The organism is Aurantimonas sp. C2-5-R2, from assembly GCF_036549495.1.
Taxonomy (GTDB): domain Bacteria; phylum Pseudomonadota; class Alphaproteobacteria; order Rhizobiales; family Rhizobiaceae; genus Aurantimonas; species Aurantimonas coralicida_A.
Genome location: NZ_JAZHLJ010000005.1, coordinates 1 through 56,647 on the forward strand (window position 1 = coordinate 1; position 56,647 = coordinate 56,647).

At 64.2% G+C, this 56,647-nt stretch carries 51 protein-coding genes and 1 tRNA gene (1 of these 52 cut by a window edge); 16 read left to right on the top strand and 36 right to left on the bottom strand.

Going from position 1 to position 56,647, the window contains the following annotated elements:
• Positions 1 to 287: 287 nt before the first annotated feature.
• On the top strand, positions 288 to 557 hold the full coding sequence (locus VQ044_RS03685) for a hypothetical protein (RefSeq protein ID WP_331827629.1): 270 nt from the start codon (positions 288 to 290) through the stop codon (positions 555 to 557).
• 311 nt (positions 558 to 868) lie between these two features.
• On the opposite strand, the gene VQ044_RS03690 is transcribed toward VQ044_RS03685, so the two are convergent.
• The 4 genes from VQ044_RS03690 to VQ044_RS03705 all read right to left on the bottom strand — a co-directional run bounded on the left by VQ044_RS03690 (position 869) and on the right by VQ044_RS03705 (position 5,180).
• Positions 869 to 2,548: a DUF6538 domain-containing protein gene (locus VQ044_RS03690; RefSeq protein ID WP_327645295.1), complete on the bottom strand. Its 1,680-nt coding sequence runs from the start codon at positions 2,546 to 2,548 to the stop codon at positions 869 to 871.
• 96 nt (positions 2,549 to 2,644) lie between these two features.
• Positions 2,645 to 2,734: transfer RNA gene (locus VQ044_RS03695), tRNA-Ser, on the bottom strand.
• A gap of 416 nt (positions 2,735 to 3,150) precedes the next feature.
• Positions 3,151 to 3,960: a polysaccharide deacetylase gene (locus tag VQ044_RS03700; RefSeq protein ID WP_327645297.1), complete on the bottom strand. Its 810-nt coding sequence runs from the start codon at positions 3,958 to 3,960 to the stop codon at positions 3,151 to 3,153.
• Positions 3,957 to 5,180, bottom strand: a complete 1,224-nt coding sequence (locus tag VQ044_RS03705) for a glycosyltransferase (RefSeq protein WP_327645298.1) — start codon at positions 5,178 to 5,180, stop codon at positions 3,957 to 3,959. Before VQ044_RS03705 ends, VQ044_RS03700 begins: the two co-directional genes overlap by 4 nt.
• A 186-nt stretch (positions 5,181 to 5,366) precedes the next feature.
• Between VQ044_RS03705 and VQ044_RS03710 the strand changes: the two genes are divergently transcribed.
• The 3 genes from VQ044_RS03710 to VQ044_RS03720 are packed head-to-tail and all read left to right on the top strand — an operon-like array spanning position 5,367 to position 9,495.
• On the top strand, positions 5,367 to 7,349 hold the full coding sequence (locus VQ044_RS03710; RefSeq protein WP_327645300.1) for an ABC transporter substrate-binding protein: 1,983 nt from the start codon (positions 5,367 to 5,369) through the stop codon (positions 7,347 to 7,349).
• Entirely contained in the window at positions 7,346 to 8,344 is a 999-nt protein-coding gene (locus VQ044_RS03715; protein ID WP_327622692.1) for an ABC transporter permease, read from the top strand. Before VQ044_RS03710 ends, VQ044_RS03715 begins: the two co-directional genes overlap by 4 nt.
• Complete coding sequence (locus VQ044_RS03720) at positions 8,341 to 9,495, top strand: ABC transporter permease (RefSeq protein ID WP_327645302.1); 1,155 nt, start codon at positions 8,341 to 8,343, stop codon at positions 9,493 to 9,495. Before VQ044_RS03715 ends, VQ044_RS03720 begins: the two co-directional genes overlap by 4 nt.
• 8 nt (positions 9,496 to 9,503) lie before the next feature.
• On the opposite strand, the gene VQ044_RS03725 is transcribed toward VQ044_RS03720, so the two are convergent.
• From VQ044_RS03725 to VQ044_RS03760, 8 genes are all read right to left on the bottom strand, one after another.
• Positions 9,504 to 10,736 carry an adenylate/guanylate cyclase domain-containing protein gene (locus VQ044_RS03725; RefSeq protein WP_327645303.1) on the bottom strand — a complete coding sequence of 411 codons (1,233 nt, stop codon included), beginning with the start codon at positions 10,734 to 10,736 and terminating at the stop codon, positions 9,504 to 9,506.
• Position 10,737: 1 nt separating this feature from the next.
• Positions 10,738 to 11,592 (bottom strand): MBL fold metallo-hydrolase, encoded by an 855-nt coding sequence (locus tag VQ044_RS03730; protein WP_327645304.1) that lies wholly within the window; start codon positions 11,590 to 11,592, stop codon positions 10,738 to 10,740.
• Positions 11,589 to 12,041 carry a cyclic nucleotide-binding domain-containing protein gene (locus VQ044_RS03735; RefSeq protein WP_327622841.1) on the bottom strand — a complete coding sequence of 151 codons (453 nt, stop codon included), beginning with the start codon at positions 12,039 to 12,041 and terminating at the stop codon, positions 11,589 to 11,591. Before VQ044_RS03735 ends, VQ044_RS03730 begins: the two co-directional genes overlap by 4 nt.
• Before the next feature lie 70 nt (positions 12,042 to 12,111).
• On the bottom strand, positions 12,112 to 14,817 hold the full coding sequence (locus VQ044_RS03740; protein WP_327645306.1) for an ATP-binding cassette domain-containing protein: 2,706 nt from the start codon (positions 14,815 to 14,817) through the stop codon (positions 12,112 to 12,114).
• A gap of 1 nt (position 14,818) precedes the next feature.
• Positions 14,819 to 16,663, bottom strand: a complete 1,845-nt coding sequence (locus VQ044_RS03745) for a dipeptide ABC transporter ATP-binding protein (protein ID WP_442872858.1) — start codon at positions 16,661 to 16,663, stop codon at positions 14,819 to 14,821.
• Positions 16,664 to 16,895: 232 nt separating this feature from the next.
• A complete protein-coding gene (locus tag VQ044_RS03750; RefSeq protein WP_327645310.1) occupies positions 16,896 to 18,053 on the bottom strand; it encodes a glycosyltransferase family protein in 1,158 nt (385 codons plus the stop codon).
• The gene (locus VQ044_RS03755) at positions 18,053 to 19,210 is read right to left on the bottom strand and encodes a glycosyltransferase family 4 protein (protein WP_327622699.1); all 1,158 of its coding nucleotides are present in this window, start codon (positions 19,208 to 19,210) and stop codon (positions 18,053 to 18,055) included. The genes VQ044_RS03750 and VQ044_RS03755 overlap by 1 nt, the downstream gene beginning before the upstream one ends.
• Positions 19,207 to 20,460 carry a glycosyltransferase family protein gene (locus tag VQ044_RS03760; RefSeq protein WP_327622700.1) on the bottom strand — a complete coding sequence of 418 codons (1,254 nt, stop codon included), beginning with the start codon at positions 20,458 to 20,460 and terminating at the stop codon, positions 19,207 to 19,209. Before VQ044_RS03760 ends, VQ044_RS03755 begins: the two co-directional genes overlap by 4 nt.
• 181 nt (positions 20,461 to 20,641) lie before the next feature.
• On the opposite strand from VQ044_RS03760, the gene VQ044_RS03765 reads away from it, so the two are divergent.
• Entirely contained in the window at positions 20,642 to 21,994 is a 1,353-nt protein-coding gene (locus VQ044_RS03765; RefSeq protein WP_327645312.1) for an adenylate/guanylate cyclase domain-containing protein, read from the top strand.
• Between the two features lie 13 nt (positions 21,995 to 22,007).
• Here VQ044_RS03765 and VQ044_RS03770 read toward each other — a convergent pair whose 3' ends face one another.
• The 7 genes from VQ044_RS03770 to VQ044_RS03800 form a co-directional block, all read right to left on the bottom strand.
• Positions 22,008 to 22,859: a GNAT family N-acetyltransferase gene (locus VQ044_RS03770; protein ID WP_327645314.1), complete on the bottom strand. Its 852-nt coding sequence runs from the start codon at positions 22,857 to 22,859 to the stop codon at positions 22,008 to 22,010.
• The gene (locus VQ044_RS03775) at positions 22,856 to 23,644 is read right to left on the bottom strand and encodes a polysaccharide deacetylase family protein (protein WP_327645317.1); all 789 of its coding nucleotides are present in this window, start codon (positions 23,642 to 23,644) and stop codon (positions 22,856 to 22,858) included. Before VQ044_RS03775 ends, VQ044_RS03770 begins: the two co-directional genes overlap by 4 nt.
• A 70-nt stretch (positions 23,645 to 23,714) precedes the next feature.
• Positions 23,715 to 23,891: a hypothetical protein gene (locus VQ044_RS03780; protein ID WP_327645319.1), complete on the bottom strand. Its 177-nt coding sequence runs from the start codon at positions 23,889 to 23,891 to the stop codon at positions 23,715 to 23,717.
• A 327-nt stretch (positions 23,892 to 24,218) separates the two neighbouring features.
• Positions 24,219 to 24,611 (bottom strand): septal ring lytic transglycosylase RlpA family protein, encoded by a 393-nt coding sequence (locus tag VQ044_RS03785; protein ID WP_327645320.1) that lies wholly within the window; start codon positions 24,609 to 24,611, stop codon positions 24,219 to 24,221.
• 241 nt (positions 24,612 to 24,852) lie between these two features.
• Entirely contained in the window at positions 24,853 to 26,316 is a 1,464-nt protein-coding gene (locus VQ044_RS03790) for an alkaline phosphatase D family protein (protein WP_327645322.1), read from the bottom strand.
• A gap of 82 nt (positions 26,317 to 26,398) precedes the next feature.
• Entirely contained in the window at positions 26,399 to 27,256 is an 858-nt protein-coding gene (locus VQ044_RS03795) for a cell wall hydrolase (protein WP_327645323.1), read from the bottom strand.
• A gap of 144 nt (positions 27,257 to 27,400) precedes the next feature.
• Entirely contained in the window at positions 27,401 to 28,180 is a 780-nt protein-coding gene (locus VQ044_RS03800) for a succinate dehydrogenase iron-sulfur subunit (protein WP_327622708.1), read from the bottom strand.
• 391 nt (positions 28,181 to 28,571) lie between these two features.
• Here VQ044_RS03800 and queE point away from each other — a divergent pair, with 391 nt between their 5' ends.
• Together queE and queC are read left to right on the top strand one after the other, a co-directional pair.
• Positions 28,572 to 29,207 (top strand): 7-carboxy-7-deazaguanine synthase, encoded by a 636-nt coding sequence (queE, locus tag VQ044_RS03805; protein ID WP_327645325.1) that lies wholly within the window; start codon positions 28,572 to 28,574, stop codon positions 29,205 to 29,207.
• A gap of 69 nt (positions 29,208 to 29,276) precedes the next feature.
• A complete protein-coding gene (queC, locus tag VQ044_RS03810) occupies positions 29,277 to 30,002 on the top strand; it encodes a 7-cyano-7-deazaguanine synthase QueC (protein WP_327645326.1) in 726 nt (241 codons plus the stop codon).
• A 17-nt stretch (positions 30,003 to 30,019) separates the two neighbouring features.
• Here queC and VQ044_RS03815 read toward each other — a convergent pair whose 3' ends face one another.
• From VQ044_RS03815 to VQ044_RS03840, 6 genes are all read right to left on the bottom strand, one after another.
• Positions 30,020 to 31,174 carry an App1 family protein gene (locus VQ044_RS03815; protein ID WP_327645327.1) on the bottom strand — a complete coding sequence of 385 codons (1,155 nt, stop codon included), beginning with the start codon at positions 31,172 to 31,174 and terminating at the stop codon, positions 30,020 to 30,022.
• 100 nt (positions 31,175 to 31,274) lie between these two features.
• A complete protein-coding gene (locus VQ044_RS03820) occupies positions 31,275 to 31,892 on the bottom strand; it encodes a hypothetical protein (protein ID WP_327645329.1) in 618 nt (205 codons plus the stop codon).
• A gap of 250 nt (positions 31,893 to 32,142) precedes the next feature.
• The gene (gene sdhA, locus VQ044_RS03825; RefSeq protein WP_327645332.1) at positions 32,143 to 34,005 is read right to left on the bottom strand and encodes a succinate dehydrogenase flavoprotein subunit; all 1,863 of its coding nucleotides are present in this window, start codon (positions 34,003 to 34,005) and stop codon (positions 32,143 to 32,145) included.
• Positions 34,006 to 34,007: 2 nt separating this feature from the next.
• Positions 34,008 to 34,388: a succinate dehydrogenase, hydrophobic membrane anchor protein gene (gene sdhD, locus VQ044_RS03830; protein WP_327645334.1), complete on the bottom strand. Its 381-nt coding sequence runs from the start codon at positions 34,386 to 34,388 to the stop codon at positions 34,008 to 34,010.
• An 11-nt stretch (positions 34,389 to 34,399) separates the two neighbouring features.
• Complete coding sequence (gene sdhC, locus VQ044_RS03835; protein WP_327622716.1) at positions 34,400 to 34,792, bottom strand: succinate dehydrogenase, cytochrome b556 subunit; 393 nt, start codon at positions 34,790 to 34,792, stop codon at positions 34,400 to 34,402.
• Between the two features lie 221 nt (positions 34,793 to 35,013).
• Positions 35,014 to 35,493, bottom strand: a complete 480-nt coding sequence (locus VQ044_RS03840; RefSeq protein ID WP_327622717.1) for a GNAT family N-acetyltransferase — start codon at positions 35,491 to 35,493, stop codon at positions 35,014 to 35,016.
• Between the two features lie 330 nt (positions 35,494 to 35,823).
• On the opposite strand from VQ044_RS03840, the gene VQ044_RS03845 reads away from it, so the two are divergent.
• The gene (locus tag VQ044_RS03845; RefSeq protein WP_327645336.1) at positions 35,824 to 37,011 is read left to right on the top strand and encodes a GGDEF domain-containing protein; all 1,188 of its coding nucleotides are present in this window, start codon (positions 35,824 to 35,826) and stop codon (positions 37,009 to 37,011) included.
• Positions 37,012 to 37,038: 27 nt separating this feature from the next.
• Here the strand turns inward: VQ044_RS03845 and leuC are convergent, their stop codons facing one another.
• Together leuC and VQ044_RS03855 are read right to left on the bottom strand one after the other, a co-directional pair.
• Positions 37,039 to 38,439 (bottom strand): 3-isopropylmalate dehydratase large subunit, encoded by a 1,401-nt coding sequence (leuC, locus tag VQ044_RS03850; RefSeq protein WP_327645339.1) that lies wholly within the window; start codon positions 38,437 to 38,439, stop codon positions 37,039 to 37,041.
• A gap of 476 nt (positions 38,440 to 38,915) precedes the next feature.
• Positions 38,916 to 39,680: a transcriptional regulator gene (locus VQ044_RS03855; RefSeq protein WP_327622721.1), complete on the bottom strand. Its 765-nt coding sequence runs from the start codon at positions 39,678 to 39,680 to the stop codon at positions 38,916 to 38,918.
• 326 nt (positions 39,681 to 40,006) lie between these two features.
• On the opposite strand from VQ044_RS03855, the gene VQ044_RS03860 reads away from it, so the two are divergent.
• Complete coding sequence (locus VQ044_RS03860) at positions 40,007 to 40,249, top strand: DUF2061 domain-containing protein (protein WP_327622722.1); 243 nt, start codon at positions 40,007 to 40,009, stop codon at positions 40,247 to 40,249.
• Between the two features lie 135 nt (positions 40,250 to 40,384).
• Here VQ044_RS03860 and rplS read toward each other — a convergent pair whose 3' ends face one another.
• From rplS to ffh, 6 genes are all read right to left on the bottom strand, one after another.
• Complete coding sequence (gene rplS, locus VQ044_RS03865; protein ID WP_327622723.1) at positions 40,385 to 40,843, bottom strand: 50S ribosomal protein L19; 459 nt, start codon at positions 40,841 to 40,843, stop codon at positions 40,385 to 40,387.
• Positions 40,844 to 41,072: 229 nt separating this feature from the next.
• On the bottom strand, positions 41,073 to 41,756 hold the full coding sequence (trmD, locus tag VQ044_RS03870; RefSeq protein ID WP_327645342.1) for a tRNA (guanosine(37)-N1)-methyltransferase TrmD: 684 nt from the start codon (positions 41,754 to 41,756) through the stop codon (positions 41,073 to 41,075).
• A 7-nt stretch (positions 41,757 to 41,763) separates the two neighbouring features.
• Positions 41,764 to 42,066, bottom strand: a complete 303-nt coding sequence (locus VQ044_RS03875; RefSeq protein ID WP_327622725.1) for a putative quinol monooxygenase — start codon at positions 42,064 to 42,066, stop codon at positions 41,764 to 41,766.
• A gap of 117 nt (positions 42,067 to 42,183) precedes the next feature.
• Positions 42,184 to 42,762 (bottom strand): ribosome maturation factor RimM, encoded by a 579-nt coding sequence (rimM, locus tag VQ044_RS03880; protein WP_327645345.1) that lies wholly within the window; start codon positions 42,760 to 42,762, stop codon positions 42,184 to 42,186.
• A 241-nt stretch (positions 42,763 to 43,003) separates the two neighbouring features.
• Entirely contained in the window at positions 43,004 to 43,459 is a 456-nt protein-coding gene (gene rpsP, locus VQ044_RS03885; protein ID WP_327645347.1) for a 30S ribosomal protein S16, read from the bottom strand.
• 98 nt (positions 43,460 to 43,557) lie between these two features.
• Positions 43,558 to 45,105, bottom strand: coding sequence for a signal recognition particle protein (ffh, locus tag VQ044_RS03890; protein WP_327645350.1), 1,548 nt, complete (start codon positions 45,103 to 45,105; stop codon positions 43,558 to 43,560).
• Positions 45,106 to 45,523: 418 nt separating this feature from the next.
• Here ffh and VQ044_RS03895 point away from each other — a divergent pair, with 418 nt between their 5' ends.
• The 6 genes from VQ044_RS03895 to ftsY all read left to right on the top strand — a co-directional run bounded on the left by VQ044_RS03895 (position 45,524) and on the right by ftsY (position 52,032).
• Positions 45,524 to 46,612 (top strand): endonuclease/exonuclease/phosphatase family protein, encoded by a 1,089-nt coding sequence (locus VQ044_RS03895; RefSeq protein ID WP_327645353.1) that lies wholly within the window; start codon positions 45,524 to 45,526, stop codon positions 46,610 to 46,612.
• 192 nt (positions 46,613 to 46,804) lie between these two features.
• Positions 46,805 to 47,404, top strand: coding sequence for a DUF1236 domain-containing protein (locus VQ044_RS03900; RefSeq protein ID WP_327645499.1), 600 nt, complete (start codon positions 46,805 to 46,807; stop codon positions 47,402 to 47,404).
• A 92-nt stretch (positions 47,405 to 47,496) separates the two neighbouring features.
• The gene (locus tag VQ044_RS03905) at positions 47,497 to 47,877 is read left to right on the top strand and encodes a hypothetical protein (protein ID WP_327622731.1); all 381 of its coding nucleotides are present in this window, start codon (positions 47,497 to 47,499) and stop codon (positions 47,875 to 47,877) included.
• A 186-nt stretch (positions 47,878 to 48,063) separates the two neighbouring features.
• Positions 48,064 to 48,978 (top strand): diaminopimelate epimerase, encoded by a 915-nt coding sequence (gene dapF, locus VQ044_RS03910; protein WP_327645355.1) that lies wholly within the window; start codon positions 48,064 to 48,066, stop codon positions 48,976 to 48,978.
• Positions 48,978 to 50,279, top strand: coding sequence for a tRNA (N(6)-L-threonylcarbamoyladenosine(37)-C(2))-methylthiotransferase MtaB (gene mtaB / locus VQ044_RS03915; protein WP_327645357.1), 1,302 nt, complete (start codon positions 48,978 to 48,980; stop codon positions 50,277 to 50,279). Before dapF ends, mtaB begins: the two co-directional genes overlap by 1 nt.
• A complete protein-coding gene (gene ftsY / locus VQ044_RS03920) occupies positions 50,272 to 52,032 on the top strand; it encodes a signal recognition particle-docking protein FtsY (protein WP_327645358.1) in 1,761 nt (586 codons plus the stop codon). The genes mtaB and ftsY overlap by 8 nt, the downstream gene beginning before the upstream one ends.
• On the opposite strand, the gene VQ044_RS03925 is transcribed toward ftsY, so the two are convergent.
• The 3 genes from VQ044_RS03925 to VQ044_RS03935 all read right to left on the bottom strand — a co-directional run bounded on the left by VQ044_RS03925 (position 52,029) and on the right by VQ044_RS03935 (position 56,209).
• Positions 52,029 to 52,850 (bottom strand): hypothetical protein, encoded by an 822-nt coding sequence (locus VQ044_RS03925; protein ID WP_327645361.1) that lies wholly within the window; start codon positions 52,848 to 52,850, stop codon positions 52,029 to 52,031. The two genes, ftsY and VQ044_RS03925, sit on opposite strands and share 4 nt — an antisense overlap.
• A 698-nt stretch (positions 52,851 to 53,548) precedes the next feature.
• Positions 53,549 to 54,460, bottom strand: coding sequence for a hypothetical protein (locus VQ044_RS03930; protein WP_327651437.1), 912 nt, complete (start codon positions 54,458 to 54,460; stop codon positions 53,549 to 53,551).
• 399 nt (positions 54,461 to 54,859) lie between these two features.
• Positions 54,860 to 56,209, bottom strand: coding sequence for an IS1380 family transposase (locus VQ044_RS03935; RefSeq protein WP_327650050.1), 1,350 nt, complete (start codon positions 56,207 to 56,209; stop codon positions 54,860 to 54,862).
• A 135-nt stretch (positions 56,210 to 56,344) separates the two neighbouring features.
• Here VQ044_RS03935 and VQ044_RS03940 point away from each other — a divergent pair, with 135 nt between their 5' ends.
• Positions 56,345 to 56,647: the 5' portion of a septation protein A gene (locus VQ044_RS03940; RefSeq protein WP_327650850.1), read on the top strand. The gene runs 363 nt beyond the window's last position; only the first 303 of its 666 coding nucleotides appear in the window; its start codon is at positions 56,345 to 56,347; its stop codon lies off the right edge, out of view.

Sequence of the window (56,647 nt, forward strand, 5' to 3'; positions counted from 1 at the left end):
CGCCGTCTGGATCAATCCGCCCAACAACAAGCTCCAACTCCAAGCTTAATCTATCGCTCCGGCTGTCTCACATTCGTTGACACGCTCCGGGAGATCTCCAAGCCGGAGTGCGCCGCTGAGAAGCGTAAGGGCCTGACCGCCCGTGATAGACTTCGGCGTCTCATGTCAGCGGGTTATTCGCTTACCCGTGACGGCACCGGCTATTACGGTAGGACCCTCGTGAAGGTCACCCTTGCGGACGGCCGAGACGCGGGCGACGTCCTCGTTCAGGAAGGGCTCTCACAGCGATGGCCGAATACCGGGAACCCGTGGTGTCGTTGATCGCTCGTCTGCGGTCCCTTTTTACTGGAAGGCGCGACCTGCGCCGCCGGGTCGAGCGCGAAGCCTATACCCTGATCACGGTAATGCCGCCGGACGAGGCCTGGGAGGAAGCTCGACGTCGCGGACTTGATGAACCTGCCGAGCAGCGGCTCTGGTATCTCGTCAGGCGCGAGATCACGCGGAACACTGGGTTCGTGCGTCAGCCCGACACCTCGACGCGGATGCGCGGGGGGTGAGCCGCATTTGATCGAGACGACTGACACCCCGTGATCCCACCATCCCCTTGCTGTGAGGTGTCACCAGGACGGTGAGGCAATTTATGAAGGGGGGATAAAGTTCCGAAGCAGGCTTGGGACCTGTGGGCGGGCTTGTATGGCTATTGGGAGGATCGTTTTTCGGCTGTGTTTGGGTCTTGTTAGAAGACCCCTTCGGTACCTTGAGTTTGATGATCGTCACGCCGCATGCCCTAGCCGTGGAAATTCGTCACGGCCCATGATCGGGGAAAGGCGTTAGGAGAGCGAAAAACTCTGCTCCCAGCTGTGGGAGGTTATGGCAGCAAGAAGCTCAGATCAATCGGGTACTCCACTTTATCGATCACGGCATGCAGCTCATCGATCTTGGGGCCGCTGCCGTAGTGGCTGTGGACCTTCTTATCGGCATGACCCAGAAGCGCCATCGCCAGCCGCTCAGGGGCTTCAGCGGCATAGACGGCGTCTGTGAAATTGTGCCGGAATGAGTGGAAGGCGGTCTTCGGGGTCTTGAAGCCGACCTGACGGGAGTACCGTCCCCACCACTTGCTGAAGTTATGCGAGAAGTAGCCGTCCTTCCCCTTCTCGACGTCCGAGAACACACGGTGGGTGCCGGGCTTGTCGGCCAACAGATCAAGCAGACCGCCCTTCAGCAGGACATCATGTATCGGGACGCGACGCGCACTCCCCGCCGTCTTCAGCGACTTTTCTTCGCCCTTCGAGATGTCAAAGAACCAGACGTCCTTCTCCTGCTTGATGTCCGAGATGAGGAGCTGAACGATCTCCCCCATCCGCATGCCGGAATACAGGGCAATCAGTGGCACCCAGAATTTGCCGTCACGGATCACCTCCGGCCCTGCTTTGTGGCGCTGCGAGCCCAGGTGACCGGCGTAAAGCGGTGATGAGAAGATCGTCTTGAGCTGTTCGACGGAATAGGGATCACGACCGTCACGGCCCTTCGGCCCAACCCCCGTGATCTTCACCTTCTCGCCCGGCACCTTCTCGATCAGCTCCTCATCATACGCCCAGCGGAGGAAGGAGCGGAACATCGAGAAGTACTTGTCCTGCGTCTTCGGCGAGATGACGGGGCCACCAGAGGAAATGGCTTCGAGCACGGTCATCCCCTTGGTCGCAGCCAGTTTCGTGTAGTTTGACGGCAGACTTTGCAGGGCATCACGCACGGTGATGACGTCGGCAGCGTCTAGGTCGCGTATCGCCTTCTCGCCACCGATGATGCCGGCAGCAATCGTGCACACTCGCAACTGATCAGCTGCGGTCTTGGGCACCCAGGTCTTGCCGGCGTGCTGCTGATAGAACCGCTCGGCTGCCTTCGAGAGGGTCACCCCACGCGGCTCGTCGGCCGCAGGCTCTCCTGGGAGGGGTGGCAGGCCCGTCGGGGTCATACCGCTAAACAAGGGGTCCTGTGGAGCTGTCGCGTGATAGTGGCCATCCAACATCTCACGGAGGATGCGAGCATTCTCAATACGGGCGCGAAGCACTCCGTTGAGGGCCTGCTTCGTTCCGTCGCTGTCCACATTCCCCCTCAGCGCCGCAGCCTTTAGCACCGTCTCGGCGGCCCATCTCATATTGTCGTCGAACTGCTGCGTGGCCAAGCACTGCCGCAGGGATGTCTCGTCGTCGGCTAAAAGTTGGCGCTCCTTCACCAAGTCGATCAGCGGGTCCGTCGGCAGCAGCTGCGCATGCTCCAGCGCCTTGTTCAGGCACGTCTGGAAATACTCCCGTAACGCGTCCTGCACGATTTCGAACGATGGTGCTGGCATTCGCATCAGTTCCTCGAAATAGACGTCCATTGCGTTCGACAGCCACCGACCACGAACCTTCGCCATTAGCGGGTCCGATGTTCGAAGAGAAACCTTAATCTCCCATTGCTTGACGATCGAGCGCAGCCGCGCCGGTACCGCCATACGGAAGTAGAACACATCGCGGCGTCGCGTGACGCGCTTTAACGAACGGGGCATGATCAACCGTCTGGACCAGGTTTCTGTACCAGGGTCTACGGCTACCAACGGCGATGGCTGAAATACTCGATCCGCATCAAGGACTTACGCGGATAATGGCGGAGAGGGGGGGATTCGAACCCCCGATACGCTTGCACGTATGCCGCATTTCGAGTGCGGTGCATTCGACCACTCTGCCACCTCTCCGGCCGAAACCCCGAAATTCTCCGGGGTGTCTTCGCAAAAGGCGCGGCGACGCGGGAACCGCGTCACCCATCCGCACCCTCATTCTGTGAACCGAGGCATGGTCGGCGCTTCATCAGCGCGCGGCTCTCTTATCAAAGGCTTGGGCGCCGACACAAGAGCAAAGGCGCCGCGTTCGTCACTTCCTGGCCCGCCGACGGTCTCACGGGCGAGTTCCGCCGGCCGTTGGCGGCGACCAAGCGCCCCGCGCGGCCGCCGCGCCAGCACGGAAATCGAGGAAAAGCGGGCACCGGCTTTCCGCCCGCATTCCGCGGCAACTGATCGGAATCGCTCCCATGCGTGACATCGGATCGGATCGATCCGATGTCACGCGAACTGGAGCCGGGTGACTCTGGCCGCGCGAATAAAGCGGCCACGCATCAGCACTTGTTCTCGGACCGGTCCGCCCGAGCACCGGCTTCGCCGATCCCGCCGGTAAGCGGCAGGTCAAAAAGCGTCGGCACGGGTGGCCAGACAAGTTCGGATCGGGGCGCGAGGAAATCCAGCAACGCGTCGAGCAGTGCCCAGGCCGCCTCATCGTGCTGCAGATGATGGCTGAGCAACCCGATCGGCTCGCCCGCGCCGCCGCCATTCAGGCGATGGTCGATCTCCACCGCCAGAACCCGGTCGGCCTCGGCCGGCGTCAGTCCCCTCGCCTCGCGCCAGTTCATCAGGTCGAGATGGGCGTTCAGTCGGTGCGGCTCGGCCGACGCGGTGCGGCCGTGGGTGGACAGGCCGTTAAGGCCGGCTTCGCCAAGACGCGCGGCGAAGCCCTCTCCGATCCGATTCCAGGGCGGCACGAACACCGGCAGGAAATGACCGGGAAACAGACCGGCGAGCGCAGCCCGGCCCGCCGCCGCTTCGTCGAGCATGACGCCGATCGGCCGGTGATCGCCGAACTCGGCGCGTTTTTGTCCCTCCGGCGCGTGGTTGGCGTGGCGCCAGCCGTGCAACAGGACGGCCACCGCGTCGTCACCGGGTAGCGCCTCGGCCAGTTCCGCCTCGACGCCCTCCGGAATGACCGCGAGCACCAGTGGCACACCGGCGGCGCGGCGCAGCGCAAGCAGTCGCGTGAGCGGCTCGCTCGGCCGGTTGGCATCGTCGTCGCGCCACCAGAATGCGAGCGTCCGGCCAAGCGCTCGGGCTGCATCCAAGCGCGAGCGAGCGAGCGGAAACAGGGCGGCGCTCACGCGGCGGCGCGCTCGGCCGCCTCGGTCAGCAGCCGCGCGACATGGTCGATGCCGGGCTCGGGCGAAAACTCCCGGCGAACCTTTGCCTCGCCGGCCTGGCCCAGACGATCGGCGAGCTGCGGATCGTCCATCAGCCGCGCCATCGCGGCGGCCAGGGCTTTGGGATCCCGCTCGGCGACGAGCAGTCCGGTCCGCCCGTCCTCGACCAGTTCCGGTATCGCCGAGACCTGCGTCGAGATGACCGGTACACGGTGTGCCTGCGCTTCCATCAAGACGTTGGGCAGCCCGTCGCGATCGCCGGATTTGGCGATGCGGGACGGCAGCACGAACAGGTCGGCGCCCGCCAGCAGCTCATAGACATGCTCGCGCTCGCGGCTGCCATGCCAGACGATGCGCTCGCCGATGCCGGCCTTGGCGGCCTGCGCCTGGAGCTTTGCCGTCAGTGGCCCTCCGCCGACATGCTCGAAGCTCCAGTCCCGGTCCCTCAGCCAAGCCAGCGCGCGGATGAGGTCGCCATAGCCCTTCTTCTCGACCGTGCGGCCGACCGAAACGATGCGAAACGGGCCGCTTCGCCCGCGATCTCGATCGACCGGCCGTATCTCGGAGAGGTCGAGGCCATGATAGACGAGTTCGACCGTGCGCGGATTCGCCGCGAGCGAGCGCAGATAGTCGAGATTGACCCTGGTGCAGGTGACGCCAAAGGCGGCCGAGGCGAGTTTTTCGGTCAGCTCCCATGGCTGCGTCGTCCAGATGTCCTTGGCGTGCGCCGAAAACGACCAGCCAAGGCCGCGAATCGCCGCCGCATAGCGGGCAACGGAAGCCGGGGTATGGAGATAGTGAGTGTGCAGCCAGTCGATGTCGGTGGGCAACTCGCGGGCGAGGACGCAGGCCTGGCCGAAGCGGCGATAGCGGTTGGCCGTCGGGTCGCGCTTCAGGTCCGCCTCGAACAGGCGCCGCCCCAAGCCATAGCCCGGCTGACGCTCGGCGAAGTCGCGGCCGGCGCGCACCCGGGGCGGATCGTCCTTGAGATATTCGGGAAGATAAAGAACCTCGGCGCGGATGCGGCGATGGACGGGATGAACCCGCGCCTCGGCGGGCTGGCGCAGCGAGACAATGAGTTGCTCGACGCCGCGATCCTCCAGCCCCGCGATTTCCTGAGCGATGAAGGTCTCCGACAGGCGCGGATAGCCTTTGACGAGTGTGGCGATACGCAAAGGCATGGAATCGCTGATTCTCCGGTTCGCCGGCGGCGACATCGCTCGCGAGAGGTGCATCGCGGCATCTAGGCGACAAACCGCCAGCCTGCAAGGCGAAGCGTCTCGCGGCGGCCGGCGGTCAAACCGTCATTTGACAAAACTTCGGCGGTCGAACCTTACTGACAGTCACGACGCCATGAGGACGCATCGATGGACCGACCGACAGCGCGACGAGGGATTGGCTCGCGGAGCGTCTTCGCAGCAGTCTTGGCCCTGTCGATCGGCGTAACGGCCGGCTTTGCCAACCATATCAACGCCCAGACCCTCTTTGCGGAACCGGCCTCCCTCGCCGCCAAGGTCGCGGATGGCGCGTTGCCACCGGTGGCCGAGCGTCTGCCGCAAACCCCGTTCATCCTGCCGGTCGACAACGCCTGCCCGGCCGATCGCCCCGGCGGTACGCTGCGGATGCTCGGCGCCAGTGCCAAGGATACGCGAATCCTCCCGGTCTTCGGTTACGCACGTCTCGTCGGCTACGACGAAAATTACGACATCGTGCCGGATATCGCCGAGAGCTACGCCGTCGAGGAAGGCCGCATCTTCACCTTCCGGCTGCGGCCCAGCATGAAATGGTCCGATGGCGCACCGTTCACCTCCGAGGACTTCCGCTATTTCTGGGAGGACATGGCCAAGAATCCGGACATCGCCAAATTCGGAGTCCCCGCTGAGCTGCTGGTCGATGGCGAGGAACCGGAGGTCACCTTCCCCGGCCCTTACGAGGTGCGCTACGCTTGGACAGGGCCCAATCCGAACTTCCTCGCCTCGCTCGCCGCGGCTCTCCCCTTCGAGATCTTCCGGCCCGCCCATTACCTCAAGAAGTATCACGAGAAATACGCCGACCCGAAAAAGCTGAAAGCCAAGATCGAGGCCGCCGGCCAGCGCAACTGGGCCGCGCTGCATTTCAAGAAGGACCGCGGCCACCGCAACGACAATCCGGACCTGCCAACGCTGCAGCCGTGGACGCTCGCCACCAAGCCGCCGGCCGAGCGGCTGACCTTCGAGCGCAATCCCTATTTCCACCGGGTCGACCTGAGGGGCCGGCAACTTCCCTATATCGACAGGGTTACCCTGACGATCGCCAATTCCGGCCTGATTCCGGCCAAGGTCGCCAACGGCGAAGCCGATCTGCAGGCCGCCTATCTCAGCTTTCCCAATTACCCGTTCCTGAAACGCGGCGAGAAACGCAGCGGCTACGAAGTCCGGCGCTGGGAATCGGGCCGCGGCTCGCATGTCGCGCTCTATCCCAACCTCAATGTCACGGACCCGGTTTGGCGCCAGATGATCCGCGACGCCGACTTCCGCCGAGCCCTCTCGCTCGCCATCAATCGGGCCGACATCGACAAGGCGATCTTTTATGGACTCGCCGAGCCGGGCGCCAATACGGTCCTTCCGGGTTCCCCGATGTTCACGCCGGACCTGCCTACCCGCTGGGCCGCCTACGATCCAGACAAGGCGAATTTGCTTCTGGACAGTCTCGGCCTCAAGCGCGCCACCCGTGGCGGGCTGCGGCATCTGCCGGATGGGCGCGAGATCCGCATCGTCGTCGAGACGGCGGGAGAAAGCAGCGAACAGTCCGACGTCCTCCAACTCGTCCGCGACGATTGGCGCAAGATCGGCGTCGACCTTCTGATCCGCGAATCCCAGCGCGAAATCTTCCGCAATCGCATCAAGGCGGGCTCGACGCTGATGTCGGTCTGGACGGGGCTCGACAATGGGCTGCCGACACCGGCCACGGACCCGAAAGAACTCGCCCCCGCAACGGCCGAACAGATGCAATGGCCGGGCTTCGGCATGTGGGTGGAAACCGGCGGCACCGGCGGCGAGGCGCCCGGCGACGGCCCGGACCTTGCCGGCATCCGCGAGCTCATCCAACTCCGCCGGCAATGGATGCGAACGACCGACACCGCGGAGCGCGCGGCGATCTGGAACAAGATGCTGCGAATCTCGGCCGATGAGGTCTATACGATCGGCATCGTCTCGGGCGTCGATCAGATCGTTGTGGTTTCGAACACGCTGCGGAACGTGCCGGAGCGTGGCGTCTACAACTATAATCCCGGCGCCTATTTCGGCATCTATCATCCCGACGGATTCTGGTTCGATTGCCCCTCGAATGTGGCTGCAGGCTCGCCCTCGTGATCCGCTACGTCGCCCGCCGTCTCGTGACCATGGCCTGGACGCTGCTGGCGATCAGCGTTCTCGTCTTCATCATCATCCAACTGCCGCCCGGCGACTATCTGACCAGCTACATCGCCGAGATTCAGGCACAGGGCGAGAACGTCTCCGCCGACAAGATTGCCTTCCTGCGCGAGCAATACGGCTTGGACAAGCCGCTCTGGCTGCAATATCTGGTCTGGGTGACCGGCCTCGTGCAGGGCGATCTCGGCTATTCCTTCGAATACAACCAGCCTGTCGCAGACGTCGTCGGCGATCGGATACCGATGACGATCCTGCTCAATGTGGCGACGGTCGTCTTCGTCTATCTTGTCTCGTTTCCGATCGGCATCTATTCGGCCACCCACCAATACAGCTGGGGCGACAACGGGCTCAGCGTCCTTGGCTTCCTCGGCCTGGCGACGCCGAACTTCCTGCTGGCGCTGATCCTGCTCTACCTCGCCAATGTATGGTTCGGCACCTCGATCGGCGGATTGATGGCGCCGGAATATATCGACGCGCCGTGGTCGCTTGCCAAGATCGGCTCGGTCCTGTCGCATCTGTGGGTGCCGGTGCTGGTGATCGGCACGGCGGGTACGGCCGGCATGATCCGGCGGCTACGGGCCAATCTCCTCGACGAGCTCAACCGGCAATATGTCGTCACTGCCCGCGCCAAGGGGCTGCCGGAACGCCGGCTACTGCTCAAATACCCGCTGCGCATGGCGCTCAATCCGTTCATCGCCGATCTCGGCAGCCTGCTGCCGCAAATCGTCTCGGGCTCGGTGATCATTTCGGCGGTAATGTCGCTGCCGACGACCGGGCCGATGCTGCTCTCTTCGTTGCGCAGTCAGGACATGTATCTGGCCGGCTCGTTCCTGATGTTCCTGGCGCTTTTGACGGTAGTCGGCATGTTCGTCTCCGACATCCTGCTGGCGATACTCGATCCGCGTATTCGCCTCGGCCGGAGTACGGCGCGATGAGCCCCACGCCCCACTTCGTCTCGCGCGAACCGTTCGATCCGGAGGCGACCGTAGCCGCGGGTTCGACGGTGTCTCGAGCCTATATGGAGGCCTCCCAGACGAAGCTGATCTGGTGGCGCTTCCTGCGTCACCGTGTGGCGGTCGTCTCGCTCGCCTTCCTTCTGTTCAGTTATGCCGCGATCGTCATCGTCGAGATGATCGCTCCCTACGAACTCCAGACCCGCAACACAGACTTTATCTTCGCTCCGCCGCAACTGCTGCATCTCGTCCACGACGGCCGGTTCGTCGGCCCGTTCGTCTATCCGCTCGATTACGAATTGAACCTGGAGACATTGAAGCGCGAATACAGCGAAAACACCTCCCGGCCGCTGCCGCTGCGGTTCTTCTGCCAGGGCGACCCTTATGAATTGTGGGGGATCGTCGAAGCCCGGTTCCATTTCGTCTGCCCGCCCGAGGGGGGCACATTCTTCCTGCTGGGCACCGATCGTCTCGGCCGCGACATGTTTTCGCGCATCTCCTACGGGGCGCGCATATCGCTGACCGTCGGCCTCGTCGGCGTGACTCTCAGCTTTCTTCTGGGAATTACTATCGGCGGGCTCGCCGGTTATTTCGGCGGGTGGGTCGATTCCGTCGTGCAGCGGACGACGGAAATCCTGCGGTCGATCCCGGAACTACCGCTCTGGCTCGCCCTTTCTGCCGCGCTCCCGGTCACCTGGAGCCCGCTACTGATCTATTTCGGCATCACCCTGATCCTGGCACTGCTCGACTGGCCGGGGCTGGCGCGCGCTGTGCGCTCGAAACTCTTCGCTCTGCGCGAGGAAGACTTCGTCGTCGCAGCCGAAATGCTGGGCGCCAGTCCGCGGCGGATCATCTTCCGGCATTTGCTGCCGAATTTCATGAGCCATCTGATTGCCTCGGCGTCGCTGTCGATCCCGACGATGATCCTGGCCGAGACGGCCTTAAGCTTCCTCGGGCTGGGTCTGAGGCCACCGATCACCAGTTGGGGCGTCTTGCTGTCGGAGGCGCAGAACATCGAGGCAGTGGCGCTCTATCCGTGGCTGCTGTTGCCCATGCTGCCGGTGGTCCTGACCGTGCTCGCCTTCAGTTTCGTCGGCGACGGCTTGCGCGACGCGGTCGACCCGCATCACTAGCGCATCGATTATTCACCCACGCCGGCGGCGCGGAGCGGCACGCCCTGTGCCAAACGCGGCGTGAACAGCTCCATCCGCCGCTCCACACCGCTCAGGGCATGGACGCCGACCGTATTCCAGCGTTCGGGCAAAAGCGCGGCGACCTCGGCGCTGGCGAGCACGCTGAGATCCATCGTCTTGGTCAGTTTCTCGATGCGCTCGACCTCGGTGACCGTCGGTCCGATCACCGTGAAGGCCAAGCGCTCGGGCACGCCGATATTGCCGAAGACGACGTTGCCGATATTGAGGCCGATGCCGAAATCCATCGTGTCGAGGCCGCGTTCGCGCCGGACCGTGTTGGCCTCCTCGCGCATCAGGAAGGATTTGCCGACAGCCTCCAACACCTTGGCGCTGAGGGCCGCGGCGTCCGTCGCGTCATCCAGCGGAAAGATCACCAGCACGGCGTCGCCGATAAAGGCGAGCACCTCGCCGCCGGCCCGGATCGCCGGACGCGCGGCACATTCGAAATAGTCGTTGAGAAGCCGCAAGAATGCGGCGCTCTCCAGCCGACCGGTCAACCGGGTCGAGTCGCGCAGATCGGAATACCAGACCAGCGCCCTCGTGGTCGCCCCGTCGCCGAGGCGGATATTGCCGCTGAGCACGCTATGGCCGGCCTGCCGTCCAAGATAAGTCTCGACGATATTGGTGGTGATCCGCGACTGGATAATCGTTTTCGACACGAGGGCGAAGGTCTGCTGGATCGCCTGCAGAACGCCGAGATCCTCGTCGGTAAACCCGGAAGAGCGGTCGCTCGCCCAGATCACGAAAATCCCGGCGGTCGACATATCCATAAACGTGCTGGGTTGCGAAAATTCGGTCGAAAGGGCGATGTAGTCGGTGTAGCCCTCGGCCGCGAGTTCCTCGAATAGCGGGAAGTCGAGAAGCTTGCCCGGCCCGGTCAAACGCCGCCGCAGGACGGGAAGGTCCGCTTCCAGCATGTAGCGCAAAGGGCTTCTCTGCCAGGCTTCGGTGTTAGCGTCCTGATGATGGAAATGCTCCAAGACCGTGTCGTGGTCCCGCTGCCACTTGATCATTTCGGCTCGAAACAGTGGATGCAGGGTCGGCCAGTTCAGCCGGGCGCGAGCGATCGGGATGCCGATGCCGCTCAGCCTCAGGCAAAGCTGATGGAAGAGTTCCTCCAGATTTGGATTGCCGAGTGCCTCGCGGATCAGCCAGTCGTCGACTTGCTTTGCCAGCCCCATCTCAGCCGCCTTCCAGGATTCGCACGCCTTCGCCAATCTCGAGGGTCAGGCCCGTGCGCGCCACGATCGCTCCGGGAAAGGCATTCCGCGCTGTCGTCGCCAGAGCCTCCAACCATGCGTCGGTTCGCGAGATATCATGATGGAAGATAATGAGATTTTCTATGCCGGCGGCGCGGCAAAGCCGCACACCCTCCTGCCAGGTCGAGTGACCGAAGCCCTGGAAGGTGGGAAATTCCTCGTCGGTATGCATGCAATCGTAGATCATCAGATCCGAACCGGCGATGAAATCGCGGATCGCGGCGTCAGGTTTGCCTGGCTCGTGCTCGGTATCGGTGATGTAGCAGAACGAACGCCCCGCATACTCGATCCGAAATCCCACCGCGCCGTTCGGATGGTTCAGTCGAACCGTCCGGACGCGAATGTCGTCGGCAAGCGTGAGAACGTCCGGCGGACGAAAATCGCGGTAGTCGATGCGCGCCGTGAATTGCTTCGGCGTCACCGGGAAATAGGGCGGGCACATGAAACGCTCGACCATGCTGCGGCAGCTGGTTTCATCCAGGAAATGCCCGGCGTGAAGCCGCACCACGGCCTCCTCCGTATAGAGCGGAAACATGAACGGCAGGCCCATGATATGGTCGAAGTGGCAGTGGGTGAAAAGGATGTCGAGGTTCCGAACGCCCTCATAGCAGAGCTTGCGGCCGCAGCCGACGATCCCTGTGCCTGCATCCAGCACCAAGACACGGTCGCCGCAGCGCACCTCGATACAACTCGTATCGCTGCCGAAGCGGGTGTTGGCGGCGGCCGGCGCGGGAATGCTGCCGCGCGCGCCCCAGATCGTCAGCTGGAAGCGGGTCAAGCCTCGCCATCCCGTGACGCGGCCAGATTGCGCGCCCGGACGAGTTCCTCATTGGTGTGGGTCAGGCGTTCGGCCAGGCTACGCATCACCTCCGCCGCGATCTCGGGGAACTGGCGCAGGAGCTGCAAGAACGAATCCTTGCGCACCCTCAGCGCCGACACATCCGTGCTGGCGGTCACCGTCGCCGTTCGCGGGGAATCGCAAAGGATCGATATCTCACCCACGACATCCCCGGGCCCGAGCGTGGCGACGACGTAGTCACCGGATTCCGTCTCGACCGAGACCTCCGCCTTCCCCTCGACCAGCACATAGGCGGCGTCGCCCGGTTGTCCTTGCCGAACCAACGCCTGTCCGGCGCGATAGGCGATCGAATCAGCGGTGAAGGCGATCAGCTTCAACCGGCTCGGCTCGATGCCGGCGAAGATCGGGACCGACCGCAGTAGGTCCATTTCGGATTTGAGAAGCGTCACGTCGTCCCTCTGCCCGCGGTCATCTGAATCATGGCCATACCCATATCCCTCAGGCCGGCTCGTCGACCGCGCGGTCGACCTTGCGACGCGAGGTCGTCATCCGGCCGTCCCGAAATTCGATCGTCCGATCGAACAATTCCGCATGCTCGGCATTGCTCAGGACCCACAAAACTGTCTGCCGTTCAGCACCGAGGGCCTCGCGCGATGCAAGGACGCGCTCAATTGTCGCCCGCTGGCTGTCGCCGTCAAGGGCGGAAATCGGCCGGTTGAGAACGAACAGGTCGGCGCGCTTGAGCAGCGCCCTGGCCAGCGCCAGCTTCTGCCGCTGGCCGGAGGACAGGCGTTTGGCACCGCTGCCGATGTCGAAATCAAGCCCGATCTCGAAGACGACCTGGGATAGGCCCGTCTCGCGCATCGTCTCCATCAGCACTTCGTTGATACGCGCCGAAGCTTCCGCATACCGGTCGACGACACGGCCAAACAGCACGTTGTCCTGAAAACTCGCGGCGCGATTGACCGCGTCGGGCGAATGAATGGAGACGGCCTGGGCCATGTCAGGCTCGAGGCCTTGGCGGAACCGCTCGCGGCCTTCAAGGATCATCGCCTTGCTATCCTCGTCGAGGAGCCCCAGTCGGTGGCGTGGCTCGACATAGCCGAAGGCCAGTTCCTGGAACGCGCATCGATCCTCGTCCGAGACGTCCCGCTCCCCTGAGGCACGGCGCAGGGCGGCGCGAAAGAAATCGACGTCGTCGGGCGACATCAGGTCGACATTGTCCATCAGCGGGTTGTCGGGAGACAGATCGCCGAAGATTTCGATGAGGGTTTCGGCGATCTGGCGCCCCATGTCGAACAAAATCCGGTCGAGCCCGGTCTGCTTCAGAACCGCCCGCATCTGCGGCCGCGCGGCCAGCGGCGCTCCCTCGGTGGCCTCGGACAAGGCGATGCCGAAGACGAGGTTCTCAAACAGCGTCGCGTAGTCCGAATAGCGGTCGGCGTCGAAGGATTCGAAATAATCCCCTTCGCCGCCCTCTTCGAGCCGGGCACGAAAACGCTGACGCGCTTCGAGAATACGTTCGGCAACCTCGTCGGGCAGGTCGGACGGCAGTCGGTTGCGCAGTCCAAGCCGCGAGATGTCGAGCCGGAGCCCGGCAATCTCCAGCACCTCGGCAAGACGCGGCGTCAACGCCTCCGGGCCATCGACACCCGCCGCCTTGTAGTCGATCCAGTCGTCCCGGATATCGAGGTCGATATTGCCGGACTTTCGCGCCTCATCGAGTCGAACAGCCTCCTCGCGTCCACGCCGCTTCTCGCGGATCAGCGGGGCGTGGCGCAGACCATAGACCAGCGCCTCGCGGATCGACATCCTGGGAAAATAGAGGCCCGCCTCGGTATAGGCGATGCGGCGCCCCACAAAGGATTCCGGCAGGCCATCGAGTGCCTGGCCGTCGATGCTGATGCGGCCTCCGGCGACATCCACCAGCCGGACCAGCGCCTCGGCGAGGTACTCGCCGCCGCCTCCGACGGGCCCGACGACGGCCAGCGCCTCGCCGGGAGTAATCCGCAAGCTTGCGGGCTCCAGCAAATCGTTGCCCGCCTCGTCGGCGATCCTCAGGCCGACGATGGAGATGTCGCCGTCGATGCGCGGCGGCTCCTCATAAGACACCGCATGGATCGTCGGCGAGAGCAGGTTGCCCAGGGCGAACTGCTCCCGGATTTGCGCGTATTTGGACTGCACGTCGACACGGAACTGATCCCAGGTGATCAGCTCCTTGAGCGGTCCGGGCAGATCCTTATAGGCCGCGATCACCGCGACGAGCTGGCCGATGTCGAGCCGCCCGACGATGACGAAATAACCGCCGATCAGGTAGAAGATGAATGGCGTGGTCTGGGCAAGTAGGTTGTTGACGAAGTTGGTGAGGAATTTCCACCGAAAGAAATCGTAGCGAATCCAGAGGATTTTGCCGAGGCGGCTGCCGAGTTCGGCTCGCTCCCAGTTCGAGGTATCGTTGGTGCGGATCGACGGGATGCTCTCGACGATCTCGCCGATCCGGCCGGACAGAAGCCGGGCGGTGAGTTGGCGGGCGCGGGCGAGGACGACGAGCCGCCGGCGCATCTGAGGGATCAGAATAAGCTGGATGAGCACGATGGCGCCGGCAATCGAGCCGAGCCAGACATTCTGCAGGAAAATGAACACGAGGGCCGTCAACGCCTGGCTGAGCAGCAGCGACGGGTCGGCGAACGCGCTGCCGCCGAAGCCGCCCACGGGCTCGGTCTCGTCCTTGATCATCGACGCGATCTCGGGGCCGCGGATCTGCTTGAAGCGGCCGGTCGGGAAGCGCAGCACCCGGTCGACCAGTTGATAGCGCAGGCGGCGGAGCAGCCGCTCGCCAAGCTGGCCCTTGTAGTTCGACAGGTAGAATTTGAAGAGCCCGTTCACGACGACGAAGAACAGGAAGGTGAGGCTGAGGCTGAGGAGGACGCCGAACCGGTCCAATTCGATGCCGTCGAATAGCGCAACAGCCCCGCCGCCGAGAAAATCGGGGATCGGCAAGATCACCTCGAAGACCGTTTCCGTTTTGCCCGGCTGCCATTCGCCCTGGATCGGACCGTTGACGATGCGCTTTGGTAGGTCGAGCGTCAGATAATAGAACGGCAACGAAACGACGAGTACGAGGAACAGCCAGATCTGCTGACGACGCGTATGTCGCCAGACGTAGCGGAAGACGCTTTCGTCGAGGCTGTCATGCACCGCCATCTCAGCCGACCTTTGGCGGGGCGGCGGACATGGAGGCCAGGAAATCGAGATTGGTAGCCCGCACGAAATGATCCGGCCCGGCCTCCAGCAGTGGCCGCTCGACGCCGTCCACCACGGTGAACGGTTCCGGCCATTCGCGACGGCCGATTTCGCCGGCCGAGGGGATATGCGCGAAATCGAGCGGACGCGCAGGATCCGCGTGCGGCACTGCTTGCATGAGCATCTGCGTATAGGGATGCAGCGGTGCGTGAAACAACTCCCGGCGCGGCGCGATCTCGACGATCTCGCCGTCGCACATCACGGCGATACGATCGGCGACGTAATTCACGACCGCCAGATTGTGGGAGATGAACAGATAGGTGAGCCCGCAAAGACGCTGCAGATCCTTCAACAGGTTGAGGATCTGCGCCTGCACCGAAACGTCGAGGGCGGCCACCGGCTCGTCGCAGATCAGCAATTCCGGTTGCAGGGCCAGCGCGCGGGCGATGCCGATCCGCTGGCGCTGCCCGCCCGAGAAGCTGTGCGGATAGCGATTGGCGTATTGCGCTTCCAGCCCCACCGCGGCCAGCAGGCGCTCGATCCGCCGTTGCTTCTCGGACCCGCCGCTCTTGCGGTGGATCTCGAACGGTTCGGCCAGGATCGCGCCGACGGTCATGCGTGGATCGAGCGAGGAGAACGGATCCTGGAAGACGTATTGCAGGCAGTTGCGAACCGCAAAGAGTTCGGCGCGGTCGGCGTTGACGAGGTCGACAGGCCCTGACCGGGCGTTGAACACCATCGAACCGGAATCCACCGCGACGGCGCGCATGATGGCGCGGGCCAGCGTCGTCTTGCCGGAACCGGACTCGCCGACGAGACCGAGACACTCGCCGCGGCGAACGGTCAAGGACACATCCTTGAGCGCATGCACACCCGGCGTTGGCGCCCGGGAGAAGAGACGTTTGTCGCTACGCCGGGAAAAGCTCTTGCTGAGCCCCTTGAGTTCCAGCAGCGGTTCGCCGGGCACGCCCACCGACTCCCGCGTGAACAGTGCCTCGGCATCGACCTTGATCTCGCGGATCGGCTTGAGGCGTGGCGCCTCTTCCCGGTCGAGATCGGGAACCGCCTTCATCAGCGAAATCAAATAGGGGTGCTGCGGGCGCGCGAAAATCGTCTCGGCCGGGCCGGACTCCATGACCTTGCCATGGTGCATGACGACCACTTCCTCGGCAAGATTGGCGACCACGCCGAGGTCGTGGGTGATCAGCAGGACGGCCATGCCGAGTTCGGCCTGCATGTCGCGCAGAAGCTTGAGTATTTGCGCCTGCAAGGTGACGTCGAGGGCGGTCGTGGGCTCGTCGGCGATCAGCAGCGCCGGCTTGCAGATCAGCGCCATCGCGATCATCGCCCGTTGGCGCAGGCCGCCCGACAACTCGAACGGATAGGATTTCAGTGCCCGCTCCGGTTCGGGAAACCGCACCAGCCGCAGCGTCTCGATCGTGCGCTCCCGGGCCTCGGCGCCACTGCCGCGCCCGTGCACTTCCAACACTTCGCCGATCTGGTCGCCGAGCGTATGGAGCGGCGAGAAGGAGGTCATCGGCTCCTGGAAGACGATGGAGATGGATTGGCCGCGGATCGCCCGGAAGCGAGAACTCCTCGACGACAACGAAGCGAGATCGACGACGCCCTGGAGAGGGTCGCGGAACAGGATGCGGCCACCGGTAATCAGGGCGCCCTTCGGCAACAGTCCGAGGATCGCCTGCGAGGTCACGGTCTTGCCGGAGCCCGATTCACCGACCAGCGCAACGGTTTGTGCGGCACCAATCGTCATCGACAGGCCGTTTACCGCCCTGACCATGCCGGCCATCGAGCGGAACTCGACCGACAGGGATTGGATCGACAGAAGCGCCGAGGAGTCGCTCGGCCCGGTCTCCGGACTATCCGACACGGGTCGTTCCAGAGTCGCCGTCTCGCTCGCCACGCCCATCCTCCCCTGCGCCGCCCGACGCTTCCCGGCGGGAGGCGGAGCGGCCATCGCACCGATTGCACCACGATCCCGCAGGCGAAGTCATGCGATTTCTCGATCGCATGGCGTCCATCTACCGGGCCATCCGGCTGCGATCATCGCCGTGGCCAAGTGCCTCGATCATTCGTGCCGCATGCGCCGCGCCATCGAGATCGATCGACGGACGTTTGGCGCTCGGTCGCTCCAGAGTCTCGGCTATCGCCGCCGCCATCGTCGGCGGGGAGAGTTCGGACGTCTTGACCACCGATAAGAGCCCCATGTCCCGCATGCGTTCCGAGCGGTGCCATTGCTCGGTTTCCTCGCCCTCGTCATACGGGACCACCACGGCGAGCGCCTCAGCCCTCAGGAGATTCATCACCGTGTTGTAGCCGGCCTGCGAAATCGACAGGGCGCAGCCGTCGAGCAGTTCCTGGAAATTCGGCGCAAAGCGCGAGACGACGGTCCGCTCGTCCGCCCTCGCGGACAATTCCTCAAAGGCCACGGCGGGAAAGCGGGGCCCGGTGAAGAAGCGCCAGACCCGGTCGGCAAGCGGTGTCGACGGACGGGCTTCCATCGCCGCCCGCATCAAATCGCCGGCGGCCGCGCCGCCGCCGGCCGAGACGATCACCTCACCATTCGGCGCTCCGCGAACCCGCTCGGCCGGCTCGGTCACATAGCCGGTGTAGCCAATGAGATCGGCGAGTTCCTCCGCATGCGGATAAGTCTCCTCGAAGGCGAAGAGCGACGGATCGGAATGGACGAGCACGGCGTCGAGATGTGCGCGCGCAATCGCTGCGCCCTTGGCTGCCCGTTCGGGATGCTTGGTCGCGACCAGGATGTCCCGGACCGAGGTGACGCATTTGACCCGCGGCTTGTCGCGGGCGGCGCGTTCGAGCAGCGGCAGGAGTTCGAAACCGAAACGCCAGCGCCCGAAGGGATACATCTCCAGGAGGACGATATCGGGCTGGATTTCGTCATAAAGCTGCAACAGCGCGTCCCGCCGCGCCGCGCGCCAGGCATCGGTCACCGGCTCGCCGTCGGCGTCGTAGAGCACCTTGAAATCGGCGCCCTTGAGCTTGGTCGCAGGCAATTGCACGACATCGGCGCCAGCAAAGGGCATTTCGGGTACCGGCATGCCGCCGAGCGCGACGGTCACCGCCATGCCGCGCTTGGCCATGGCGTCGGCGAGAAGTTCGCCGCGCCGCAGATGCCCGACGCCCAGAAGATGCTGCACGTGAAAGAGAACCCGCATCACATCATCTCTCGTTGGGGCACGGACCGGCTGCGGGCGAGCGTATCACCCAGCGCGCCGTCGAGCGCCTTCGACGCCACGACGAGGTCGTGGCGATCGAGGGTCCGCTTGCGCGCGGCGCGGCCCATTCGCTCTCGCACGGCTGGATCGAGCAGACGCCGAACGCCATCGGCGAAGGCCGGCGCATCGCCTTCCGGGACAATGAAGCCGGTCACTCCGTCCTCGACGACGCTCGGAACGCCGCCGCTGCGGCCGGCGACAACGGGTACGCCCGCGGCCTGCGCCTCGAGAAAGGCCATGCTCCAGGATTCCTTGATCGCCGGCCAGACATAGAGGTCGGCCGCGGCATAAAGGGCCGGCATCTCGGCCGCGTCTGCCGCGCCGTGAAAGGCGACACGGGAACCGAGCCCGGCGAAGGCCTCGCGCACCTGGTCCTCGGCCGGTCCCGCGCCGACGACAATGAGCTGCATCGCCGTGTCGCCGAGCACTTGCAGGGCCTTGGCGAGCAATCGGTACGAGGCGAGCTTCTGGTCCTCCCGCATCATCGCGACGGTGAGCAGCCAGGGACGGTCGCCGGCAAGGCCGTGGCGCGCAGCGAGCCGCGCCCGCGCGGCCTTCCGGTTCGCCGCGGCCTCCGCGTAGGGCCGGACATCGAGGAACGGGGCGAGGTCCAGATAGCGCGCCTCCGGCCGCATCCGGGGGACGACGCAAGGCCGGTCGGCCGGATTGAGACCGACGACGAGATCGGCCCGCGCGAGCGCCGCCAGGCTCGCTTCATACCCCCGATGCCAGGTCCCGCCCTTGCGCTTGTCCGCCACCGAGGCTTCGGCGACTGCATAGGGAATTCCCAGCGCCGCGACCACACGCGGCCCCAGCCAGTCCGGCGCCTTGTGATAGAGGTGATAGGTGAACCAGAGGTCGATCGGCGCGCGGCCATCGTTCCGGCGTATAATTCGGTCGCCGATCCGCCGTCCGATCCGCTCGATGCGGGCCTGCCGCACCGGGTCGCCGCGATCGTAGCTGCGGAAATTCGAGGGAACCACGACATCGTGTCCGGCTAGCCGCAGCGCCTCGACGAGGCCGCGCGCCACGGTGCGATCCCCGGACGGATGCGAATCGCGCGGCGATTTCATCGGCGCATAGAATGCGATTCTCATGCCATCCCGGCCTTGGAGATCGGACGCAGGCTCGCACGCTTCCAGTCGTAGGCGTCCGTCTTCTTCGTTCGACCGGCGGCGATATACTCGTCCGCGCGCTCGCAAATGGTCTTCAGGCCGTCGAGAATGCCGGGAATCGCCGCGGATTTCGGCCCGGCCTGTCCCGGCAGCGCCCGGATGGCGTCCGCCATCGCCGAGGCGTCGTCGAGGCGATCGTCGAGCAGCATCGTCAACAGGCCCAGATCCTCGGCCTGCGAGGCGCGGATATATTGCTCGAGTCGCGGCTGCCGGCGTGGCACGACGACGGCCGGTTTGTCGAAGGACAGGATCTCGCAAAAAGTGTTGTAGCCGCCCATGGCGACAACGCCTTCGGCCCGCTCGAACAGCGGCTCGATACTGGCCGCGAAGGTGATCACGTCGACGCTGTCGAGCTTCGCCGCCCGACGCTGGAAATCCGCCTGGAAGCCCGGCTCCATGAAGGGACCAAGAACGATCTTGGCGCGAACCCCGATCGCCGGGTCGCTCTCGTAGGCCCGCAGGACCCAGTCGACCAGCATCGTCCCATCGCCGCCGCCGCCGGTGGTGACGAGGACATAGGGTCGCTCGCCGATCCGGATACGGTCGGGCAGCGCGCCCGACGGCTCGTCCGCCCTGTGCAGATAGCCGGTGAACACCGCCTTCTGGCGGACCCGTTCCGACACGCCGATGCCCTCCAGCGGATCGCAGATCTGCGGCAAACCATAGACCCAGATGTCGTCGTAAAATTCCTCAAGCGCCGCGAAGGCGTCCTTGCGCTTCCATTCCTCGGCGAGACGCGAGGGCTCGTCCATGATGTCGCGCAAGCCAAGGACGAGGCGCGCGCCGGTGGTCTTCAGATGACGCAGCGAAGCCTCAACCTCGCCGCGCATGCCCAGCGGCTCCTTGTCCACCAGGAAGATGTCGGGGTCGAAAATCTCGGCCGTCTTCTTGATGACGGCGCTGCGGATCTCGGTCAGATCCTCGATCGACAGGCCCGGATTGGAGGGGGCGTAATTGTCCGCACCGAGCTTGACGACCCCCGGCACGCGGATGAAGTCCACCTGCGGCGGAAAGCTGAACGAGCCGACGACCGGGGAACCCGCGACGAGCAGGATGGCGATGTCCGGACGATGGGCGACCAGCGCCTGCGCGATGACGCGGCAGCGGCGCAGATGCCCCAGTCCATAGGTGTCGTGGCTATAGATGAGGACGCGCGGAGGCCGGGCTTTCATGAAATACTCCTGGCGCTCGTGCCGTGCTCTCTGCACGCCACACTGGCGACTTTCCTTTTGGGGCGCAAGATCGCACTATCGTCGGCGCACCCCAGTTACAATGCGGCGCTGCCCGATTGGGGCACAGCCCGACATAGGAAGGCGGCAGACCGTTCACGAGCGGGCTGCTTCGATCGCGGGCATGAGCAAACGCGCCAAACTCGTTTCCCCCTTCGTCGGGCGCCGGTCCACCGGCGCGATCCCGGACCGGGTGCAGGAGGTCGTCGCGGAGTTCGAGGCCGACAGCGAGCGCCTGATCGGGTGGGTGCAGTTCGGCATCGGCATTTTCATCACGCTTCTCTATTTCATCTCTCCGCGTCCGAGCGACGCGCTGATGCAACAGCCGGTGCCGGTCAGCCTGGCGATCTATCTTGCCTTCACCGCGCTCCGCCTGTTTCTGTCCTATCGGACCCGGTTGCCTGGCTGGTTCCTGGTCGTGTCAATGCTGGTCGACATCGCGCTGCTGTACGGGCTGATCTGGTATTTTCATATCCAGTACGGCCAAAGCGCCGGCTTCTCCTTGCAGGCGCCGACGGTGATGTACGTCTTTATCTTCATTGCCATCCGCGCGTTGCGATTCGACCCGATCTGGGTGATCTCGATCGGCGCGATCGCCGCCCTCGGTTGGGTCGGCATGACGGTCTACGCCATACACGCCGCGGGCATGCAGGCGATTACCCGCAGTTTCGTCGAGTATATCCAGAGCGATCGCATCCTGGTCGGCGCGGAAATCGACAAGATTGTCGCGATCCTCGTTCTGACCATCGTTCTCGCGCTGGCACTAACGCGCGCCAAGCGACTGCTCGCGGCGGCGGTGCTCGAGCATGTGGAACGCGAGGAAATCCGCCGCTTTCTTCCCGCCGACGTCGAGCGGGTCATCACCAAGTCGCCGGTGGCGGTGGTGGCGGGCGACGCCGAAGAACGGGACGCGGCGATCATCGTTCTCGATATTCGCGGCTTCACAAAATTCGTCGAGGCCAACGAACCGAAGCGGGTGGTGGAGACCCTGGTCGGTCTGCATGCGTTGATCGTTCCGATCATCCAGCGCCATGGCGGGATCGTCGACAAATATCTCGGCGACGGCCTGCTTGCGACCTTCGGAGCGACCTCGCCCTCGCAAACGGCGGCGGCCGACGCGCTGCGCGCCCTCGTCGAGATCATGGACGTGTCGCGGCAATGGTCGCGGGGCATGGCCGAGGAACACGGTGACGGTTCGCTGCGGGTCAACGGCGCGGCCACCGCCGGCCCGGTGGTCTTCGCCGCGCTCGGCGACGAGTTCCGGCTGGAGTACACCGTCATCGGCGACGCCGTGAACCTCGCGGCCAAGCTGGAGAAACACAACAAGGTCGAGGCAACGTCCGCCCTCACCACCCGATCGACCTACGATCTGGCCCGCATTCAGGGCTTTTCCGCCGCCGAGCAGGCGACGCAACGCGGTGGTTGCCAAGTCGCGGGCGTCGAAAAGCCGATAGATCTCGTCGTCATCGCCGCCTGAACGAGACGCACCGTCAGGGCAACTTCTGATCGAGCAGGATCACCTCGGAATAGAGGTGATCGACGTCGCGGCGCTCGAGATCCGGCGAGCGGAACCATCGCGGCAAGACGATCCGCTCGATGGTGCCGGGATCGTCACCCGCCGTCATCCAGCGCGAATCGACCGCCAGCACACCCCGCTCGCCGATCACGATCGTCTCAGCGACGGCTTGCGCGTTGGCCGACAGAAACCCCGGATCGCTGGCGTGCAAAATTTCGTGATAGGCGATCGCCTCGCCCTTCAGCTTGCGCTGCCAGACCAGCCAGACGCCGCCGATAATCGCCTGATGCAAATCGAAACCGGCATGACAGGCGAACACCTCCCGTTGCGGCGGCGTCAGCCGTGCGTTGATCGCCGCCCTGTCGGAGACGCAGGGAAGCGGCGCGGCGCGCGACTCCGCAAGGGGACGGAACAGGCTGCGCGTCTCGTCGAGAATATCGAAACCCAGCGCGCGGATCTTGCGTCCCGTCGCCCGCCGGGCGGTCATCGTGTGATAGGTCACGTCCGGTTTTGCCATTCCGGCCTGAAGCAATGTGTCGCCGGTGCCTCCGCCGCGATAATCGGCAAGGAGATACCAGGAGGACAGGTCACAGAAGCGATGCCTTCGCCCGGCAATGTCCCGGTCGCTGTAGATGGTCGCCATGAAACCGACGACGACGCCGCGATCCTCGACCAGCCAGCCGCGCTCGACCCCGGCCGGTCGCCAGGGATAGTCGAGGAGCAGCCGCCAGCGCTCGGGCGGAATCTTCGCGTTCATATGGTCATGAAGAAGCCGTGCTGTCGCCTCGATATCGGCCTCGCCGGCTGGTCTGATGACGACACTCATCGCGGCGGCGCTTTGACGCCGGGCGCGGCGTCGGCGAACAGCGCGCCGGCTTCGGTCCAGCACACCGCCGGGTGCGCGGCCAGCAAACCCAGGATCTCGTCGAGAAACGCCCAGGTCTCGGCATCATGGTCGAGATGATGGGTGAGGAGACCGAAGGGCTCGTCGGGATCGATCTGGCCGCAGCGGCGATCGGCCAGCCGCTCGGCGCAGAGCCGGAGCAGCTTGTCGCGCCCGGCGAAGCGCGCGCCGCCCTTCCAAGTCAGAAGGTCGAGATGGGCGTTGACCGCGAAGCTTCCCGCCCCTGCTGGGTTGGCCGAACGCGGGCCGAACACCGAGACCGCGACGAAGCCATGACCGGGAAGCGCCATCGCAATCGCCGGCTCGATGCGATTCCAAGGCGGCACCATGACCGGACAAAATCGCGACCCGAAAGCAGCGACCAGGCGCGCGCGGCCGACAGCGAGCTCGTCGAGGACGGCTGTTGCGGGCCGATCGCCGCCGCATTCGACCGCGCGCTCGCCCGCCGCCGCATGGTTTTGGTGGGCGAATCCGTGCTGCAGGACGCGGACCAGCGGGTCATCGATGGACGGAACGAGCGCATCGGACATGCGCGCCGGGATCACCGCGAGAGCGAGCGGCGCGCTGTGGTCCCGCGCCGCCGCGACGAGGCGGGAGAGCGCAGGTGTCGGCTGCGTCGCATCGTCGTCACGCCACCACAGAGCCACGGTTCGGCCTTCGGCCACCCAATGGTCGAGTTCACGGAGAAGAGCGTCGGCACCTTGCATCGCCGACGCTTAGCGGGAACGCGGTTTGCGGGCAATCGGCCGGGTCGTCGGGTTCAGCACCGGGTCAGTGTCAGTATTTTTCTTCTTCTTCCGCGTCCTGCTCCTCGATCGGGATGTCCTTGCCGATCAGACGCTCACCGTCCTTCTTGCCGCGAAAAGCATTGTCGGTCCGTTCCACGGCGTTGCCGAGAACGTCGCCATCGGTGCCGGGGGCTTGCGGCTCTTGGGTATTTTTGGGTTCCGGCATCGTCGCTCTCCATGCTCAGGTGACAAGGAAACCGCGATATTGCCCCATCTGTTCCCTCTGGAATCCCGATCGGCCGCGACGGGGCGGCTTTTGTGCAGGACGCTCATCACGACGAAAGCGCCCGGCCCCAAAAGGTGCGAACGCTCTGAACCAACAGCGTAATGTGGAGAGATCTGATGGCGGCCTGGGCGCCGCCGTACCATCGGGAGGGAGACATCCTGTTCCCCCTTCCCCCTCACATTCCGACGGGCCCCTACTCCCGTCAACTCCGGACCAGTGCAGCCCTCATGCAGTGATGGCGCTCGGCCGTGCCGGCGCCTCATCCGCTCAGATAATGTCGAGGCTGACCCGTGCGGTGCCGGACTGGATCATGCCGATCTTCGAGGCAGCAGCCTTGGACAGGTCGATCACGCGACCGCCGGCATAGGGGCCGCGATCATTGATACGAACGACGACGGACTTGCCGTTGCGCTGGTTCGTGACGCGGACCTTGGTGCCGAAAGGCAGCGTCTTGTGGGCCGCCGTCATCGAGTTCATGTTGAACTTTTCGCCGTTGGCTGTCGTGCGGCCGTGAAAGCGTTTGCCGTAATAGGAGGCCGCGCCCGAAGCGGCTTTATGGGCACCGTGCGCGGCGACCGGCGCGACACTGACGGTGTATCCGGTAACCAGCGTGCTGGCGAAGAGCGCGGCGGCCAGCGCGGCTTTGGGCAGAAGCTTCATGACAAGTCCTAATATTGCGTGGCGACATTCGCGACGCCGGCCTTGTCGGTAATTGCTGTGACGAAAAGTTGAACGGACCCTGGCAGCAATGGGGTCATTCCGTGATCATGGAACTTTTTTGGATTTGGCCGCAACGCCCGGTCAACCCTGAGCCATCGCGGTGCGTCGGCCTCTTAGATGCGGCAAGGGCATCGCGACCAGGCCACATTCCAGCGCCTGAATCACAATCGTCGGCCACGTTTCACAGCGAGAGCACCGGGGTGCGGCCGCTGTCTTCGAGCTCCCATTGCGCCGTCCAGGCCGCGTCCGCGCGCGACAGAACCAGGTAATTTCGCTCGCCGGTATAGATCGCGCGCTTCGACGGCAGCGGCCGAAGACGGATCTTCCGCTTCCGCAGCGGGCTTTCGCCGACCCGCGCCAGGAGACCGAGCATGCGTGGATAAAAATCGCGCGGCGCCGGATGCGAAATGCCGGATGCGACGAGTTGGTGCAGCCTCGATCCGTCTTTCAACCGCATCTCGCCGCGGGTCGCGAGATGGATCTCGCCGGACACTACCGTGATACAGGCGCGATGACCCTCCTGGCGCTCGGCGAGGAGGCGCAGGAAGCGCTTCCATTCCTCCCGGTGCGCGCGGCTCTGCCATTGATCGCGCAGATCGTCCTCCAGCTCGCGAATCTTCGGCACGATGTCGGCGACCGCCTCGACCCAGCTCAGCCGAGGGCCGAGTGCGGGAACGCTCGACATCAACAGAATGCGCTCGTCATCGGGCGTCGCGGCCATGGCGCGTTCGAACCCGGACCAGCCGGCCTCGCCCATCACCCGGTCGGGACGCCGTTCGCTCCTGAGATCGGGGGCAAGGATGGACAGGCCCGGATAACGCACGGCCAAGCCGAGCGTCCGTCCGCTTGCATCGAACGCGATGTCGGGCAGGGCGCCGTCCTTCGCGGCGAGTTGGAACAGGACAAACATCTCCCGCGCCGCCTCGAAGAGGCCGCGCCCGACCGGGCTGTCGAGCAGGGGCTCGGGATGGCTGCCCCAGCCGTCGATGATGTCGTGATCGTCCCACATCATGATCGAGGGAACGCGAGCCGCCAAGGTTCGCATCGCCGGCCGGGCGAAGGTGGTCAGATAGCGACGGAAATAGAAGCGCCGAACTGCCTCGCGGGCATCGGCGGTGAAGGCAATGTCGGCCCGCTGCCGCTTTGGTCGTTCGGACCAGCGCCGAACCGCCTCATGCGCGGTCAGCACATCGTCGGCATAGAGCTGGTCACCGCCCTGCAGCATCAGCGCGAAGGGCGCGCGCACGTGTTCTTCCACGAGACGGTTCCACATCGCGTCGCGCTCGCCGACGTCGCGGTCCAGATCGCCGTTCTCCTGGCCATTGCAGGAGACATAAGCGATCCGAACGCTCGGATCGTCGGGTGGCATGATCTCGAACCGCTCGCCGCCCAGCCGGTAGGACGCGGGCTGGCCCGCCGGCAAGGAGAAATCGTAGCGCCAGACCACCCGACCGAACAGCGTCGCGATCGGCTGCGGCTCGGTCGCCGCGTCCGCGTCGTCAACGCGAAGCAGCGGCGGCTCGTCGCTCTCCGGCTGCACGACAAGCGCAGCAAGATGGTTGCGATGACCATCGCCGCCGCGCGCATAAAGAAGCGGTCCGATCCGGTCGATGGCCGGATCACCCTTACTCTGTTGAGCGAACATCGACCCCTGCCCGGATTATCGTCAAACGCCCGCGCATCAGCCGCTCGGTAGAGCAGCGGCGGCGTTGCGCTCCGATATAGGTCTATTGGCCCAGGATTCCGCCGACGTCGGACGCTGGATCGTTCGCAGTCGCGACGGAGGTTCCGGCCGCAAGCTCGGTTGAGACACCCGGCAATTCGACGTCACTCGAAAGCCTTCCGGACTTCCCCTGCGGGGCGGCCGCGGCGGCAGCCCGCACGTCGGCCGGCTTTGGGGTGGGCGACTCGGCGGTCAGGCCCTGCCAGAGCGCCAGAAACTGACTGTCTTCCGGCGTCCGCGCCTTGGTCTTTGCGACCGCAGCCACTTGCGTCTTAGCGTCCGTCTTCGGCGTCGGGTTCTGCCTGATCCGATCGATGGCGCCGGAGGCGCCCGCTCCGCGGATTTCCGCCTGGGAGGCCATCCTGACATCGCCGCGACGGCTGCGAGAGACCTTTTCGTAGAACGCGTTGCCCCCCGCGATCACCTTGTAGTTCATGTTATTGTAAGGAAATCTCAGCCCGGCCGTATGAAAGAACTTGGCGTTCTCGACGCCGCCGTGCCGCTTGCCGGAGAGGATCTCGGCGGCCGTCTGCATGGCGAGTTCCTTCCCTGCCCCCATCTGGCGCGTCATCACACCGGGGGCAAACTGGCGCGGTTGGCCGACGACGTCGCAGACATTGGTGGGATAGCGCCCCGATTCCACCCGGTTCATCACCACGGTGCCGACCGCCAGCATCCCCTCGGGGCTCGAGCGGTTGGATTCGAAATACATCGCCCGCGCCAGACACTCCTGGCTTGGCCCGTAGCTCATCGGCTTGATCACATCCTCGATTTCCGGCGTTCCCACGCAGGCGGCGAGGACGAAGGGCAACAGGATGATGGATACGCTCGCGAGGCGGCGGAAAGATCGGATGCTCGTCATGCCGCATCCGTGATGGGAGAAAATGTCCGGAAAGGGGACCGGCGGCGCGATTACGATCAATCCCGGCCGTTTTGACCGCCAGTGTGGCAGAGTCGCCGCACACGCCGCGGCCTCTCGAAGCGAGGGAGAGACAATCACCGGCGTTCAGACGCGACGCTCGACCATCATCTTCTTGATTTCGGCGATCGCCTTGGCGGGGTTCAACCCCTTCGGACAGGACTGGGTGCAGTTCATGATCGTGTGACAGCGATATAGCTTGAACGGATCCTCCAGATCGTCGAGCCGCTCGCCGGTCGCCTCGTCGCGCGAATCGATCAGCCAGCGATAGGCCTGCAGCAGGACCGCCGGTCCGAGATAGCGTTCGCCGTTCCACCAATAGGACGGACAAGAGGTCTGGCAGCAGAAGCACAGGATGCATTCGTAGAGACCGTCGAGCTTCTCGCGATCCGAATGGCTCTGACGCCACTCCTTCTCCGGCTCGGGCGTCTCGGTCTTCAGCCAGGGCTCGATCGAGCGAAGCTGGGCGTAGGGCACCGTCAGATCCGGGATCAGATCCTTGACCACCGGCATATGCGGCAGCGGATAGACCTTTACCGGCCCGGCGATCTCGTCCATGCCCTTGGTGCAGGCAAGCGTGTTGGAGCCATCGATGTTCATGGCGCAAGAGCCGCAGATACCTTCGCGGCAGGAGCGGCGAAGCGTCAGGGTGGAATCGACCCTGTTCTTGATCCACAGCAGCGCGTCGAGGACCATCGGCCCGCAATCGTCGGTATCCACATAGAAGGTGTCGGTGCGCGGATTGTTTCCGTCGTCCGGCGACCAGCGATAGATCTTAAATTCGCGGACGTTCGCCGCCCCCGCCGGTTTGTCCCAGACCTTGCCTTCGTTGATCGTGGAATTCTTCGGAAGGGCGAGTTCGACCATGACGCTTTATCCGGTGCCGGTTGGATTGGCCGCAACATAAAGCGTGCGCTGCAAAACACCAGAGACGAAACAGCCCGGCAGCGGCGCGAATCGTTTGAATGTCCGGGTTTTTTCCGCATTGGCGAGGCGGGGGACAGCAAACGGCCTTGAACAGTTGCGCAAGCAGCCCGACCTCATTAACAAAGCCCCGCCGCACGCCCCGTGCCTGGTGCAAGCGTTTCAAACCCGTTTGCGCGGCAGACCATCATTGCACAGGGCCCACCATCGCACAGGGCGAACTGCGCCGATACGACGCCGGGGATGACGGCCCGATCGACCGGCCGGCTCCCGCGTATTTGATCGACAAACCGACGCCGGCCATGCCGTGCGTCGCTAAAAACCGGATGACGCCATGACCTATTCGGTCAAGGAGATTTTCTACACGCTTCAGGGCGAGGGCCGAAACGCCGGGCGCGCGGCGGTGTTTTGCCGCTTTGCCGGCTGTAATCTGTGGTCCGGCCGGGAGATCGACCGCGCGACGGCTGTCTGCCAGTTCTGCGACACCGATTTCGTCGGCACGAACGGGACCGGTGGGGGGAAATTCACCAGCGCACGAGCGCTCGCCGCCACCATCGCCGCGGCCTGGGAGGGCGAGACCATGCCCGGTCGCCTCGTGGTGCTGACCGGCGGCGAGCCGCTGCTGCAGGTCGACGATGCCCTCGTCTCCGCTCTCCACGCGGAAGGCTTCGAGATCGCGGTCGAGACCAACGGCACACTCCCGGTGCCGGAGGCTATCGACTGGATTTGCGTCAGCCCGAAATGCGGCGCACCGCTCGTCCAGACCAGCGGGCAAGAGCTGAAGCTGGTCTATCCGCAGGCAGGAGCGGAGCCGGAGCGCTTCGCCGATCTCGACTTCGACACGTTATTGCTGCAGCCGATGGACGGACCGGAGCGGGAAGCGAACACGGCGGCGGCGCTCGCCTATTGTCTCGCGCATCCGCGTTGGCGCCTCACCCTGCAAACCCACAAGCTCCTGGGAATCAGATGAGGGTCGACCAAGCCGTAGCTATTCGGGCAGGGGAAAGGCCACGGATGCCGCAATATTGGACGCAATGTCATGGCCGCTGACCAGACCGCCGATCAATCCGCGCTGGTGCTGTTCTCTGGCGGCCAGGATTCGGCGACCTGCCTCGCCTGGGCGCTCGATCGTTTCACTCATGTCGAGACGATCGGCTTCGATTATGGCCAGCGCCATGCGGTGGAGCTCACCGTGCGGCTCGACGCGCTCGCGGCGATCCGCGCGCGCTTTCCGGCTTGGGACGACCGGTTGGGGGAAGACCATCTGGTCGACCTGACGACGCTGGCCAAGGTCAGCGAGACCTCACTGACGCGCGACGTCGCGATCGCCATGCAGGCCGACGGCCTGCCCAACAGCTTCGTGCCCGGCCGCAATCTCCTGTTCTTGACCTTCGCGGGGGCGGTGGCCTATCGGCGCGGGATCAAGCACCTCGTGACGGGGGTCTGCGAAACCGACTATTCCGGCTATCCCGACTGCCGCGACGATACGATGAAGGCGATGCAGCTCGCCCTCAATCTGGGCATGGAGCGCCGCTTCGTCATTCACACGCCGCTGATGTGGATCGACAAGGCCGAGACTTGGGCGATGGCCGAGGACCTTGGCGGCGCGGCCCTCCTGGATCTCATCCGCGACGAGACCCATACCTGCTACAATGGCGACCGGAGCCACCGACACGAATCGGGCTATGGCTGCGGCACCTGCCCCGCCTGCGAGCTTCGGGCGGACGGCTACAGGCGCTTCCTGGCGGGCATTTCGACCGCGTAGGGAACCGAGGGGCTTGCCTATTCCCGCGCGGTAAAAGCGCCTTCAGCCTCTTCTTCGAGTCGTCGCTGTTCAATGGCGGCGCGAACCTCATCGACGACCGATGGTCGCGCCAGACCCGATTCCGCGGCGTGTTCCGCCGCCATCACCAGAGTCGGTGCAATCGTCACGGCGACACCAAGGCCCCGCAGTCGCTGTAAGGCGTCGTCGGCGTGGGTTGCCAGCAAGCCGGAGGTGACGTCGCGGATATGGACGGCCAGGATCCGGCCGGGATATCGGCGCACTACCTCGGCATAGATGACTGCGTCGCGCTGGCCGGAATCGCCGACCAGCACGAACGGCAATTGCGGATGAGCCGCCATGACGCGCTCGATCATTTTCAGCTTGTGGTCGTCGTGGCCACCCGTCAGCCATTTGGTGGCATCGAGGCCGAAATCCTTCAACAGCATCGGACCGAGCGGGATATCGTGCAGCACCATGAAACGCTCGAACAGATCGAACAGATTCCAGGGACTGGACGAGACGTAGAAGACCGGATTGGTTTCCGGGCCAGCCTCGCCCTCGGCAAGCCTACGATAGAGGTGCGTGACGCCGGGAAAGGCGGTCCGGCTCTCGGCCGAGTTCGCCGCCACCGTCCGCCAGTGCTTCAGGAAATTGGTCGCGCCGGTCTTCACGATGGTGTCGTCGATATCGGAAATGACGCCGAACCGGGCTTTTGGCGAAACGATACGGATTTCCGCCTTCGCTCCCAGCGGCCGCACGGCGTAATGCGGCGCCTCGGTGAGGATCAGCTCGACGGGAAGCCATGGGGACGCCTCGCTGAGGGCCGGAAGTTCGATGGTCAGATCGAAATATCCCTCTTCGTCGGTCAGCACCTCGCCACTGATACCGCCCGCCGAATAAAGGATTCGCGCGCTCCGGATCTCGTCGGTCTCGTAGCGCTTGAGACTGAGCCACACATTGCCGACGATCGACTCGGTGTGTTCGGCCGAGATCACGCCCTGATCCTCGATCACCCGGCCGCGCAGCCACAGCCCCTCCGGGGTCTGAAACCCGCGATAGGCGAGCAAAATGGGCGTCCCGAGAAGCCCGGCGGCGCGTTTCGCGCGGAAGCGGATCCTGTCCCAGAGATTTTCGGCGCGGTGCGCAAGCGCGTGAATTTTTTCGGTTGCCATCGAGCAGACGATAGGGCTGCCCGACGGCGCGGCGAGGAAAAATTTGGCTGGTGGGCGAAGGGCCGATCGCTCGGCAACCGGCCCTGTCCGCGGCGGATGATTACTTGGTAGGCACGGCTGCCGGCGCCTCGGACTTGACCTCGGGCGTCCGGACGAACGTTCCGGTCGCGCAGGCGTCCGACGTCTCGTTGAGGAAGGCGAAGATCGTCGTCTGATCGGCGTCGCCGACGCGGCGGTCCTTGAGCATGCGGTCGGCGACCGGCGGCGCCACCACGCTGGCGATGAGATAATCGCGCTGCGGGTCCGACAATTCGCTCATCGCTTCGGTCGCAAGACAGGTGCAGGCGGCCGGCGTCATCGCTTTCATCTGCACGCCGCAAAGACCCGCGATCATCTCGATCTGGTTGTCGCCGTTGACGCGTGGCAGCTCGAATTTCTCGCCGACCTCGTTCGACGGCGGGGCGCTGCTCTTGCTCTCCGCCGTGCCTGACCCGGTCGCTGACGTCGCCGAGCCCGCCGGCGAACCGGAGGCCGTCGCATCGCTCGCCTCGCCGCCCGCAGCGGCTGGTTTCTCGGGCGTTTCCGTCGCGGCTGGGTCGGCCGGCGTCGGCACGCCTTGTGTTGTCGGCATCTCGGTCGTCGATTGCGCAAGGGCTGGCGCATTCATCAGAGCGAGCGCGGCAATTACCGCGAGCCCGGCGCCTGTGGATCGAATCATGCAGTTCCTCCGAAATGACTGAATGTCGGCCGCTCAAGCGGACCGGTCACCGGTGCCCGACGACACACTTAGCACGCCGATCGGAATGCGGCAGTCCGGATAGGGCAGGGACAGACATTTCGACTCGATCCGACAAATTCGAGGACGCGCAGCGAAACCGCCCGTCCTTCGCCGCGCAAACCTTCGCGAACGCAAACGGCCGGCCCGAGGGCCGGCCGACTGAAAAGGCCTGAAGCAGGAGCGACGCTATTCAATACACCCGCGTTTTCGGCTCGATATAGTCGATCTCGTTCGACAGCGTGTAGGCATGGACCGGCCGATCCTCGAGCGTCACGGTCTTGGCACCGGTGTCGCAGAAGCTCAGCGTGTGCTTCATCCAGTTCGTGTCGTCGCGGTCGGGGAAATCCTCGCGGGCATGGGCGCCGCGCGACTCCGTCCGGTTGCGCGCCGAATCCATCGTCACCACGGCCTGGGCGATCAGATTGTCGTATTCGAGCGTCTCGATCAGATCCGTGTTCCAGATCAGCGATCGGTCGGTGACCCGCACGTCCTCCGACGCCGACCAGACGTCGTGGATCTTCTGATGGCCTTCTTCCAGAACCTCGCCGGTGCGGAAGACCGCGCAGTTCGACTGCATGGTCTGCTGCATCCGGTCGCGGAGCTCGGCCGTCGGCGTCGAGCCGGCAGCGTTGCGGAACCGATCGAGGCGAGCGATCGCCTTGTCGCCGGCATCGGCTGGCAGCGGCGCGTGGCCCTCGCCGGGCGTCAGAGTTTCGGCGCAGCGCAGCGCAGCGGCACGGCCGAAGACGACGAGATCGATCAGCGAGTTCGAGCCGAGCCGGTTGGCGCCGTGGACCGATACGCAGGCCGCCTCGCCCACTGCCATCAATCCCGGCACCACGGTATCCGGATCGCCGTCCTTCTTGGTCAACACCTCGCCATGATAGTTCGTCGGAATGCCGCCCATATTGTAGTGGACCGTCGGCAGCACCGGGATCGGCTCGCGGGTGACATCGACGCCGGCGAAGATCTTCGCCGATTCCGAAATGCCCGGAAGCCGCTCGTGCAGCACGGCGGGGTCGAGGTGGTCGAGATGCAGGAAGATGTGGTCCTTCTGCTTGCCGACGCCGCGACCCTCGCGGATTTCCAGCGTCATCGCCCGGCTGACCACGTCGCGCGACGCCAGATCCTTGGCCGACGGCGCGTAGCGCTCCATGAAGCGCTCACCCTCGGAATTGGTGAGATAACCGCCTTCGCCGCGCGAGCCCTCGGTGATCAGGCAGCCGGCGCCGTAGATGCCGGTCGGATGGAACTGCACGAACTCCATGTCCTGCAGCGGCAGGCCCGCACGCAAGGCCATGGCATTGCCATCGCCGGTGCAGGTGTGGGCGGAGGTCGCTGAGAAATAGGCGCGGCCGTAACCGCCGGTGGCCAGGATCGTCTTCTTGGCGCGGAAGCGATGCAGCGTGCCGTCGTCGAGGCAGAGCGCGATCACACCCCGGCACGCGCCCTCCTCGTCCATGATCAGGTCGATGGCGAAATATTCGATGAAAAACTCGGTGGAGTGGCGCAGCGACTGACCATAGAGCGTGTGCAGCATCGCGTGGCCGGTCCGGTCGGCGGCGGCACAAGTGCGCTGGGCGGGCGGGCCCTGGCCGAAATCGGTGGTCATGCCGCCGAAGGGGCGCTGGTAGATCTTGCCGTCCTCGGTGCGCGAAAATGGCACGCCGAAATGCTCCAGCTCATAGACGGCGGCCGGCGCCTCGCGCACCAGATATTCAATCGCGTCCTGGTCGCCCAGCCAGTCCGACCCCTTGACGGTGTCGTACATATGCCAGCGCCAGTCGTCCTTGCCCATATTGCCCAGCGAGGCGGCGACGCCGCCCTGCGCGGCAACGGTATGGGAACGCGTCGGGAACACCTTGGTGATGCAGGCGGTCTTGAGCCCGGCCTGGGCGGCACCCAGGGTGGCGCGAAGGCCAGCGCCACCTGCCCCGACGACGACGACGTCGAAGGTGTGGTCGGTGATCGGATAGGCCTTGCCGTTCTGGGCCGGCGCGGTGCGATGCGGCTGCCCGGCTCTATTGCCGTCGGCGGTTCCATTCGTTGCCATGGTCAGACTCCGAAGCTCATCTTGACGATTGCAAACAGGCTCGCGCCAGCGATGGCGACCGCGAAAAACGTATTGAAAATAACGAGGAGCACCTTCATTCCGCCGTGGACGTAGTCCTCGATGATGACCTGCATGCCGATCTTCATGTGGATTGCCGCCGACACGGTGACCAGCGCCATGGCGATTCCGACCAGCGGATTGGCAAACGCGGCGCGCACATCCGCATAGCTCTCGTTGTGGAGGGCGATGACGAGGATCACGAAGAAGCTGATCAAAAACAGGTTCGCGACGGCGGTCAACCGCTGCTGCCAGAAGTGCTCGGTGCCACTGGCCGTCGAACCAAGGCCGCGCACGCGGCGCAACGGTGTTCTCATGTCGGTCATGGCGCGCTCCCTCAACCGAAGATCAGAATGCCGACCCAAAGGATCAGCGTGACGGCAAGCGAGGCAACCAGCGTCACCTGGGCCAGAAGGGTCGAGGTTTCCTTGCCCAGACCGTGCCCGGTATCCCAGATCAAGTGCCGAACGCCGCCGAACATGTGGTGGAGCAGCGCCCAAGTGTAGCCGAACAAAATCAGCTGGCCGACGATCGAGCCAAAGAAGGCCGAGGCATAGGAGAAGGCCTCCGGACCACTGGCTGCTGCGACCAGCCACCAGACGAAGAACAGCGTGCCGACATATAGCGCGCCGCCGGTGATTCGATGCAGGATCGACATCACCATGGTGGGACGGAATTTGTAGATGCTGAGATGCGGCGATAGGGGCCGCGGGGATGGGGCGTCGGACATCGGTGCTTTCTAGTCCTCGAATTTCCCTTGCACCATGCAGCATATAGGCACAGGCCCCACGCCGCACAGCGATCGGATGCGTCCTTAAAAGACGTATCGCAACTGCGAAAGCAAGCCTTTCGCGTTGCGGTAGGGACGGCGAGGCCGGCTTAATCGATTAGGCGCGGCAGGCGGGTGCGGCAAAACCGTCTGCCCCGCCCTGCACTCTTACAAGTTTCGAATCACTTCGGCGAGGGTTCGCGGTCGATAAAGCGGATGACATAGCTCGACCAATCGGCTGGATCGGCGATCTTTTCGTAGAGCCGCCGCCCGTTGCCGGGGTTTCGCGGCGAATGCAGCACGAGCTTCGACCAGCCGCGGCCGTCGGCTTCATCGGCGAGAAGATCGATCATCGCCTTGGCGATGCCTTTGCGGCGGTGGCGGTGATCCACATAGATGTGGTCGGCAAGACCCGAGCGCATGCCGGTCCACACATCCGGTATGTCGTAGAAAAGAACGAAGCCGACCAACTCGCCATCAAGCCGCGCTCCCAGGACCTCCGCCGTGCGGTCCTGCAGCAATTGCTCCGCGTAATAGGGGTCCGGGGACCCTGGCGCGCCGCGAAACAGCGACTGGTTGTAGGCCGAGATCAACGGCGCCAGATCTCGCGCGTCGCTGAGGCGCAGTCGCCTGATGTCGATGTCGGGGGCCGGCGTCTCCATGGACGGAAGCCTTTCACGCCTGGGGAGGCCGGCGTCAAGTCCCCTTGCCGGCATCTCGTCACCTGCGATCGTCCGACGGCATCGGATAGCTGTCCTCCCCGAAATTCCGCTAGGTCGCCGCCCGCAAAACCGGTCGGGGCACCTCTATCCGATTGTTTTCATACATAAATCTCTAGTTGCAACCCCAAATCAATACTACACGCAACTTAAGAGCTCCGTTAACTTAAGTCGGCTACGGTTACTCCTGCAACGGCTTTGGCCGCTTTTTGCGCTTTACCACCCTTCTCATCGGTTGCTCCCGAAGAGACCGTCATTCGAATACGAGTCGACATGAGCGAAGCAGACATTCTGGCCTGGTGCGTGCCTCTCGCTCTAGCTGCGGTCTCGGGGGTCTTTCTCGTCCTTGGGGTCACGGTTCCCGGCGGCGTCTCATGGGGCATCGCCTACGCGCTGGTGGCTATCGGCTATGCGACGGCGATCTTTCCGGGCGGGGACTACGGCGTCGCGAAAGCGATCCTCGAAGATTCGCTGTTCCTGTTCGCCATGGCGGCGATGGCGCGGGGCATATCCCAGCGGTTTCACCGCCCTCCGCACGACTTCGCCGCCTTGGCCATGATCGCGCTGACGCTGTTCATCGCCGGACTCGCTCTGGCCCTCCACGATAGCGTTCCGGCCGAGGTCGCAGCCGTGCAGACCGGATGTGCCGCCTTTGCCCTCTTCGCCGCCGCCCAGATGCGGGGAGCGCTGCAAAAGCCGATCAACCGAGCGTTGTTCGCACTCGCCCTGCTGCTGGCGGCAAACCTGATGGCGCAGAATTTTATCTTCCTCGTCGATCCGTCCCCACACCTCACAATCGCCGATTGGCGCCAGTCGAGCTGGGCGTTTTTCTTCCAGCTCGGCGGTATCGCGTTCGGCCTTCTGTTTGCCTTCACCGCCCTCATCGCCATCGGTCTCGATGCCGTCGAGCGCTACCGTGTCTCATCGGAGACGGATCTTCTGTCAGGCCTGCTCAATCGCCGCGGCTTCGAGCTGCAACTGCGCGCCGCCACCGAGCGGCGGGGAGCCGAGGGTGCGCTCGTCTTGATCGATGTCGACCACTTCAAGGCGGTCAACGACCGCAACGGTCATGCCGCCGGCGACATGGTGATCGCGGGATTAGGGGCGCTTCTCGGCCTGTTCGCGGACCGCCTCGGTTTTGCCGGACGAATGGGCGGCGAGGAGTTCGCGATCTTCGTCGAAGGAGCCGATACGTCGGCTGGCGCGGCGAGGGCTCTCGAAATCCGTGAGGCGCTGAAGGGCGTGGCCTGGCCGCTGCCGCTGGTGGGCATTCAGATTACGGCCAGCTTCGGCGTCGCCGCCGCTCGGCCGGGCGAGAGCTTCGAGGCCGCCTACCGTCGGGCGGACGACAGGCTCTACCAGGCAAAGCAAGCCGGCCGCGACTGCGTCATCGCGGCCGAGACGGCGATTGTTGTCACCAGACCACCGGACCAAGCGGCAACAATCTCGCGGGTTGCCTGACCCCATTCGCCCAGCGCCGGCCGATATCTATTTCCAGGTTCGGATGTCGACGAAACGACCGGCGATCGCCGCCGCCGCCGCCATCGCCGGCGACACCAGATGGGTGCGCCCCTTGGAGCCCTGACGGCCCTCGAAATTGCGGTTCGAGGTCGAGGCGCAACGCTCGTGCGGCTTCAGCCGGTCCTCGTTCATGCCGAGGCACATCGAGCAGCCGGGCTCGCGCCATTCGAAGCCGGCCGCCGTGAAGATCCGGTCGAGCCCTTCTTCCTCCGCCTGCGCCTTCACCAACCCCGAGCCGGGCACGATCATGCCAGAGACGCCCGTCGCCATACGGCGCCCTTCGACCACCTTGGCGACGGCCCGCAGATCCTCGATCCGGCCATTGGTGCAGGAGCCGATGAAGATCATGTCCACCGCGATATCGGTGATCTTCGTGCCGGGGGTCAGTCCCATATAGTCGAGAGCGCGCTGCTTCGACTTGCGCTTGTTTTCGTCCGGGATCGCCGCCGGGTCGGGCACGACGCCGTCGATGGAGACGACGTCCTCGGGCGACGAGCCCCAGGAGACGATCGGCGGCAAATTGGCCGCGTCGAGCCGCACCACCTTGTCGTAATGGGCGCCTTGGTCCGATGTCAGCGTCCGCCAATAGTCGACGGCCATCTTGAACGCCTCGCCCTTGGGCGCGCGCGGCTTGTCCTCGATATAGGCGAAGGTGGTCTCGTCCGGAGCGATGAGCCCGGCCCGCGCGCCGGCCTCGATCGACATGTTGCAGATCGTCATCCGCCCTTCCATCGACAGCGCGCGGATCGCCTCGCCGGCATATTCGATGACGTAGCCGGTGCCGCCCGCCGTGCCGATTTCGCCGATGATCGCCAGGATGATGTCCTTGGCGGTGACGCCGGCGGGAAGCTGGCCGTTCACCTCCACCAGCATGTTCTTGGCCTTGGACTGGATCAGCGTCTGGGTGGCCAGCACATGCTCGACTTCGGAGGTGCCGATGCCGTGCGCCAATGCACCGAAGGCGCCGTGGGTCGAGGTGTGGCTGTCACCGCAGACGATGGTCATGCCCGGCAGGGTGAAGCCCTGTTCGGGACCGATGATGTGGACGATGCCCTGCCGCCGGTCGACCTCGTTGAAATATTCGATGCCGAAATCGGCGGCGTTCCTCGCCAGCGCCTCGACCTGAATGCGGCTTTCCGGGTTGGCGATGCCGCGCGAGCGATCGGTCGTCGGCACGTTGTGGTCGACGACGGCGAGCGTCTTCTCCGGCTGACGCACCTTGCGGCCGGCGAGCCGCAGGCCCTCGAACGCCTGCGGGCTGGTGACCTCATGGACGAGATGGCGATCGATATAAAGGAGGCAGGTGCCGCCCTCCTGTTCCTCGACGAGATGTTCGTCCCAGATCTTGTCATATACAGTGCGCGCCATTGTAGGAATCACCAACTAATCAGTTATGTAGAAGTTATTTTCGCCGCGCAGGCACTCTTCTTTTAAAGTAGCGCCCGCTCGCCGACGGGAATCATCGCCCGTGCCGTAGACAGTTATTGTGTGACCACATTTGTCACATGTGACTTCCAGGCCCTCTACAGAGCCATGATCGCCGTCGAGACCTGCCTCCGACACAGTGCAGGTAACCTTTGCCATCTTTCTTCCTCCGCCATTCAGAGGAGAAGAAAGCCAAATTCGCACCCCGGTTGCAAGAGAGCTAACTGCTCTTCGCGATCAGCCGGTAGAAGAAGCGGCCAGGCAGGCGCGCATGGTCTGAGAGCTTGGCGAAGCCCTCGCTGGTCGGCAAATGCGCCCGTGCTTTCCGGTTCCGGACTCTTGTCATGGCCACGAAATAGCAATTGCCGGCTCAAGTGACAATCGGCGCGTTCGCCCGCGGCGCTCAAGCAGCGGCTCGGCTACTCCGGCACCACCAGATCCTCGATGAAGCGCGGGGTGTGCCGCGCCTCGAAATCGGCTTCGCGCACCAGCCCGTCGAAATGCCGGGTCAGCTCCATGACCTGCCGGCGCTCGCGAAAGGCGAGATAGAAGCGGCCGACATAAACCGCCGCCTGCAGCGGGCCGAAGATCGTCACCGGCGCGGAGAAGACCTTCTTGCGGTCGAAGAGATACAGCCGGAGCGAGGGATACAGTTCTTCGGTCAGCCGGGCCAGCCGCTCGAGCTGCGCCCGTCGCTCGGCTGACGGCAGGCCGCGCCAATAGCCCTCGCCGGCCGCGAAACTCTCCAGCGCATCGATCGGCATGGCGATCTCGTAATCGGTATCCGGCGCTCGGAGATAGGCAAGCCGGTCGCGCATGTCGGCGATCGCCTGGTCGGACGTGCGGCCGAGGAAATCGCCATATTCGAAACGCAGCACCGATTCCGACTTCAGCATATCCGGCAAGGTCGCCGGAACGTGCCGGATCTTGTAGCCGCGCGCCTCCTCGTGCCAGCGATAGATCGACTTGTCGGAGGGCGCCCGCGCCGCTTCCTCGATACGCATCGCCACCTGCAGGACATCGGCGCTGCGCTCGCGCCGGTCGGTGAGCCCCAGCAGCCAGTCGCAGGACACCCCGAGCGCGGTCGCGCATTCCGCCGCGAATTGCGCGTTGGGCAGCCGGCCCTCGTCGGACGACAGAATCAGCGAGACGGTCGAGCGATCTGCCCCGGTCGCACGTGCCAACGCACTCTTCGACATCGCCGCCGAGGTCATGGCAGAGCCCAGGCGTTCGCGGAAAAGGCGGGATCTTTGTCGTTTATCCATGATTGTTGATAATTGTCATAGTTCACGAAGAAAATCTACATTTGTGAATCAAACCATGAGAATTCACAGAATTCCCGTGAGTGGCTGAAAAGCCTATGGTCGTCACATTCCCTCCCAGGGCGCCGACTTTCCACCTGCCTCCCAAGCTGGCGTCGGCGCCCCTGGACTTCGACAAACAATCGAATCTGCCCATCGGTGCGACGCATCGCGACGGACGGATTCGCCTCGGCCAATGGAGATTTTCGATGGAAACCCGCGTACGGAGCCTGGTGAAAGCCGCGTCCTGGCAGCTTCTCGGCCTCGTGACCATGTCGATTCTGGGGTTTCTGTTTACCGGCTCGCTCACTTCGGGCAGCGCTCTGGCCGCCGCATCGGGCCTGCTCGGCTTCTTCACCTATCTGGCGCACGAGCGGGTGTGGGCCGGTGTTCGATGGGGTTGGGTCTCGGCGACCGGCACGATCCGCGAGGCGGCGACCCTCGATCGTTAAATGCGCGGCGAGGGCGCTCCGGGTCGATGCTGGAAACTCCGTCCGCCGGGGCTCCGAGGAATTTCATTCCCCAAACACAAGAAAGCGGCCCCAGAGGGACCGCTTTTCCAAATTCTGTCCGACCGAGAGGTCGGCTTATTCGGCGGCGTCCTTGGCCGCCTGCTTCTCGGCCTTCGCCTTGTCGCGCTCGGCGACGGCGATCTGACGGGCGTCGTCGTTCAGCTTGCGGGCGCGCACATTGGTCGCCTCGACGATACGGGCCGACTTGCCGCGGCGATCGCGCAGATAATAGAGCTTGGCCCGCCGTACCTTACCGCGCCGCACGATCTCGACCGAATCGAGCTGCGGCGAATAGAGCGGGAAGACGCGCTCGACGCCTTCGCCATAGGAAATCTTGCGGACCGTGAAGTTTTCCTGGATGCCCGCGCCCGACCGCGCGATGCAGACGCCTTCATAGGCCTGGACACGCGTGCGCGTGCCCTCGGTGACCTTGACGTTGACGCGCAGCGTGTCGCCGGCGGAAAATTCCGGAAGGGTACGGATCGCGTTGATACGCTCGGCCTCGGCGGCATCGAGTTCGGAGATAATGTTCATGGCATAGCCTCAATTCGTTTCATGCCGGAAAAGTTAGTCTCAGCCGACATGGCCGCGGGTACGGTCAAGTTATTCTGAGGAAATCGGTGTCGCCCATACACCGCTTTGCCGCCTTTGTCACTATCCCGCGTCGACATCCGACACTAGTTTTGCAAGGACCAAGGCGCCAGCGGCAGTCGCGGCGGTTCGATATATGCCCGAACGGTGCGGCAGAGTCGATCAAGCAACGTCAGTCGTCGAGCAAATCCGGTCGTCGCGCGCGGGTGATCCGTTCCGCTTCAGCCTCCCGCCAGCGTTCGACCGCCCCGTGGTCGCCCGACGTCAGGACATCGGGGATCGTGCGCCCCTCCCATTCCGCCGGCCGGGTATAATGGGGATGTTCGAGGAGACCCGTTTCGAAGCTTTCCGTCTCGCCCGATTGGGCATTGCCCATGACGCCTGGCAACAGCCGGACCACGGCGTCGAGCAGCACCATCGCCGCCACCTCGCCGCCCGACAGGACATAGTCACCAATCGAGACCTCCTCGAGGTCACGCGCCGCGATCACCCGTTCGTCGACCCCCTCGAAACGTCCACAGACGATCACGGCGCCTTCGCCGGCGGCGAGCTCGCGCACACGCGCCTGGGTCAGCGGCTTGCCACGCGGGCTCATCAAGAGCCGCGGGCGTGTGTCGCCCGCAGGCGAGGCCGAATCGATCGCGTTGGCCAGCACATCGGCGCGCATCACCATGCCGGCGCCGCCACCGGACGGCGTGTCGTCGACCATGCGATGTCGACCGACGCCGAAGTCGCGAATCTGCACCGTCTCCAGCGAGAAATCGCCGCGTGCGAGCGCCCTGCCGGCCAGCGAGACGCCGAGCGGTCCGGGAAACATCTCCGGATAGAGCGTGAGGACGGAGGCGCGGAAGCTCATGATCGGATCAGGCGAGCGGCTCGCTCTTGGCGACCTCGATGATCTTCAGATCGCGCCCGAGCACCTCGACCTCGCTCAGCGCCGCCCGCCAGGCCGCGATGTGGTCGGACTGGGCGTGGCGCGTCAGATCGGCCCGGCTTTCCCACTCCTCGTAAATCCGCACCAGACCCGGCTCGGTCAGATCCTCCGCGAAGGAATAGACGAGACAGCCGGGCTCGGCGCGGGTCGCGGCGATGGTGGCGTTCGCCTTGCCACGCAAGCGCTCCAGATCGGCGGCATGAAGACGCTGGGTTCCGGCGACGATAATCATGAGGCGCTCCTTTCGGTGGCAGCGGGATCAGAGATCCGCGCCGCGGGCAAGACAAGGGATCGGTTACGCGCCACAAGGCGCGGAGTAAACCGACGGGGACGACGCCGGAGCCGGACGTCAGTCGTCGTCCGCCGGTAGCTCTGGCGCACCGTCTGGCTCATCTGTCTCGGCCTCGGCAAGCCCGGCGGCGAAGGGTTCGACGATCATCACGCCGCGATCCGCGTCGATCTGCGGAACCGCCGCCTCTGAAAACGGGATCATCACGGTCTGGCCTTCCGGCGGCTTGATCTCGACGATGTCGCCGGCGCCGAAATCGTGGAACGCCACGACCGTGCCGACGGCGACGCCCGCCACCGTCTCCACGGCGAGGCCGACGAGGTCGCCCAGATAGAACTCGTCCGACTCCTCCGGCTCCGGCAAAGCGGATCGATCGATGAAGAGTTCACGGCCGTTCAGCCGCTCGGCGTGGTTACGATCCTCCACCTCGGCAAAGCGGACGACGACGACGTTCTTCTGAAGGCGGGCACTCTTCACAGTGTAGCGGTTGCCAGCAGTGTCGAAGAGCGGCCCATAGGCGCCGAGCTCGACGGGGCTCTCGGTAAACGAGCGGACGCGGCATTCGCCCTTCAGTCCGTGCGCGCCGCCGACGACGCCGAGCAGGACGGGATTTTCCGGTTTGGTTTGGTTTTGCGGCACGACGTTGCAATCCAGCGAGCGGAGAAAAGCGGCTTGTTGGCGCCTCACAGGGAGGGTCTTACGCCAACGGATACGGCGATGACACCCTTGCGCCCCCCAGCAACGACCTCTTGAGGCCATCGGACAGGGCGGAGGCGCCTGGACAAGGTCAATAGCTCGATGAGAGCCGCGCCCCATCACACGAACGGCGCCAAATGGCGCCGTTCGTCACTCTCGTTATCGCGGATGCGAACTGAGCGCCTTATTCGGCCGACGCGGTCTCGGTGTCTTCAACCGGAGCGTCCTCAGCCAGGGTCTCTTCGGCCGGCGCGTTCTTGGCCGCCTCAGCGTCCGCGGCGGCCTGCTCGGCCGCTGCCTTGGCATCCTCCTCGCGCTGCGCACGCTCGGCTACGCGCTCCTGCGCCTTCTTGCCCGGCTTGCCCTTCACCGGATTGGCGCGGGCGGGACGGCTGAGAATGCCGGCCTTGTCGAGGAAGCGCATCACGCGGTCGGTCGGCTGGGCACCCTCGCTCAGCCAGTGCTTGATGCGCTCTTCGTTCAGCGTGACACGCTCGACGTCCTTCGGCAGCATCGGGTTCCAAGAGCCAATCTGCTCGACGAACCGGCCGTCACGCGGGCTTCGGGCGTCGGCGACGACGACATGGTAATAAGGCCGCTTCTTCGAACCGGCACGGGCAAGACGCATTTTCAGGGGCATCGGGAATCTTCCTTCTTTTTTATGTCGGCATTCCTATCGGGTGCCGGATTTTCGTGTTGGTCAGGGTTCATATCGCCGTGGCCAGGCCACGGCCGCTGCTACTTCTTCTTGCCCGTCAGGCCGGGAAGCCCCGGCAGTCCGCCAGGCCCCCCGAGACCGGGCGGAAGTCCTTGAGAAAGCCCCGGCATGCCACCGCCCTGCGCGGCCTTCGCCATCGCTTCGAGCTGTTTGGGATCCATCTTCGACAGGTCCGGCATGCCGCCGGGCATACCGCCCATGCCACCGGGACCCCCGAGGCCCATCTTGCCGGCAAGGCCGCCCATCATCTTGCCCATCATGCCGCCCTTGCCCTTGCCCATCGACTTCATGACGTCGGCCATCTGGCGGTGCATCTTCAAGAGCTTGTTGATCTCGGCGGACGAGGTGCCGGAGCCGGCTGCGATGCGCTTCTTGCGGCTGTGCTTGAGGATGTCGGGGCGGGCGCGCTCGGCCGGGGTCATCGACGAAATCACGGCGAGCTGACGCTTCAACATCTTATCGTCGAGACCGGCGGACGCCATCTGGTCCTTCATCTTCCCCATGCCGGGCATCAGACCCATCATGCCGCCCATGCCGCCCATCTTCTGCATCTGACCGATCTGCTCGGCGAGGTCGTTCAGGTCGAACTTGCCCGACTGCATCTTCTTGGCCATCGCTGCGGCTTTTTCCGCGTCGATGTTCTCGGCCGCCTTTTCGACGAGGCTGACGATGTCGCCCATGCCGAGGATGCGATCGGCGATGCGCGAGGGATGGAAATCCTCCAGCGCATCCATCTTCTCACCGGTGCCGATCAGCTTGATCGGCTTGCCCGTAACCGCGCGCATGGACAGCGCCGCGCCGCCGCGCCCGTCACCATCGACGCGCGTGAGAACGATGCCGGTGATGCCGACGCGCTCGTCGAAAGAACGGGCGAGATTGACCGCGTCCTGGCCGGTCAGGGAGTCGGCGACGAGCAGGATCTCGTGCGGCGTCGCCCGCGCCTTGATCTCCGCCATCTCGACCATCAGCGGCTCGTCGATATGGGTGCGGCCGGCGGTGTCGAGAATGACGACGTCGTAACCGCCGAGCTTGCCGGCCTGATGGGCTCTGGCAGCGATTTCCACCGGTCCCTGCCCGGCAATGATCGGCAGCGTGGCGACGCCGGTCTGCTCGCCGAGAATCTTCAATTGCTCCTGCGCGGCCGGACGACGCGTGTCGAGCGAGGCCATCAGCACCTTCTTGCGCTGGCGCTCGGTCATGCGCTTGGCGATCTTGCCGGTGGTCGTGGTCTTGCCCGAGCCCTGCAGGCCGACCATCATCACGACGACCGGTGCCGGCGCGTTGAGATCGATCGGAACCTGGTCCCGGCCGAGCATCTCGATCAGCTCGTCATGGACGATCTTGACGACCATCTGGCCGGGCTTGATCGATTTCAGGATCTCGGCGCCGACAGCCTTTTCACGCACCCGGTCGGTAAAGCCGCGCACCACTTCCAGCGCGACGTCGGCTTCGAGCAGCGCCCGACGGACCTCGCGCAGCGCCGCACCCACATCCTTGTCGGAGAGCGCGCCGCGGCCGGTGAGACCGTTCAGGATGGACCCGAGGCGGTCCTGGAGCGAGTCGAACATCAAGCTTCCTTCCGTCCTTCCGAATTGCCCCGGAAGGTGGTGCGCATCCCCAAGGACCGCAAACCCCTCATGCCCGGAGCAAACGATGCTCAAAGCATGATCGCATCCGCGGGCGAAACTCGCTGGCGGATGGGGACCTCCATGCGGCTCCAAGAGGAGGGGCATGGTCGGCGGGTCGCGGACGGAATGTCGCGGATTTGGCCGGCAACAACACCAATGCGCTCGAATTGTCAAATCCGATGGCTGGGAAAGCGGCCAGAGTCGCCGCGTGCGCGCGGTTTGGAAGGCGATCCCGCGGAACCCGCTGTCAGCAGGCAGAACGCCTGTGGCCTTGTTCTGCGCCGCTTGCGATACAATTGCTCGACCAAGGTCGACCTGCCCCGGCTCTCGAACTGATCACTCCAACGGCGTTGAACTCATGACCGCTGCCATAATCCTGACCGCAGTCACGGTGTTTCTGCTCTTCGCGACCGGCATCTCCTTCGCCCGTATCGCGCACGGTTTCGTCCGGGTTTTCGCCTTTCCCCGGCTGCAATTTCTCGCCCTGACGCTGGTCCTCGTGCCGCTGACCGTCTGGCTTGTTGCGCCCGCCATGTGGATGTGGAGCCTGCTTGCCGGACAAGCCATCGTTCTCGTCGTGCAGGCGGTTTCGATCGCGCAGTTCACGCCGCTGCGCAAGCGCCAGTCCCAACGCTACGAGGGGGACCCGAACGGCAAGAACACCGTGTCGGTCCTTTCCTACAACGTCAAGATGTCCAACCGCGACTATGACAGGGCAATCGAGCTGGTTCGCGATGCCGATCCGGATATCGCGATCTTCATGGAGACCGACGGAAATTGGGCGGAGGCTCTCAAGCCTCTCTCGGAAGGCAGGCCGCATGGTGTCTCGCATCCGCTGGAGAACTCCTACGGCATGGTTCTCATGTCCCGCCACGATTTGCGGGATACCAAAGTGCAATATCTCGTCATGGAGGGTGTGCCCTCGATCATCACGACCGTCGTCCTGCCGGACGATCAATCCCTTCGTCTTTTCTGCGTCCATCCCGAGCCGCCAGTCCCCCATGTGGATTCAGCCGGCCGCGACGCGGAGCTGGTCACGGTTGCCAAGCTTGCCCTCGAAGATCCGATGCCGGCCATCGTCTGTGGCGATCTCAACGACGTCGCATGGTCCCACACGACACGCCTGTTCCAACGCATATCGCGGCTGCTTGATCCGCGTGTCGGCCGGGGATTTTACAACACCTTCGACACGCGCTTCTGGTTTATGCGATGGCCGCTCGATCACCTTTTTCACGATGCCCGCCTCCATCTGATCGCGATGAAGCGCCTGCCGGACATCGGCTCCGACCACTACCCGATGTATTTCAAGTTGGCCCTGACGGCATCCGCCGACGAAGCCGAGCTGCCTGAAGCCGCCGATGCCACGGATCGCGAGGAATGCGCCGAGATCGAGCGGGATGCGCGCGAGGTCGACCGGGACGCCATTGGGACTGACTGGGAAAAGTAGGAGGATCCAGGCTGAATCCTCGCCTCTCTCGCTGAGCAACGAAAAATAGTTGCGCAACGCAGCTGTTAGTCAGGAACAATTATCAACCTGTGACATTTTGAGGAGCGAAGGGCTTTTCTCGTTGGGATTAACTTTATGAAACTTCGGAACATTCTCGCAGCTGGTGCCGCTACAGCTATCGCTGCAACGGCTATGCCAGCGTTTGCTCAGACGGTTGTCAAAGCAACGACCGACCTGAACGTCCGCGCTGGCCCAGGACCGAACTACGAGATCGTTGGCGTGATTGCGAATGAGGGCAATGCCACGGTCGAGGGCTGCATCGAAGGCGGTTCCTGGTGCAAGGTGACCGTCGACGGCCAGGAGGGCTGGGCTTATTCCGACTATCTGACCGCCGACATGTCGGGTGAGCAGATAGTCGTTACGACCCGCCGGCAGGAACTGGCAGTTCCGGTGGCAACCTACGAAAACGATGCGGGTGGCGGGCTCGCCGGCGCAACGACGGGCGCCGTCGCGGGAGCCATCGTAGGCGGCCCGATCGGCGCGGCGATCGGCGGAGCGGCGGGTCTTGCCGCGGGCGCTGTCATCGACCCACCCGAAACCGCCGTATCCTATGTCCGCTCGAACCAGGTCGATCCTGTCTATCTCGAGGGCGAAGCCGTCGTCGGCGCCAGCCTTCCCGAGACGGTCGAACTTCGGGAGATTCCGGATTACGAGTACCGCTACGTCTATGTGAACGGACAGCCGGTGCTCGTCGAAGCCAGTACGCGTAAGGTCGTCTACGTCGTCCGCTGACGGCCGTCGCGCATCACGGGAGCGCCGGAAAAACCGGCGCTCCTCCCTCGCCCGGCACGCAGAAGCGCCGGCGCCTCGAAAGGAGCACATCCATGTCCGACCCGCGCGACGTCCCACCTCCGGTGGGCACCCCCCCTTCCCGGGAGGACCGCACCGTCATCGTCAACAACGATCGCGTCGACGGTCCTAGGGGCGGCGGCAGCGGCGGCATGATCGCCGCCGCAGTTCTCATTCTCGTTCTTCTCATCGGTGCCTTCTTCCTGTTTGGCGACGGCCTGTCTGGCGGCGGAGACGCGGGCGACAGCAGCACCAGCGTCACCGTCGACACGCCGGACGTGAACGTCGAGGCACCCGCCGCTGAGAGCAACGCGGCCCCGGCCGCATCCGAGGCTCCGGCCGCCGCTCCTGAAGCTCCGGCCGAGACGACGGCGCCGGAAGCCCCCGCGGCCACCGAGCCCGCACCGGCCAACTAAGAGCGAAACGGGCGGCTTCTCGGCGCGCAACTCGCGAGACCGAACTGGGCGTGATGGCGGACAGTCGTTCTACCGTCACGTCCCACCGCCCGTATTCGGCACGAGGAGGCCTCCAACGCCTCTGGCCGCGTGGCCTACCCACGCGGCCTCCTTTCATTTGCCACCATGATCGGCCATATAGCCGCCATGACCGAGAGCGCAGGCACCGCCGCTGAGACCGCCATCGCCTTCGCGCGGATGAACGGGCTTGGCAACGAGATCATCGTCGCCGATCTGCGCGGCACGAATGCCCGCATTTCGGCAGATGGCGCGCGTGCGCTGGCCACGGACCCTGCGACCCGCTTCGACCAGATCATGGCGATCCATGATCCCAAGACCCACGGCACCGATGCCTATATCCGGATCATCAATCGCGATGGCTCCGAGGCGGAAGCCTGCGGCAACGGCACCCGCTGCGTCGCCCAGGCGCTCGGCGTCGAGACCGGCCGCACCGATTTCACCTTCGAGACCCGCGCCGGCATCCTGACCGCGAACGAACGGGCCGACGGCCTGATTTCCGTCGACATGGGCAAGCCACGCTTTGGCTGGCAGGAGATTCCGCTGGCCGAGGAGTTCCACGATACCCGCGCCATCGAATTGCAGATCGGACCGATCGACGCGCCGGTGCTGCATTCGCCGTCCGTTGCCTCGATGGGCAATCCGCATGCGATCTTCTGGGTCGATCGCGACGTGTGGAGCTACGACCTCGACCGCTTCGGCCCGATCCTCGAAAACCATCCGATCTTTCCTGAACGGGCCAATATCTCGATCGCCCAGGTGTTGAGCCCGGAGGCGTTGACACTGCGGACCTGGGAGCGCGGCGTCGGCCTGACGCAGGCCTGCGGCTCGGCCGCCTGCGCCGCCGCCGTCTCGGCCGCGCGGACACAGCGGACCGGCCGGACGGTGACCGTCACCGTGCCGGGCGGCGACCTCCTGCTCGAATGGCGCGACGACGACCATGTCGTCATGACCGGCCCCGCGACATGGGAATGGTCGGGCCACCTCGACCCGGCGACGGGCGCGTATGTCCGCGACGACCAGACCGCTGCGGAACCCGCCTGATGGGCGTCGACGTCGTTTCCTTCGGCTGCCGGCTGAACACTTACGAGGCCGAAGTGATGAAGCGCGAGGCGCTAGCCGCCGGTCTCGGCGAGGACGGCGCGGGGGCGATCGTCTTCAACACTTGCGCCGTCACCGCCGAGGCGGTGCGCCAGGCGCGCCAGCAAATCCGTCGGGCCCGGCGCGACAACCCCCAGGCCCGCATCGTCGTCACCGGCTGCGCGGCACAGACCGAACCCGGCCGTTTCGCCGAGATGAGCGAAGTCGACGCGGTGATCGGCAATGACGACAAGCTTGCTGCCGCATCCTATCGCGCCCTTCCGGATTTCGGCGTGGCGAAGGACGAGAAAATCCGCGTCAACGACATCATGAGCGTCACCGAGACCGCCGGCCACATGGTCGACGCGATCGAGGGCCGTGCGCGCGCCATCGTCCAGGTCCAGAATGGCTGCGACCATCGCTGCACCTTCTGCATCATCCCCTTCGGACGCGGCAATTCGCGCTCGGTGCCGATGGGCGCGACCGTCGATCAGGTCAAGCGCCTCGTCGCCGGCGGCTATAACGAGATCGTCCTGTCGGGCGTCGACATGACCAGCTGGGGCGCCGACCTGCCCGGCCAGCCAAGGCTCGGCGACCTCGTCCAGGCGATCCTGCGCCATGCGCCGGATCTGATGCGCCTGCGGCTCTCCTCGATCGATTCCATCGAAGCGGACCCGGCGCTGATCGAGGCGATCGGCTCGGAAAAGCGACTGATGCCGCATCTGCATCTCTCGCTACAGGCCGGCGACGACATGATCCTGAAACGGATGAAGCGCCGCCACAACCGCGACGACGCGATCCGGTTCTGCGAAGACATGCGGGCGGCGCGGCCGGACATCGTCTATGGCGCCGACATCATCGCGGGTTTTCCGACCGAGACCGACGCCATGTTCGAGAACTCGCTGAAACTGGTCGAGGAATGCGGGCTGACCCACCTCCACGTCTTCCCGTTCTCGCCGCGCGAGGGCACGCCGGCAGCGCGCATGCCGCAATTGCCCCGTCCGATCGTCAAGGAACGCGCGGCGCGGCTGCGCGAGGCTGGCGAAGCAGCCCATACCGCGCACCTGACCCGCCTGGTCGGCACGGTGCAAAGCGTGCTCGTCGAACGCGACCGCATCGGCCGCTGCGAGGATTTTACCGTCTGTCACGTCGACGCTGGGCTCCCCGGCGAGATCGTCGACACTATCATTGTCGAGGAACGTGGCGGCCAGATTTTCGCCCGTGCCCTCCCGATTATCGAAGAGAACCGACGTAACCATGGTTGAGCAAAAAGGCTTTTTCCGGCGCATCTTTTCCTTCGGCTCCGACCGAGAGGAAGATCGCGTGCCGGAGAATGGTGAGCTACCGCGCCCCTCCGACACCGAAGTCGGTCGTGCTGGATCGCCGGACCCGGACATGCATCCGGAGGCAGCAGCCAGCTCGGTCGCCGACAGCGAGGCCGGCGCCTCGGTGGAGGATGGCGGCGGCATCACGCCGCTGGCCGAAGTCGCGGGAACGCGTGCGTCGGGCGAGTCTGGCGACGATACAGTCACCCGCCAGACGGATACGGCTCAAAAAAAAAGCGCTGAAATCCTCCTAGACCGACAGGAACCGCAGCAAGCGGAATTCGATAGCCCGGACGAGACGGTGGATTTTTCATGGCTCGAGGCGCCGGAGCCGGAAGAAACGACATCGGAAAGCCCCGACTTTTCGTTTCTGGAAGAGCCGATTCTTCCCGAGGACGAGACGCCGCCGCCCGTCGCGGGCGAACGGCGGGAATCCTCCGAGGCCGCCGACGCGGCGGCCCCCGTCGTCGGGCCGGCCTCCGAAGACGATCATCTCGATGGGCATCTCGACGGGCAGGGCGACGATCTGCCCGACGAGGAGGCGGACTTTTCCTGGCTCGACCAGGACCTGTCGGCGGACGACGAAGACGACGCGCTTGATACGGCGGAACGGATCGATCCCGCTTTCGACGAGGTCCCCGACGGCGCCGCCGATCACCCGCTTCGCGAGACGGCATCGCAGCCTGCGATCGCCCGCCCGCCGCTAGATCCCGACGCCGGCTTCCGGCTTCGCGAGCAGGCGGCGCCAGCCGCGCTAAACCCCGAGGTACCGGCACCCTGGCTGCAACGCTTGCGCCAGGGGCTGTCGCGCTCGTCCAACCAACTCTCCGGCTCGATCGGCTCGATTTTCACCAAGCGCCGCCTCGACGAGGACACGCTACAGGATTTCGAGGACGTGCTGATCCAGGCCGATCTCGGCGTCGAGACGGCGCTGCGCATCACCGACCGCCTGTCGGAAGGCCGCTTCGGCCGCGAGATCGGCGGTGAGGAAGTTCGCTCGATCCTCGCCGACGAAATCGAGAAGACGCTGGCCCCAGTGGCGATACCGCTGGAACTCGATCTGGAAAAGAAGCCGCACGTCATTCTCGTGGTCGGCGTCAACGGCACCGGCAAGACCACGACGATCGGCAAGCTCACGGCGAAACTTTCCCGCGCCGGGCTCAAGGTGACGCTGTGCGCCGGCGACACCTTTCGCGCCGCCGCCGTCGAGCAATTGAAGATCTGGGGCGAGCGCACCGACTCGGAGGTCGTCGCCAAGCAGATCGGCGCCGATGCGGCGGGGCTGGCCTTCGAGGCCTATGACCGGGCGGTCGAGAACGATTCCGACGTGTTGATCATCGACACGGCGGGGCGGCTGCAGAACAAGACCGAACTGATGGCAGAGCTGGAAAAGATCATCCGTGTCCTCGGCAAGCGCGAGCCCGACGCGCCGCACACCGTGCTGTTGACCCTCGACGCGACCACCGGCCAGAACGCCCTCAACCAGGTCGAGATTTTCCGCAACGTCGCCGGCGTCAACGGGCTGGTAATGACCAAGCTCGACGGCACGGCGCGCGGCGGTATCCTCGTCGCCATCGCCGCCAAGCACAAGCTGCCGGTCTATTTCGTCGGCGTCGGCGAGGGCATCGACGATCTCGAACCGTTCAAGGCCAAGGATTTCGCCAGTGCCATCGCGGGGACGAGCGTTAATTAGAAGGGAATCTCGTCGTCTAAGTCCCTTAAACCCTCGGCTCCCCTCCCGCTCGGGCTTTTCTGCTCCTCCTCAAAAATAAACTGCGCGCGATTCCCCTCGACGTACGCCCATCCTTCTTCAGTAATAAAGTAACGCGTATGAGGTTCATTGTCGTACTGTGAATGCACCTCCTCCGCATGAATAAGTCCGTGCGCCTTTAGTTTTCGCAATGTCAGATTTGACGCAAGATCATTGAATCCCGATGACTGCATCTGGCTTTTGAATTCGTAGGCGCTCAGGCCTTCTTCAGACGGGAACGCAGACGCAACAATCGCGAGTGCGGCAAGCTCAAAATCTGTCAAGCTCCTCCCCGAGGACGGGGGAGTCCGATCCTGAAGCGTTTTCTGAATTTCCTGGCGCCTTTCGCCGCGACTGACAATGCCGACGATACGGTCCACGATCTTTTTCTCAAGCTCTTGCCAATCCCTAGCCGATTGAGAGTAATACTCGATAATGGATCGATGTTGAATATCGAAGGGAAATTTGCTCTTCTGCGCCATTCGCTCCCGCGAACATACGAAGCAGATTTCCTTCCCGACGGCTATCCCATACCCAACTTCAAACCAGACGTTCGGATTGTCTTCGCTGATGTCCGCGAATAGGAAGGCTGAGCTTTTTATTCCAGATTCAATGTCGTCAATAGGGATAGAAACTGCAGGATCGCGGTCCACGCGGTACGCTTCGAAGCCGGCTCGCTCGATGGCAGGTTTGTATGTGTCGTCGAACCTCCTGTCGTAAGGGTCGTGAAACGGTTGAGCGACAAATACTCGCTTGTTCATCAGGGGTACGACCACTTGATTTCAATATTCTGACAATCGATACCCAGAATGTACGCCAATGCAAATTTCATTGCGTTCTGAGACATAGGCCGGAGACGACCTCGACCACTTTTTCTGCTGACGCGGATATTCAAAGTGAGTGTCGAAAAAGGACGAAAACGTGAAGCGCCGGTAAGTGTTCCGGCCACATTATCATGCTTCTCCGCTCATCTACCCAGCAAAGTGCCGGAATTTTGATGGAGAGCGTGCGAGTCCAATGGGGCATTGGCAGTCTAGCAATTGTCCAAACCCGTCTTGCTTGTTAGGCCGGCTAAAGCGCCTTAAGATAATGATGTCATGAGGAATTCGAGTTCGGCCTGGGCGGCGATCAGAACGGCAACCATAGCAGGCTCGATCCTGCTTTTGCTGCCGGGGTGCATGCCCGCCATGTCTCAGAACACGTCCAGTAATGCCGAGCGTCCGGCTCTCGACCCAGCAAGGAAGATGTCCGTCCGCCCGCGCGCACAGGAGACGAGCGGAGTGGTGATCGCTCAGGGATGCAGATACGAGGGGCGAGACTACCCTAATGGTGCCCGATATCCCGGCCCGGTGCCGGTAGGTTCGATTCTGCCCCCCGACGTCCGTTGCGTCGGGGGGAACTGGGTTCTCGTGGGTCGGGCACAGGGCGGGCCCCGATCGTAAACTCGGCGAACCGGGTTCTAGGGGAATTTCACGCTTGCCTGCAGGAATACGCCGAAGCGCTCGCTCTTGAAGTCGTTGAGCTCCAGCGTTGGGGAAAAGTCGGGGCCGAAGCGGATATCGCCGTCAGCATCCAGGCGCCAGTAGCGGCCGCCGACGCCGACATTGAACCTGTCGCTCACGTCGTAAGACAGCACGCTTTCGAGCATCCAGCCATCGCCCTCGCCGTCCATGACGATGTTGGGCACGGACCCAAGGCCGGTACGCAGATGGTGACTGTCCTTGTTATCCAGGGAGGCGTAAGGAATGTAGGCGACCTCGCCGCTCAGATGTAGCCTCGGCGTGATGGATGCTTCGCCCATAATTCCGACCCGCAGCGAGTTCCACTCGGCATCGTTGGTGATCACGTTTGTCGAAAACGGAACCGCCGTCGTGCCTGGCGCTCCGCAGAACAAGCCTCCGACATCGTCGGCGTTGCAGCGCGCGCCATAGGCGGGAACCTCCTCGTTCCAATAGTGGTAGCCCACAAAGGCGCCGAGACGGAAAGCCGGTCCGCGCGGATTCTCGGCAGAGGGGCCTTCCACGAAGAAATAGCCGAGGTCGGCAGACGCGTAGTACAGGTCGCCGTCGTCGACTTCGCTGTATGTATCCGAGAATTCCAGTTGACCCGTGAAAAAGTCCTGATCCCGGAAATTACCGTCGGCGACGGTGCCCACGCCGGCATAGCCTTTCACGAACACGCCGCTTGCATGTTCGATTTGGCCGAACAGCTCGGCGGAATGCGACTCAAGGTCGTCGTAATCCAAGATCGACGTGGGATCGCCAAGCAGAGATCCGCCAGCGGTGTGGTTCCAGCTGGTCTGCCCGGTGCTATACCAGTATCGGGTTCCAAGCTCGAACGACCAAGGAGACACCGGTTCGATCGGCGCCAAGACAGGCTCCACGACGCCCGGCTGGTCATTTATGAAGACGTCGGCCGCTTGCGCGCCCTGGCCGGCAAAAAGCGATGCGGCGACCCCGAACGCCAGTGTAGATAGATACTTCATATTTCACCCCTCGAAGAAAATCAGAGTTATCCCGCGCGGAATCAGACCTATGCCATCGCGGATAAAGAATCCGACATTCCCCATATGAACCCCAGTTTCTGGCGGCACGGTAGCACTCATGGCCGCCCCCCGGCAATGTTGAGCACGGTGCGGGTGGGTTTTCGCCTTGATTGGCCACCCATCGGCCCGAGCGAAGCCTCCCGAGGCCGGTGATGGCGCCGATTCTCGTCGTCAAGGCGCACCTCTCCCGTTGTCTGCCTGCGGCATCGACCCTTCGGCTCCTCCTCATGCTGGAGCCGGTGGGGCCCGCAGTTCGGCGATCAGCCGCAAGATTTCCTCGAACAGACCCCTTGGCACTGCGACCTCAGCCATCTGGAAAGTGACGTACCGGCCATGCGTGACGATCCTGGCGCCAATCTTGATGAGCTTCTCCTTCAGGCTGGTCAGCGACCACTGTTCGATCGCCTCCGGCAGAGCCAGCGTCCGCATGAAGTTACCGAGATTGTAGGCCAGCGCATGAAGCTGAAGCCGCACGGCATTGTTCTGGAACCGCCGGCATGACAGCCGGGTCCACACAATCGCGTTCTTGCCTTCCTTGATGTGCTGCTCGGCCGTGCCGCGCTGATTATAGAAGGCGACCACGCGCGTGGCCGGTCGGGTCAGGTTGGTGACGATGAAGCCAACGGTCGGATAGAGTTGGCCTGGGTGCCATTCGACCTTGGCAACGACGCGGCGCTTCCTGTCCCATGACCCTGCCTGATAGCTGAAGCTGGCATAGGTGCGAACCACATGATTTGGCGGGCGGCCGACAGGTCGCGTCAGCAGGTAGGCGATGCTTTGCTGAAGGATCGCATTGGCCTTGAGACGGATCGTGTACTTGTATCCCTCGGCCTCCAGAAACTCATAGATGTCCGGTGCAGCGAACGCGGCATCGCCTCGGAAGTAGCGGCGCAGATCCCGTTCCCGGTACCGCTCAACGACAGGCTCCAGAACGCCGCGCCAGCCGTCGGCGCTGTGGACGTTGCCGGGGCGGAGGGAACATCGCTCCAGATCGCCGAACTGGTTGAACAGGAAAAGCGGGTGATAGCACGTGCAGCCGAAGTGCCCGTTGTAGGCGGTGCCTTCCTGATCGCCGTGGGTCGGGCTGACGCTGGAATCCATGTCGAGCACGATTGCCTTGGGCGGATGCCGGGCGTGCACCCGGTCAATCCATTGCCCTGACAGACCGACCAGTGCGGCGAGGTTCTCGTCGGCGGCAAGGAACTCCGTCTCGAAGCGCCCCATCTGGCTGGTGGAAGCGGCCTGCTTCGCAACGGCCCGACCGCCGACAATCCAACGCATCGCCGGATCACGTCCCAGGCGGTCGGCGTCGTTCACGTCCTCGTAGCCACCCAGGCGACCGAAGACGGATTGGCGAAACAATCCTGTCATCTCGTGCTGGCCGTTCTTGCCGGTGCGCGGATCGACGAGCTCGTCGCCAACCATGTCCGTCAACCCGAGCGCGTCATCGAGCTCACGGTAGGCAAGCAATCCGCCGTCGGTGGTGATCCTGGAACCGTGGAACTCAAGCTTCAGGCGGCGGTCGAAATCGAGCCTCAGAAGGCCATCAACCGATCCACCCACCGGGTTCGCCATATGCCTCGCCTTAAAATACATTCAACGCATTGATTCTTATATCAGAATTAATCAACAATCGCATCAATTAATGGAGCCATATGGGAAATCCGGGCCAAATCATTGCGCATATGCGGAGACCAACACGGAGTGCCCATGACCGACCACATCATCGAAGAAGAACCGAATTCCCCGGCCCGCAAGGAGATGAATCCGCTCCTGAAATTCGCGCTGGAGCTCGGGCCGCTGCTGGTTTTCTTCTTCGCCAATGCGCGCGGCGAGCAGATCGCCGACGCCTTTCCGGTGCTGCAGGAACTGGGTGGCCCGCTGTTCGTGGCCACCGCGCTGTTCATGGCGGCGATGGCCATCTCGCTGAGCGTGTCCTGGGCGATCACCCGGACATTGCCGATCATGCCGCTGGTCTCCGGCGCGGTCGTGCTGGTGTTCGGCACGCTGACC

Excerpts from the sequence above, each read along its gene's own strand:
- VQ044_RS03780 (WP_327645319.1), bottom strand. The coding sequence starts at position 23,891 with ATGCCGGAACCCAAAAATACCCAAGAGCCGCAAGCCCCCGGCACCGAT.
- VQ044_RS03765 (WP_327645312.1), top strand. The coding sequence starts at position 20,642 with ATGAGCAAACGCGCCAAACTCGTTTCCCCCTTCGTCGGGCGCCGGTCC.
- sdhC (WP_327622716.1), bottom strand. The coding sequence starts at position 34,792 with ATGTCCGACGCCCCATCCCCGCGGCCCCTATCGCCGCATCTCAGCATC.
- VQ044_RS03740 (WP_327645306.1), bottom strand. The coding sequence starts at position 14,817 with ATGGCGGTGCATGACAGCCTCGACGAAAGCGTCTTCCGCTACGTCTGG.
- VQ044_RS03840 (WP_327622717.1), bottom strand. The coding sequence starts at position 35,493 with ATGGAGACGCCGGCCCCCGACATCGACATCAGGCGACTGCGCCTCAGC.
- queC (WP_327645326.1), top strand. The coding sequence starts at position 29,277 with ATGGCCGCTGACCAGACCGCCGATCAATCCGCGCTGGTGCTGTTCTCT.
- VQ044_RS03690 (WP_327645295.1), bottom strand. The coding sequence starts at position 2,548 with ATGCCCCGTTCGTTAAAGCGCGTCACGCGACGCCGCGATGTGTTCTAC.
- VQ044_RS03735 (WP_327622841.1), bottom strand. The coding sequence starts at position 12,041 with ATGGACCTACTGCGGTCGGTCCCGATCTTCGCCGGCATCGAGCCGAGC.
- ftsY (WP_327645358.1), top strand. The coding sequence starts at position 50,272 with ATGGTTGAGCAAAAAGGCTTTTTCCGGCGCATCTTTTCCTTCGGCTCC.
- ffh (WP_327645350.1), bottom strand. The coding sequence starts at position 45,105 with ATGTTCGACTCGCTCCAGGACCGCCTCGGGTCCATCCTGAACGGTCTC.
- rplS (WP_327622723.1), bottom strand. The coding sequence starts at position 40,843 with ATGAACATTATCTCCGAACTCGATGCCGCCGAGGCCGAGCGTATCAAC.
- trmD (WP_327645342.1), bottom strand. The coding sequence starts at position 41,756 with ATGAGCTTCCGCGCCTCCGTCCTCACGCTCTATCCGGAGATGTTTCCC.
- VQ044_RS03785 (WP_327645320.1), bottom strand. The coding sequence starts at position 24,611 with ATGAAGCTTCTGCCCAAAGCCGCGCTGGCCGCCGCGCTCTTCGCCAGC.
- VQ044_RS03770 (WP_327645314.1), bottom strand. The coding sequence starts at position 22,859 with ATGAGTGTCGTCATCAGACCAGCCGGCGAGGCCGATATCGAGGCGACA.
- mtaB (WP_327645357.1), top strand. The coding sequence starts at position 48,978 with ATGGGCGTCGACGTCGTTTCCTTCGGCTGCCGGCTGAACACTTACGAG.
- VQ044_RS03795 (WP_327645323.1), bottom strand. The coding sequence starts at position 27,256 with ATGACGAGCATCCGATCTTTCCGCCGCCTCGCGAGCGTATCCATCATC.
- VQ044_RS03895 (WP_327645353.1), top strand. The coding sequence starts at position 45,524 with ATGACCGCTGCCATAATCCTGACCGCAGTCACGGTGTTTCTGCTCTTC.
- VQ044_RS03775 (WP_327645317.1), bottom strand. The coding sequence starts at position 23,644 with ATGCAAGGTGCCGACGCTCTTCTCCGTGAACTCGACCATTGGGTGGCC.
- VQ044_RS03790 (WP_327645322.1), bottom strand. The coding sequence starts at position 26,316 with ATGTTCGCTCAACAGAGTAAGGGTGATCCGGCCATCGACCGGATCGGA.
- VQ044_RS03820 (WP_327645329.1), bottom strand. The coding sequence starts at position 31,892 with ATGATTCGATCCACAGGCGCCGGGCTCGCGGTAATTGCCGCGCTCGCT.
- queE (WP_327645325.1), top strand. The coding sequence starts at position 28,572 with ATGACCTATTCGGTCAAGGAGATTTTCTACACGCTTCAGGGCGAGGGC.
- VQ044_RS03875 (WP_327622725.1), bottom strand. The coding sequence starts at position 42,066 with ATGATTATCGTCGCCGGAACCCAGCGTCTTCATGCCGCCGATCTGGAG.
- VQ044_RS03900 (WP_327645499.1), top strand. The coding sequence starts at position 46,805 with ATGCCAGCGTTTGCTCAGACGGTTGTCAAAGCAACGACCGACCTGAAC.
- VQ044_RS03860 (WP_327622722.1), top strand. The coding sequence starts at position 40,007 with ATGGAAACCCGCGTACGGAGCCTGGTGAAAGCCGCGTCCTGGCAGCTT.
- VQ044_RS03845 (WP_327645336.1), top strand. The coding sequence starts at position 35,824 with ATGAGCGAAGCAGACATTCTGGCCTGGTGCGTGCCTCTCGCTCTAGCT.
- sdhA (WP_327645332.1), bottom strand. The coding sequence starts at position 34,005 with ATGGCAACGAATGGAACCGCCGACGGCAATAGAGCCGGGCAGCCGCAT.
- VQ044_RS03935 (WP_327650050.1), bottom strand. The coding sequence starts at position 56,209 with ATGGCGAACCCGGTGGGTGGATCGGTTGATGGCCTTCTGAGGCTCGAT.
- VQ044_RS03925 (WP_327645361.1), bottom strand. The coding sequence starts at position 52,850 with ATGAACAAGCGAGTATTTGTCGCTCAACCGTTTCACGACCCTTACGAC.
- VQ044_RS03750 (WP_327645310.1), bottom strand. The coding sequence starts at position 18,053 with ATGCGGGTTCTCTTTCACGTGCAGCATCTTCTGGGCGTCGGGCATCTG.
- VQ044_RS03745 (WP_442872858.1), bottom strand. The coding sequence starts at position 16,663 with ATGGCCGGCATGGTCAGGGCGGTAAACGGCCTGTCGATGACGATTGGT.
- leuC (WP_327645339.1), bottom strand. The coding sequence starts at position 38,439 with ATGGCGCGCACTGTATATGACAAGATCTGGGACGAACATCTCGTCGAG.
- VQ044_RS03800 (WP_327622708.1), bottom strand. The coding sequence starts at position 28,180 with ATGGTCGAACTCGCCCTTCCGAAGAATTCCACGATCAACGAAGGCAAG.
- VQ044_RS03725 (WP_327645303.1), bottom strand. The coding sequence starts at position 10,736 with ATGGGGCTGGCAAAGCAAGTCGACGACTGGCTGATCCGCGAGGCACTC.
- VQ044_RS03705 (WP_327645298.1), bottom strand. The coding sequence starts at position 5,180 with ATGCCTTTGCGTATCGCCACACTCGTCAAAGGCTATCCGCGCCTGTCG.
- VQ044_RS03760 (WP_327622700.1), bottom strand. The coding sequence starts at position 20,460 with ATGAAAGCCCGGCCTCCGCGCGTCCTCATCTATAGCCACGACACCTAT.
- sdhD (WP_327645334.1), bottom strand. The coding sequence starts at position 34,388 with ATGACCGACATGAGAACACCGTTGCGCCGCGTGCGCGGCCTTGGTTCG.
- rpsP (WP_327645347.1), bottom strand. The coding sequence starts at position 43,459 with ATGCCCCTGAAAATGCGTCTTGCCCGTGCCGGTTCGAAGAAGCGGCCT.
- VQ044_RS03720 (WP_327645302.1), top strand. The coding sequence starts at position 8,341 with ATGAGCCCCACGCCCCACTTCGTCTCGCGCGAACCGTTCGATCCGGAG.
- VQ044_RS03905 (WP_327622731.1), top strand. The coding sequence starts at position 47,497 with ATGTCCGACCCGCGCGACGTCCCACCTCCGGTGGGCACCCCCCCTTCC.
- VQ044_RS03685 (WP_331827629.1), top strand. The coding sequence starts at position 288 with ATGGCCGAATACCGGGAACCCGTGGTGTCGTTGATCGCTCGTCTGCGG.
- VQ044_RS03755 (WP_327622699.1), bottom strand. The coding sequence starts at position 19,210 with ATGAGAATCGCATTCTATGCGCCGATGAAATCGCCGCGCGATTCGCAT.
- VQ044_RS03815 (WP_327645327.1), bottom strand. The coding sequence starts at position 31,174 with ATGGCAACCGAAAAAATTCACGCGCTTGCGCACCGCGCCGAAAATCTC.
- VQ044_RS03710 (WP_327645300.1), top strand. The coding sequence starts at position 5,367 with ATGGACCGACCGACAGCGCGACGAGGGATTGGCTCGCGGAGCGTCTTC.
- dapF (WP_327645355.1), top strand. The coding sequence starts at position 48,064 with ATGACCGAGAGCGCAGGCACCGCCGCTGAGACCGCCATCGCCTTCGCG.